This is a genomic window from Thermoanaerobaculia bacterium, from assembly GCA_018057705.1.
Lineage (GTDB): Bacteria > Acidobacteriota > Thermoanaerobaculia > Multivoradales > JAGPDF01 > JAGPDF01.
This window is the reverse complement of sequence record JAGPDF010000002.1, coordinates 26,918-84,588: the sequence shown is the minus strand read 5'-3', so window position 1 is coordinate 84,588 and position 57,671 is coordinate 26,918. Positions and strand designations below refer to the sequence as shown.

Annotated in this window: 48 protein-coding genes (1 of these 48 cut by a window edge); 12 read left to right on the top strand and 36 right to left on the bottom strand. The window is 69.5% G+C overall.

All coding sequences use genetic code 11. From position 1 onward, the window contains the following. The 4 genes in view from KBI44_01075 to KBI44_01060 are tightly spaced (at most 32 nt apart) and all read left to right on the top strand, a layout consistent with a single transcriptional unit that may run on beyond the window. A protein-coding gene (locus tag KBI44_01075) for a hypothetical protein (GenBank protein ID MBP9143049.1) crosses the window boundary here: on the top strand, window positions 1–22 show its 3' end. It extends 632 nt beyond the left edge of the window; the window shows 22 of its 654 coding nt (coding positions 633–654); its start codon lies beyond the left edge, outside the window; its stop codon occupies window positions 20–22. 28 nt (window positions 23–50) lie between these two features. Then, window positions 51–476 carry a hypothetical protein gene (locus KBI44_01070; GenBank protein ID MBP9143048.1) on the top strand — a complete coding sequence of 142 codons (426 nt, stop codon included), beginning with the start codon at window positions 51–53 and terminating at the stop codon, window positions 474–476. A 32-nt stretch (window positions 477–508) separates the two neighbouring features. Further along, window positions 509–1,732: a 2,3-bisphosphoglycerate-independent phosphoglycerate mutase gene (locus tag KBI44_01065; protein ID MBP9143047.1), complete on the top strand. Its 1,224-nt coding sequence runs from the start codon at window positions 509–511 to the stop codon at window positions 1,730–1,732. 16 nt (window positions 1,733–1,748) lie between these two features. Further along, a complete protein-coding gene (locus KBI44_01060) occupies window positions 1,749–2,198 on the top strand; it encodes an SRPBCC family protein (GenBank protein ID MBP9143046.1) in 450 nt (149 codons plus the stop codon). 16 nt (window positions 2,199–2,214) lie between these two features. Here KBI44_01060 and KBI44_01055 read toward each other — a convergent pair whose 3' ends face one another. Further along, complete coding sequence (locus KBI44_01055) at window positions 2,215–2,730, bottom strand: macro domain-containing protein (protein ID MBP9143045.1); 516 nt, start codon at window positions 2,728–2,730, stop codon at window positions 2,215–2,217. Between the two features lie 231 nt (window positions 2,731–2,961). Here KBI44_01055 and KBI44_01050 point away from each other — a divergent pair, with 231 nt between their 5' ends. Next, window positions 2,962–4,902 (top strand): arginine--tRNA ligase, encoded by a 1,941-nt coding sequence (locus KBI44_01050; GenBank protein ID MBP9143044.1) that lies wholly within the window; start codon window positions 2,962–2,964, stop codon window positions 4,900–4,902. Between the two features lie 6 nt (window positions 4,903–4,908). Here KBI44_01050 and KBI44_01045 read toward each other — a convergent pair whose 3' ends face one another. From KBI44_01045 to KBI44_00975, 15 genes are all read right to left on the bottom strand, one after another. Beyond that, complete coding sequence (locus tag KBI44_01045; GenBank protein MBP9143043.1) at window positions 4,909–5,454, bottom strand: DUF2721 domain-containing protein; 546 nt, start codon at window positions 5,452–5,454, stop codon at window positions 4,909–4,911. Window positions 5,455–5,576: 122 nt separating this feature from the next. Continuing rightward, window positions 5,577–6,080, bottom strand: coding sequence for a CBS domain-containing protein (locus KBI44_01040; protein ID MBP9143042.1), 504 nt, complete (start codon window positions 6,078–6,080; stop codon window positions 5,577–5,579). Between the two features lie 210 nt (window positions 6,081–6,290). Beyond that, window positions 6,291–7,058 (bottom strand): patatin-like phospholipase family protein, encoded by a 768-nt coding sequence (locus KBI44_01035; protein ID MBP9143041.1) that lies wholly within the window; start codon window positions 7,056–7,058, stop codon window positions 6,291–6,293. A gap of 101 nt (window positions 7,059–7,159) precedes the next feature. Then, entirely contained in the window at window positions 7,160–10,081 is a 2,922-nt protein-coding gene (locus KBI44_01030) for a serine/threonine protein kinase (GenBank protein ID MBP9143040.1), read from the bottom strand. Next, window positions 10,078–10,662 (bottom strand): sigma-70 family RNA polymerase sigma factor, encoded by a 585-nt coding sequence (locus tag KBI44_01025; GenBank protein ID MBP9143039.1) that lies wholly within the window; start codon window positions 10,660–10,662, stop codon window positions 10,078–10,080. Before KBI44_01025 ends, KBI44_01030 begins: the two co-directional genes overlap by 4 nt. A 36-nt stretch (window positions 10,663–10,698) precedes the next feature. Beyond that, complete coding sequence (locus KBI44_01020; GenBank protein ID MBP9143038.1) at window positions 10,699–11,598, bottom strand: hypothetical protein; 900 nt, start codon at window positions 11,596–11,598, stop codon at window positions 10,699–10,701. A gap of 13 nt (window positions 11,599–11,611) precedes the next feature. Further along, window positions 11,612–12,589: an ABC transporter ATP-binding protein gene (locus KBI44_01015; protein ID MBP9143037.1), complete on the bottom strand. Its 978-nt coding sequence runs from the start codon at window positions 12,587–12,589 to the stop codon at window positions 11,612–11,614. Further along, the gene (locus KBI44_01010) at window positions 12,586–13,485 is read right to left on the bottom strand and encodes a hypothetical protein (GenBank protein MBP9143036.1); all 900 of its coding nucleotides are present in this window, start codon (window positions 13,483–13,485) and stop codon (window positions 12,586–12,588) included. The genes KBI44_01015 and KBI44_01010 overlap by 4 nt, the downstream gene beginning before the upstream one ends. Next, complete coding sequence (locus KBI44_01005; GenBank protein ID MBP9143035.1) at window positions 13,472–14,467, bottom strand: ABC transporter ATP-binding protein; 996 nt, start codon at window positions 14,465–14,467, stop codon at window positions 13,472–13,474. Before KBI44_01005 ends, KBI44_01010 begins: the two co-directional genes overlap by 14 nt. Before the next feature lie 14 nt (window positions 14,468–14,481). Beyond that, complete coding sequence (locus KBI44_01000; protein MBP9143034.1) at window positions 14,482–17,316, bottom strand: FecR domain-containing protein; 2,835 nt, start codon at window positions 17,314–17,316, stop codon at window positions 14,482–14,484. Continuing rightward, window positions 17,313–17,927 carry a sigma-70 family RNA polymerase sigma factor gene (locus tag KBI44_00995; protein ID MBP9143033.1) on the bottom strand — a complete coding sequence of 205 codons (615 nt, stop codon included), beginning with the start codon at window positions 17,925–17,927 and terminating at the stop codon, window positions 17,313–17,315. The genes KBI44_01000 and KBI44_00995 overlap by 4 nt, the downstream gene beginning before the upstream one ends. Before the next feature lie 51 nt (window positions 17,928–17,978). Beyond that, window positions 17,979–21,578 (bottom strand): ABC transporter permease subunit, encoded by a 3,600-nt coding sequence (locus KBI44_00990; GenBank protein MBP9143032.1) that lies wholly within the window; start codon window positions 21,576–21,578, stop codon window positions 17,979–17,981. Continuing rightward, window positions 21,575–22,483 carry an ABC transporter ATP-binding protein gene (locus KBI44_00985; protein ID MBP9143031.1) on the bottom strand — a complete coding sequence of 303 codons (909 nt, stop codon included), beginning with the start codon at window positions 22,481–22,483 and terminating at the stop codon, window positions 21,575–21,577. Before KBI44_00985 ends, KBI44_00990 begins: the two co-directional genes overlap by 4 nt. A 57-nt stretch (window positions 22,484–22,540) precedes the next feature. Then, complete coding sequence (locus KBI44_00980; GenBank protein ID MBP9143030.1) at window positions 22,541–24,064, bottom strand: PQQ-dependent sugar dehydrogenase; 1,524 nt, start codon at window positions 24,062–24,064, stop codon at window positions 22,541–22,543. A 210-nt stretch (window positions 24,065–24,274) separates the two neighbouring features. Continuing rightward, window positions 24,275–25,876: a sodium-dependent transporter gene (locus KBI44_00975; protein ID MBP9143029.1), complete on the bottom strand. Its 1,602-nt coding sequence runs from the start codon at window positions 25,874–25,876 to the stop codon at window positions 24,275–24,277. Between the two features lie 352 nt (window positions 25,877–26,228). On the opposite strand from KBI44_00975, the gene KBI44_00970 reads away from it, so the two are divergent. Further along, a complete protein-coding gene (locus KBI44_00970) occupies window positions 26,229–28,664 on the top strand; it encodes a sodium-translocating pyrophosphatase (protein MBP9143028.1) in 2,436 nt (811 codons plus the stop codon). 174 nt (window positions 28,665–28,838) lie between these two features. On the opposite strand, the gene KBI44_00965 is transcribed toward KBI44_00970, so the two are convergent. Then, entirely contained in the window at window positions 28,839–29,858 is a 1,020-nt protein-coding gene (locus KBI44_00965; GenBank protein ID MBP9143027.1) for a hypothetical protein, read from the bottom strand. A gap of 40 nt (window positions 29,859–29,898) precedes the next feature. Beyond that, entirely contained in the window at window positions 29,899–30,432 is a 534-nt protein-coding gene (locus KBI44_00960; GenBank protein ID MBP9143026.1) for an Lrp/AsnC family transcriptional regulator, read from the bottom strand. Between the two features lie 13 nt (window positions 30,433–30,445). Here KBI44_00960 and KBI44_00955 point away from each other — a divergent pair, with 13 nt between their 5' ends. After that, window positions 30,446–31,666 carry an aminotransferase class I/II-fold pyridoxal phosphate-dependent enzyme gene (locus KBI44_00955; protein ID MBP9143025.1) on the top strand — a complete coding sequence of 407 codons (1,221 nt, stop codon included), beginning with the start codon at window positions 30,446–30,448 and terminating at the stop codon, window positions 31,664–31,666. A gap of 15 nt (window positions 31,667–31,681) precedes the next feature. Here the strand turns inward: KBI44_00955 and KBI44_00950 are convergent, their stop codons facing one another. Then, window positions 31,682–32,683 (bottom strand): hypothetical protein, encoded by a 1,002-nt coding sequence (locus KBI44_00950; GenBank protein ID MBP9143024.1) that lies wholly within the window; start codon window positions 32,681–32,683, stop codon window positions 31,682–31,684. Between the two features lie 226 nt (window positions 32,684–32,909). On the opposite strand from KBI44_00950, the gene KBI44_00945 reads away from it, so the two are divergent. After that, the gene (locus tag KBI44_00945) at window positions 32,910–34,850 is read left to right on the top strand and encodes a GAF domain-containing sensor histidine kinase (protein ID MBP9143023.1); all 1,941 of its coding nucleotides are present in this window, start codon (window positions 32,910–32,912) and stop codon (window positions 34,848–34,850) included. Window positions 34,851–34,857: 7 nt separating this feature from the next. Here the strand turns inward: KBI44_00945 and KBI44_00940 are convergent, their stop codons facing one another. The 6 genes from KBI44_00940 to KBI44_00915 are packed head-to-tail and all read right to left on the bottom strand — an operon-like array spanning window position 34,858 to window position 40,383. Continuing rightward, on the bottom strand, window positions 34,858–35,247 hold the full coding sequence (locus tag KBI44_00940; protein MBP9143022.1) for a response regulator: 390 nt from the start codon (window positions 35,245–35,247) through the stop codon (window positions 34,858–34,860). Beyond that, window positions 35,244–35,753, bottom strand: coding sequence for a hydrogenase maturation protease (locus KBI44_00935; GenBank protein ID MBP9143021.1), 510 nt, complete (start codon window positions 35,751–35,753; stop codon window positions 35,244–35,246). The genes KBI44_00940 and KBI44_00935 overlap by 4 nt, the downstream gene beginning before the upstream one ends. Beyond that, window positions 35,750–37,198, bottom strand: coding sequence for a Ni/Fe hydrogenase subunit alpha (locus KBI44_00930; GenBank protein MBP9143020.1), 1,449 nt, complete (start codon window positions 37,196–37,198; stop codon window positions 35,750–35,752). The genes KBI44_00935 and KBI44_00930 overlap by 4 nt, the downstream gene beginning before the upstream one ends. Window positions 37,199–37,214: 16 nt before the next feature. Beyond that, window positions 37,215–37,763: an NADP oxidoreductase gene (locus KBI44_00925; protein ID MBP9143019.1), complete on the bottom strand. Its 549-nt coding sequence runs from the start codon at window positions 37,761–37,763 to the stop codon at window positions 37,215–37,217. Further along, entirely contained in the window at window positions 37,760–38,509 is a 750-nt protein-coding gene (locus KBI44_00920; GenBank protein MBP9143018.1) for a (2Fe-2S)-binding protein, read from the bottom strand. Before KBI44_00920 ends, KBI44_00925 begins: the two co-directional genes overlap by 4 nt. A 20-nt stretch (window positions 38,510–38,529) precedes the next feature. Continuing rightward, window positions 38,530–40,383, bottom strand: a complete 1,854-nt coding sequence (locus KBI44_00915; protein ID MBP9143017.1) for an NAD(P)H-dependent oxidoreductase subunit E — start codon at window positions 40,381–40,383, stop codon at window positions 38,530–38,532. Between the two features lie 388 nt (window positions 40,384–40,771). On the opposite strand from KBI44_00915, the gene KBI44_00910 reads away from it, so the two are divergent. The 3 genes from KBI44_00910 (at window position 40,772) to KBI44_00900 (ending at window position 45,235) form a co-directional block, all read left to right on the top strand. After that, window positions 40,772–41,515, top strand: a complete 744-nt coding sequence (locus KBI44_00910) for a hypothetical protein (protein ID MBP9143016.1) — start codon at window positions 40,772–40,774, stop codon at window positions 41,513–41,515. Between the two features lie 85 nt (window positions 41,516–41,600). After that, window positions 41,601–43,313 carry a peptidylprolyl isomerase gene (locus KBI44_00905; protein ID MBP9143015.1) on the top strand — a complete coding sequence of 571 codons (1,713 nt, stop codon included), beginning with the start codon at window positions 41,601–41,603 and terminating at the stop codon, window positions 43,311–43,313. Further along, window positions 43,313–45,235 (top strand): tetratricopeptide repeat protein, encoded by a 1,923-nt coding sequence (locus KBI44_00900; protein ID MBP9143014.1) that lies wholly within the window; start codon window positions 43,313–43,315, stop codon window positions 45,233–45,235. Before KBI44_00905 ends, KBI44_00900 begins: the two co-directional genes overlap by 1 nt. A gap of 72 nt (window positions 45,236–45,307) precedes the next feature. On the opposite strand, the gene KBI44_00895 is transcribed toward KBI44_00900, so the two are convergent. From KBI44_00895 to KBI44_00845, 11 genes are all read right to left on the bottom strand, one after another. Beyond that, window positions 45,308–47,134, bottom strand: a complete 1,827-nt coding sequence (locus KBI44_00895) for a long-chain fatty acid--CoA ligase (GenBank protein MBP9143013.1) — start codon at window positions 47,132–47,134, stop codon at window positions 45,308–45,310. A gap of 69 nt (window positions 47,135–47,203) precedes the next feature. Beyond that, window positions 47,204–47,758, bottom strand: coding sequence for a porin family protein (locus tag KBI44_00890; GenBank protein ID MBP9143012.1), 555 nt, complete (start codon window positions 47,756–47,758; stop codon window positions 47,204–47,206). 147 nt (window positions 47,759–47,905) lie between these two features. Further along, on the bottom strand, window positions 47,906–49,321 hold the full coding sequence (locus KBI44_00885) for a radical SAM protein (protein ID MBP9143011.1): 1,416 nt from the start codon (window positions 49,319–49,321) through the stop codon (window positions 47,906–47,908). Then, complete coding sequence (locus KBI44_00880; protein MBP9143010.1) at window positions 49,318–49,641, bottom strand: hypothetical protein; 324 nt, start codon at window positions 49,639–49,641, stop codon at window positions 49,318–49,320. Before KBI44_00880 ends, KBI44_00885 begins: the two co-directional genes overlap by 4 nt. A 99-nt stretch (window positions 49,642–49,740) precedes the next feature. Next, a complete protein-coding gene (locus KBI44_00875; protein MBP9143009.1) occupies window positions 49,741–50,019 on the bottom strand; it encodes a hypothetical protein in 279 nt (92 codons plus the stop codon). Further along, window positions 50,016–50,765 carry a prolipoprotein diacylglyceryl transferase gene (locus KBI44_00870; GenBank protein ID MBP9143008.1) on the bottom strand — a complete coding sequence of 250 codons (750 nt, stop codon included), beginning with the start codon at window positions 50,763–50,765 and terminating at the stop codon, window positions 50,016–50,018. Before KBI44_00870 ends, KBI44_00875 begins: the two co-directional genes overlap by 4 nt. 30 nt (window positions 50,766–50,795) lie before the next feature. Next, window positions 50,796–50,981, bottom strand: a complete 186-nt coding sequence (locus KBI44_00865; GenBank protein MBP9143007.1) for a hypothetical protein — start codon at window positions 50,979–50,981, stop codon at window positions 50,796–50,798. Between the two features lie 91 nt (window positions 50,982–51,072). Next, window positions 51,073–51,465, bottom strand: coding sequence for a type II toxin-antitoxin system VapC family toxin (locus KBI44_00860; GenBank protein MBP9143006.1), 393 nt, complete (start codon window positions 51,463–51,465; stop codon window positions 51,073–51,075). Then, window positions 51,462–51,716, bottom strand: coding sequence for a type II toxin-antitoxin system prevent-host-death family antitoxin (locus KBI44_00855; protein MBP9143005.1), 255 nt, complete (start codon window positions 51,714–51,716; stop codon window positions 51,462–51,464). The genes KBI44_00860 and KBI44_00855 overlap by 4 nt, the downstream gene beginning before the upstream one ends. Before the next feature lie 71 nt (window positions 51,717–51,787). Next, window positions 51,788–54,058 carry a dehydrogenase E1 component subunit alpha/beta gene (locus KBI44_00850; GenBank protein ID MBP9143004.1) on the bottom strand — a complete coding sequence of 757 codons (2,271 nt, stop codon included), beginning with the start codon at window positions 54,056–54,058 and terminating at the stop codon, window positions 51,788–51,790. 63 nt (window positions 54,059–54,121) lie between these two features. Next, window positions 54,122–56,428, bottom strand: a complete 2,307-nt coding sequence (locus KBI44_00845; GenBank protein ID MBP9143003.1) for a protein kinase — start codon at window positions 56,426–56,428, stop codon at window positions 54,122–54,124. Window positions 56,429–56,538: 110 nt separating this feature from the next. On the opposite strand from KBI44_00845, the gene KBI44_00840 reads away from it, so the two are divergent. Beyond that, a partial coding sequence (locus tag KBI44_00840; protein ID MBP9143002.1) for an MFS transporter occupies window positions 56,539–57,671 on the top strand: 1,133 nt, incomplete at its 3' end.

Here is a 57,671-nt window from a genome sequence, read left to right as displayed (position 1 = left end):
CCTGGCGCGCGGCGGGCAATGAGAACCCTGAGATCAAGGACGGCCCAGCCATGAGTGACGTGCGCGAACCGCGCTCGATGCAGATCAGCTTCGACGCCACGCCGGAGATCTTCGCCACCGACTCGGCGGGAGCGTTCTCCTTTCCGATGACGGTCCACTCGCAGAAGATGATCGACACGGCGGCCTTCGACGAGATCCGCTTCGTCTTCTCCGTCTGGCACCCTTCGGGTCAGAAAGTCATCGACCTCGATCGCGCCTATCTCGAGCTCCAGGGATCGTTCGATCCCGAAGACGAGCACTGGATCAAGCTCGCGGAGATCGAGCCGGTCGTGGCACCCTACGGCGCCGGCGACACCTTCGACGGCTGGATCGTCCTCCCGATCATGGCCGGCAAGAGCTCCTACGCCCTGGTCGGGAACGGCTTCGAGCCGCGCTCCCGTCTGCAGATCCGGGCCATCGGCTACCTCGTCGCCTGAGTCCTGCCGCCACAGCTCTCCTCCGGCCATCGATGCGACATCTCGAACTGCTCTCCCGCCTGGCGCAGCCCAATGCGGCGAAGATCGTCCTGCTGGTCCTCGACGGCGTCGGCGACCTGGCGACCCCGTCGCAACCCCTGACGGCGCTGCAGAAGGCACGCAAGCCCCACCTCGACGCCCTCGCGGCGCGGTCCTCGCTCGGCCGGATCGTGCCGGTGGCGACCGGCATCACCCCCGGCAGCGGCCCGGGGCATCTCGCGCTCTTCGGTTACGACCCGCGGGAGAGCCGCTTCGACATCGGGCGCGGCATCCTGGAGGCGCTCGGCCTCGGTCTCTCCCTCGAGCCGGGCGACGTCGCGGCACGGGGCAACTTCGCGACCGCCAACGCCGCCGGCGAGCTCTCCGACCGGCGCGCCGGCAGGATCCCGACCAGCGAGTGCATTCGCGTCTGCGCGAAGCTCAACCAGGCTCTGTCCGGCCTCTCCGACTCCGACGCCCAGGTGAGCGTCGTGCCAGGCGAGGCCCACCGCTTCGTGCTGCTGCTGCGCGGCCCCGGGCTCGAGCCGGCAATCGACGACACCGACCCCCAACAGCTCGGAGTTCCGCCGCTCGCGGCGCGCGAGACGGCGCCCGGCGGCGTGAAGGCCGCAGCGCTCGTGCGCCGCGCCGTAGCCCTCATGGAGAACGCGATCGCAGACGAGCCGAAGGCCAACCGGGTCCTCCTGCGCGGATTCTCCCGGTTGCCGGATCTGCCGCAGCTCCCCGAGCTCTACAAGATGCGCTGCGGCGCCTTCGCCGGCTATCCGCTCTATCGCGGCGTGGCTGCGGCATGCGGCATGGCGGTCATCCCGTGCGGCAAGCGGATCGGCGAAATTCTCGACCAGGTCGCCCTCCACTGGCAGGCGTTCGACTTCTTCTTCCTGCACGTCAAGCAGACCGACCAGGCGGGCGAAGACGGCGACATCGACACCAAGGCGGCGGCCATCGAAGAGGTCGACGCGCTCCTGCCGCGCCTCCTCGCGCTGGGCCCGGAGGTCGTGGCGGTCACCGGAGATCACTCGACGCCGGCGCCGATGGCGGCCCACAGCTTCCATCCGGTCCCGTTGATGGTGGCGTCGCCGATAGCCTTTGTCGACGAAACGACCGCCTTCGACGAGCACCAGGCGATTCGCGGGCACCTCGGGACCTTCCCGTCGCGCGAGCTCATCGGCCTGCTGCTCGCCCACGCCGGCAGGCTCGAGAAGTTCGGCGCCTGAGGGCTGCGGCGCGCCCGTGGCCCTCACCAGCCTGCGCATCGAAGAGTCGATTCAGATCGCCGCGGCACCGGAGATCGTGTGGAAGTTCCTCGCCGACCCCCGCAGCTGGAAACACTGGTGGCCCGGCTGTCGTGAGGCCGAGACCCGGGACCGCAAACCCCTCCACGACGGATCGCTGTTCAGCGTCGCTCAGCACCTCGGCTGGATCACCTTGCGGTTCTCGGCCCGGGTCGAGGCCGCGACTGCCCCGCGGTCGCTGCACTGGGTCGCCAGCGCGGGCGGCTTCTCGGGACGCCACGCCTTCCATCTCGACGCCAGGCCGAACGGCACGTTCGTCCGCCAGCACGAGAGCTTCTCGGGACCGGGAGTGCTCCTCTTCCGGCTGGCGCGCTTCGACGTCGCCACCCGGCGGATGTTTCAGCAGAATCTGAAGGGCCTGAAGCGCATGGCCGAACGCTCGGCGTGATTGCGGGCTCCTGGCCTCAGCGGAAGCCGCGGCGCAGCTCGCGCGCGAACAGCTTCCAGGTCGCTTCGTCGAACAGGCAGACGATGACCCGCTGGAGCTTGGTGCCGCCCTGCAGGTAGCGGTGGACCTCGGTCAGGAGGATCCGTGCGCAGCGCTCGACCGGGAAACCGTAGTTGCCGGTCGAGATCGCCGGAATCGCCACGGACTTCAAGCCGTGCCGGTCGGCAAGAGCGAGCGACGAGCGGACGGCGGCCGAGAGCTTGCGATCCTCGTCGCCCTCGCCCATCTTCGGACCGACGGCGTGAATGACGTGCCGGAACTTCATCTTGCCCGCGCCGGTGATGACCGCCGTCCCGACACCGGTGGAACCGATCCGCCGGCACTCTTCCTGGACGGAAGGGCCGCCGCGCCGCTTGATGGTCCCCGCCACACCGCCGCCAAGCACCAGGTTCTCGTTCGCGGCGTTGACGATCGCCTCCACGTCGAGATCCGTAATATCCCCCTCCACCAGCTCGAGGGTGGTGTTGTTCATCGTAATGACGATGCGGTTGTCCGCCTTGGTTTCCGCCATGACTCGAGGGCCCGGGTCGATCGGTTTGACGCCTCCCGAAGGGGGGGACGTTTCGAGCTTGCGAGCATATCAACTCTGGCCGGTTCGCGCCCGCCGCGCCCCCCCAGGCCCGCCGCTGCCGCCCCGCCGCCAGCCCGCCGGAACCCCAAAACCCCCGGCAGGAGGGGACCCAGTCAAGTAGACTGACTCCCCATGTTCCGGGCCATCAAACGTCAGCTCGCCGCTTCGCTCAAGGACGAAATCACCCGCCAATTCGGCATCGACCACGATCCAGTGGCGGAGATCCCGCCTCGGCGGGCCCTGGGCGATCTCGCCTTTCCGACCCCCCTCCACCTCGCGAAGTCGTTGAAACTGAAGCCTCGCGACATTGCGACGGCGCTCGCCGCCGGGTGGCGCCTGCCGGCCGGGGTGCGCGAGCTCCGCGTCGAAGGGGCCGGTTACCTGAACCTCTTCTTCGACCGGTCGCAGTTCGCCGCCGGCCTGCTTTCCGCCCCGGTCTTCTCCGAGCCCTCGCCGCAGGTGCCGGGGGCGCCGGAGCCCGGCAAGGTCATCGTCGAGCACACCAACATCAATCCGAACAAGGCGGCCCACATCGGCCATCTGAGGAACGCCGTCCTCGGCGACCTCCTGGTGCGGGGTCTGCGCGCCCAGGGCGTTGCGGTCGAGGTGCAGAACTACATCGACGACACCGGCGTCCAGGTGGCCGATGTCGTGGTCGGATTCGTCGACATCGAACATCTCTCGGTCGCCGAAGTCGCGGCGATCCGCGAGCCGTTCGACTACCGCTGCTGGGACGTCTACGCCAAAGTCGGCAGATGGTACGCCGAGGATCCCGAGCGCCAGAAGCTGCGCCGCGAGACCCTCCATGGCCTCGAGTCCGGGGTCGGTGAACGCGCCGAGATGGGCCGCCTGGTGGCGCGCCGGATCGTCGTGCGCCATCTCGCGACGATGGCCCGGCTGGGGATCTCCTACGACCTGCTCACCCACGAGAGCGACATCCTCGGGCTCGACTTCTTCAGTCTCGCCTTCGAGCTGCTCAAAGCGACCGGCGCCGTCACCCTCGAAGCCTCCGGCAAGAACGCCGGCTGCTGGGTGATGCCGCTCGAGGGGACGCCCGAGTTCGCCGGCCTCGAAGACCCCGACAAGGTGATCGTGCGCTCCGACGGCACGGTGACCTACGTCGGCAAGGACATCGCCTACCAGCTGTGGAAGTTCGGCCTGCTGGGCAAGGACTTCGCCTATCGCTACTGGAAGGAGTCGGGACTCTGGGTCACCGCCCGGGAGGGCGCCCTCGACCATCCGGCCTTCGGCCACGGCGCCAACGTGATCAACGTCATCGACGCCCGGCAGAGCTACCTGCAGAAGATCGTCCGCGCCGGCCTCTCCGCCCTCGGGCACCACGAAGCCGCGGCGCGTTCGGTGCACTTCGCCTACGAGATGGTCACCCTGTCGCCGGCGACGGCGCAGGCCCTGGGCTACCTCGCCCCCGAAGGCGAGGAGGGCCGCTCCATGGAGATGTCGGGGCGCAAGGGGATCGGCGTCAAGGCCGACGACCTCCTCGATCGGCTGGAAGAGAAGGCGCGCGAGGAGATCGCCAGTCGCAACCGCGAGCTCGGCAAGGAAGAGCTCGCGCGGCTGGCGAAGGAGATCGCCGTCGCGGCGGTGCGCTTCTTCATGGTGAAGACCGGCACCACGCGGGTGATCGCCTTCGATCTCGACGAGGCGCTCAACTTCGAGGGTGAGTCCGGTCCCTATCTGCAGTATTCCCTGGTCCGCGCTCGCAACATCGAGCGCAAGCTCGCGGCGGCGGGGGCGACTGACGCCGTGACTCCGGAGGCGGTCGCAGCGCTCCCCGCCGGGCTCTGGAGCGACGAGCTCTGGGATCTGGTGCACGCCGCCTCGCAGGTCGAGGAGACCGTCGAGCGGGCGACCTCGTCACTCGAGCTCTCCCTCGTCGCGCGCCAGGCGCTCGAGCTCGCCCAGCGCTTCAACACCGCCTACCACCACCATCCGGTGCTGCACGAAGAGGATGCCGACCTGCGCATGCTGCGCCGCGGCGCCTTCCGCAACTTCGCCAAGGCCGCAGGCGCGCTCTGCGAGCTGCTGGGGATCCCCGAACCCGAGAAGATGTAGTCGGGTTCAGTCGGCAGGCGGAAGGGTCGGCGCACCCGGCCCGGCCGGTTGTCCCGCTTGTATCTGTTGCCGCCGCAAACGGCGCAGGTGCAACACGAACTCCATCTCGCCGTCGACCGCTTGGAGGGCGAGGCGGGTTTCGCGGATGAGCTCGATGCAGCCGTAGAACAGCACCAGCGTGCCGACGATCGCAAAGGCCGAGGGCAGGAGCGCCTCGATCGCCAGAAACGAGCCCAGGCCGATCAGCACCGTCGTGGCGACGAACAGGCCGAGCGCGACGTAGAAGGCGGTCACGGCGCGCTGCACCAGCCGGCTGCGCTGGGCCCGGACCTCGAACTGGTGCTCGATCTCGCGCCGCTTCTCCTCGGCAAACGGCGCTTCGGCCGCACTGTCGAGCTCTTCGAGCTCGCGGCCCAGCACGCGCGCCCGGTCGACGATGCGCGCCAGGCGCGAAGTGGTCGAGAACACCAGAGTGCCGGCGGCCGAGATGAGCACCGCCGGCGTCACCATCGCCGCGAGCAGCGGCCCTGTCGCCGGTACGGGGAGGTCCATGGTCTCGATCCTACGCGAGCCCGGCCCTCCTCGTGGCGCTCGACCCGGCGCTCGCCGGACGGCGCGGCGAGACACGCCGTTCGGTGGCGCCACCGAACGCCCAGGGCCACTTCAGCCCGCGTTCAGGTCGCGGCGCCGACCTGGTTGGCGAGAGCCGGGGCGCCGATGAGCGCGGTCGAGGGACGCAGGATCGACTGCAGCGTTTCGATCACCTCGGTGTGGACGGGCGCGCCCATCCTGTCGCCGGCCAGAAGGTGCGAGGAGAGGACGACCTCATCGAGCGAAAGGAGGCCCTCCAGCCTGTCGAAGGCGTCCACGACCGGTAGACGCCGCACGCCATGGACGCGCATCGTGGCGAGCGCACTCGAGAGATCGTCGCCGGGCTCGCAGACCCAGGGCGGCATACTCGCGACCTCGCCGACGCGCAACTCGCCCGGGCGACGATTCTCGCGCGCCACGGCGCAGCAGACGTCGCGGTCGGTGATCACCGCGACGACGCGGCGGTCGGCGTCGATCACCGGCAACACGCCGACGCCGGCCTCCGCCATGGTGCGTCCGGCGCTGGCCAGCGACTCACCGGCGGTCGTATGGCGGGGGATGCTGCGCATCAGGTCACGGACTTTCATCGCCATCCTCCTTCGGTGGAAGGTCGAGCGGCGCTCGCTGGGCGACGCGAGGCACGCCGGGCCGCCGGCTCGGGCGGGCTCGGCGTGCCCAGCGGACCACGAAGTCGGACGAGCCCGGAGCGGCCGGGCACCTCCACTCCCTCAGGGCCACCCGGCGCGTGAATCCAGTGTGCGCCCGCCCCCGGGGTGCAGCACCACCCCAAGGGGTGGCTAGAGAACGGCTCGAACGGCGGCGATCTGCTCGAGGGTTGCCTGATACCCGATCTCGACGATCTCGGCGTGTCGCCGGGTGTCGAACGTGGTGAAGCGGGACAGCTCGAGGGGCGAGAGCACGAAGTCCGCATGGTGGAACTTGCGCTTCGAGGCGTGGTACATGCCGATCTCGAGCGCGCGCTGACTGACGGCCAGGGTCGAATCGAGGTCGGTCTCGGCGCGCACGGAGAGCGGCGTCGCGTGGATGCCGAGGATCGTGTCGCACAGCCCGAAGAGCGGCTCGACCGGAAAGTTGTTGATGATGCCGCCGTCGATGTAGAGCCGGTCGCCGACGCGCGTCGGCGAGATCACGAACGGCACGGCGGAGGAGGCGATCAGCGGCCGCACCAGGGCTCCCGAGCTCCAGACTTCGAGCCGGCCGGAGACCAGGTCGGTGCCGGTGACGAAGAGCGGTTTGCGGAGCGCCTCGAATGAATCGTCCGGAAACCACTGCAGGAAGGAGCCGACGAGCTTCTCCGAGTCGATGACGCCCGGCTTGTTGAGCGCCAGCCGCGAGAAGCGGAACGGGTGGACGTCGTCGAAGAACTTCAGGATCTCGGCGCTGTCGCGCCCGGAGGCGTGGAGCGCGCCGACCAGTGCCCCGGCGCTCGTTCCGGCGATGCAGTCGGGCTCGATGCCGTGCTCGGCCAACGCCTTGAGGACGCCGGCATGGGCGAGCCCGCGACTGCCGCCGCCCGAGAGCACGATGCCGAGTCTGTAGCGCATGGAATGGAGTCGGACTTGCCTCGACTCTACTCTGCCGCAGTGCGGTGCGCCGCGCACCACCCCGAATCGGGGGCTCCGGACGGAAGTCCGGGCGCAGTGGGTCAGCCTCCGGGAAAGCTCCGCGCCGGCGTGACCGGATCGCCGTCGAGGATCCGCCGGCAGTCGCGCACGACGTCGCCGCGTCCGATGCGCTCCGCCTCCGGAAGGAGCTCCCGGGCGATGGCCAGGGCCTCGTCGCGCTCCCCGGCCCGGTCCAGTGCGAGCGCCAGGTTGGCGCGCTGGGCGAGGACAAGGGCAGCCTGGCCGAAGGTCTCGGCCATCCGGACGGTCTCGCGACGGAGCTCGACGGCGAGCGTTCGTTCGTCCAGGAGCTCGGCGACCCGGGCCTCGGCGAGCCGCACGACGAAGCGCGCCGACTCCGAGTCGCTCTCGCCCACCGCCGCCGCGAGCGCGGCGAGGCGCCGACGCGCGCTCGCAGGCTTGCCGGAGGCAGCGTCGACGCAGGCCAGCACGGCCGCCACCTCGAGGGCCGAGCGCTCGTCGCCGCCGCGCCGGTAGAGGTCCACCGATTCCTCCGCGGCCACCGCCGCCGCGCCGTAGCGCTCGGCGTTCAGCTCCAGCCAGGCGAGGTCGGAGAGGTAGACCGCCACCACCGAATCCACCCCGGCTTCGCGTCCGGCAGCGACGGCGGCGGTGTAACTCACCCGAGCGGCGTCGTTGTTGCCCCGCGTCTCCTCGAGATAGCCGCGGGCGCGCAGGATGGTACCGCGGTGGCGCGGCGAGCCCAGCGCGCGGGCGACCGGTTCGGCTTCGGCGATGGCCGCCTCGGCTTCCCGGAACTCACCCGTCTCGACTTTGGTGATCGCGAGATTTCCCAGCACGGTCAGGAGCTGCTCGCGGTCCCCCGAGATTCGCAGCCGCTGGATCGCGAGTTGGCCGGTCGCGATCGCCCCGGCGGTGTCCCCGCTCCAGTTGAGAAGCGCCATCCTGACCTGCAACACGCTCGCCTCGGAGGCGAGGTCGCCGACTTCGACGGCTTTCACGAGCGCCCGCTCGAGCGTCGCCAGACCTTTCTGGATCTCGCCCGACTCGCCCTGGAGGCGGCCTGCGAGCGTCATCGCCTCCGCCTCCAGCCGTGGGTCGCCCAGGGCGCGCGCGCGCGGCAGCGCCGCTTCGAGGAGGCGAGATGCCTCCTCGGCACGCGAACCCTTGCGTGCCGCCGCGGCGCGCACCACGAGCGCCGCGACCGCCGTCGCCTCGTCTCCGGCCGCTTCGGCTTCGACGACGAGAGTCGCGAGGAGCCGCTCGGCCTCCTCGGGCGGGCTGAGCCGCAGGAGCGCCCGGGCCCGCAGCAGCTGCGCTCGTCGTCCGAGCGCGCCGTCGCCCTCGCGGGCGGCACCGTCGAGCGCCGCGGTCGCGGCGGCAGCGGCGCGCTGGTACTCGGAGACCGCGAGCGCCGCGCTGGCTTCGGCAAGATCGATGCGGGGGCCCTTGCCGAGCGGGTCGGGGAGCTGGCGCAGCCGGATGAGTGCGCCCATCGCATCGTCTCCCCTTCCGGCGGCGAGGAGCGCCGCGATCAGCTCCAGCCCGATCTCCGGCCGGTCGGGGTGCTCGGCGAAGCGCGCCGACAGCTCCCCGATCGGCGCGAGCGTCGGCCGGGCCCGCGGCGCAGGGATCTGCGAGGTCTGCGGGCTCTGCTGGCCCCGAGAGACCGGAGTCCCCCGTACGGCGAGCAGGACAGCGAGCGCCGCGAGGAGGGCGGCCGCCGTCGCCACGGCGAGGTGGACCCGATGGCGTCGCGCGAGCTTCGCCAGGCGATAGGAGACGCCGCCGCGTCGCGCTTCGACCGGATGCCCCGCGAGCAGGCGCCGGAGATCCGCCGCGAAGGCACCGACCGAGGGGTAGCGCTCGCCGGGCTCCTTGCGCAAGGCCTTGAGGCAGATGGCGTCGAGGTCCCTCCCGAGGCGGTCCGCTGGATCCGCGGTGCTCGCGTCCGAAACCCCGCCCTCCCGCTCCAGCGGGCGTTCGGAAGGGGAGGAGGAGGCTCCCGAGGCGCGCCGGGCGGCGGTCGAGGGCGGCTCCGGCTCCTGCTCGAGCACCGCGCGCTCGAGCGCTCGCGCATTCCCCGAAACCAGCTGGAACGGCCGCACGCCAGCGACCAGCTCGTAGAGCACGACGCCCAGCGAGTAAACGTCCGAGGCCACCGTCACCGGGCCACCGCGGATCTGCTCGGGGCTCGCGTAGGCGGGAGTCAGGGCGCGCAGCTCGGTCCGCGTCGTCGCGCAATCCGCGCCGCCTCCAGCATCGGGATCGACGAGCTTCGAGATCCCGAAGTCGAGGAGCCGCGGGTGCCCGTCCGCTCCGACCAGGACATTGCCGGGCTTCAAGTCGCGGTGCACGATCTTGCGCTCGTGCGCATACTCGACCGCAGCGAGCACTTCGATGAAGAGCCGCAGGCGGTCGTTGACCGCGAGCCGCTGCTGCCTCGAATGCGTGAGCAGATCCTCGCCCTCGACGTACTCGAGGGCGATGTAGGCGCTGCCGTCAGCGGCCCGTCCGCCGTCGAGAAAGCGCGCGATTCCGGGGTGTTCGAGTGCGGCGAGGAACTTCACCTCGTCGCGAAAACGGCGCTCGGAGACCGGCGAGGCCTCCCGCCGATCGAGCCGCTTGATCGCCACCTGGCGTTCGAAGCCTTCGCCTCTCTGCACGGCGAGATAGACGCACCCCATTCCCCCTCGTCCAATCTCGCGGAGGATGCGGTACGGCCCGATCGCGGCCGGCAGCACCGCGAGCTCTGGCGACCCGGATGGCGTGAGGGACTCCGTCGGATCGCAGAGCTCTTCCAGGCCGTAGGGCAAGCGTTCGAACGGCGAATCCTCGCGCTCGCCGGCCCGCAGCAGCTCCTCGAGCTCGCGCGCGAGCATCGGATCGCGGTTCCCGATCCCGCGCAGAAAAGCATCGCGCTCCGCCCCTTCGAGCTCCTGCGCGCGGCCGAAGAGCTCGCGAACCGACTCCCCGGTCACGCGCCCCTTTCGAGCTCGCGCACCAGCCAGGCGCGCGCGAACGCCCAGTCGCGTTTCACCGTGCGCTCGGAGACGCCCAGGCACTCGCCGATCTCGGCCACCTCGAGGCCTGCAAAGTAACGCATCTCCACCACCTGCGCGAGACGCGGGTGCTCCGCAGCCAGGCGCTCCAGGGCGCGATCGAGGTCGAGCAGCTCCTCGGGCGAGGAGACCCCGCCAGTGGCCGCACCCGTCAGAAGGTAACCCTCCGGATCGCGCTTCGCCGCAGCGCGGGCGCGGGCGCGATCGACCAGCACCCGACGCATGCAGGTGGAGGCGAGGCCGAAGAAGTGCGCCCGGTCGCGCCAGTCGACCCGGGTCTGGGGCACCAGGCGCAGGAACGCCTCGTGCACCAGACCGGTCGCCTCGAGCGTCTGCCCGCGGCGCTCGCCGCGCAGATGAGCACCGGCGATCTTCTTGAGCTCGGAGTAGACATGTTCGATGAGGCGCTCGCGCGCCGACTCGCCGCCGCTGCGCCAGGCGTGCAGCAGCCGCGTCACCTCGCCCGGTCCGGGTCCGGAATCCGCTTCCTTCGGAGGCACGACGAAAGTCTAGCGCTTCCTGGAGCGGCGCCCGCTTCAGTCGGTCGAGTAGAGGATCTCGAGGCGCCGGGCCCGACGGGAGGCGAAAAAGAGGAGTACCGCGGCGAAGAGCATCAGGCCCAGGACAGCGAGCACGGGAGGTGTCGGCTCGGCCGGCAGCGCGAACGGGCCGTGGGGCACCGGCACCGGGCAGAGCGACTGCAGGTAGTGGATGACCGAGATCTTCTTGAGAGCCGGCGGCAGGAGGAAATTGAGCCACTCCCAGCCGAGAAAGAGCGCCGCCGGGATCATCGGATTCTTCACCAGCATGCCGAGCGCCAGGAAGACCGCTCCGTAGCCGACCACAGCGAGCACGGTCACACCGAGGTAGGCGATCGCGTGCCCCCCGCCGGGGCCGCCGAGCAGGTAGGCCCGGCCGCCCTCGGTCATCGGCGACAAGAAGGAGAGCCCGAGCTGCAGCACGACCGAGAGCGTGAACAGCGCACCACCCGCGACCACGCCCGCGATGTACTTGCCGACCATGAAGACGTCGCGGCGCAGCGGTGCGAGAAAGTAGAAGTGGAGACTGCGTTCGAGCATCTCGCCGCGAACGAGATAAGTGAAGATGCCGAAGCAGCCGAAGAAGACGACGAGTCGCAGGTAGAAGAGCTGGAAGATGACGCCGTAGGTCTGCGCGACATCGCCGGCCTGCTGCACCGGGAGCGCCTCGAATTTCGTCGCCAGGACGCGCACCGCGAGCAGCAGCACCGGCAGCAGCGCCACCAGCACGACCGGCAGGGCGCGCGGGCGCAGGAAGGTCTTGCGCAGCTCCAGCCCGAGCATGGCGCGGACCTGCCGCATCCAGCGGGGGAATCCGAGCGCGCGCGGCGCGCTCGACGAGGCACCCGGCAGCTCGCTCGGTCTGGCGCTCGGCATCTGGCTCGGCATCTGGCTCAAGGCTGCGCTCCCTCTAGCTCGCCGTCCCGGCGGGGGCGCCGATCAGGTACTGGTAGACCGCCTGCACGTCCTCGTCCGCCGGGACCACCGCTTCGATCTCGACCAGGCCCTCACCGGCCAGCCGGTTGAGCAGCAGATAGAACTGCTCGGAGGCCCTCGTCCGCACCAGCAGGCCGCGACCGTCCGGGTCGATGCGGGCTTCAACGACATGGTCCTCGGCGAAGACCCGGGCGGCCAGCACGCCGGGCCGGTCGCAGCGCACCAGCACGGCCAGCGGCCGCTCCGCGGCCATCTCGTCGCGCACCCCGGCAATCGCGCCCTCGGCGACGATGTAGCCGCCGTGCACCAGCACCACCCGGTCCGAGAGCTCGTCCACTTCGTGCAGGATGTGGCTCGAGACGACCACCGTGCGTCCGTCGGCGGCGAAACTCCGCAGCAGCTCGATCACCTCCGAGCGCGCCAGCGGATCGAGCCCGTTCAACGGCTCGTCGAGGAGCAGCACCTGCGGGTCGTGGGCGATCGCCTGCGCCAGCTTGATGCGCTGCTTCATCCCCTTGCTGTAGCCGGCGATGCGGCGCGACGCGGCGTCGGTCATCCCGACGCGCGCAATCGCTTGGCTGGCGCGCTGCACCGCCTCGCCGCGCGCCAGCCCGTGGAGCTGGAGGTAGAGATGAACGAAGTCCCACCCCGTGATGCCGCGGGGATAGGTGTCGAACTGCGTGCAGTAGCCGACCGCTGCGAACAGGCGCTCGGGGTCGCTCGGCGGGATTCCCCTCACGGTGACCGAGCCCTCGGTCGGCTGCAGGAGCCCGGTGGCGAGATTCATGAGCGTCGTCTTGCCCGAGCCGTTCGGTCCGACGAGACTCGTGATGCCCGGGCCGATCTCGAGATCGACCCGGTTCACCCCGAGCACCTCGCCGTAGAACTTGGAGACGTTCTCGAATCGCAACCCGGTCGGCGCGGCGGCGGGCGGCGCAGCGAGCGGGTTCATCGCGAAACCTCGCAGGCGCGCACCTTGCGATGCAGCATCCAGACCGCAGCGGCCAGGATGCAGCCGAGCATCAGCCAGCACGAGGCGACCGGCAGCGGATTCTCGGGGTACTCCCGCCCGAGGAAGTCGATGCCGCCGAAAAGGCTCGCCCAGATCGTCTGCACGACGTCGTCGATCGCCAGGAGCTTCCCCCAGCGGAAGCCGGCGATCTCTTCGATCGCCTTGCCGAACGCCTCGCCGAGGATGAAGATGCCGAAGAGCATGCCGGTCGCGACCGGACGCCACTTGACCCAGGCCGAGATGGCGATCGCCAGAACCGCGAGAAGGAGGATCCAGATCCACGACCCGAAGACGACCGCCGGAACCAGCCGCCAGTGCTCGCCGAGCCAACCGGTGCCGGCGAGCGAGGTCTGCAGCCCGAGGAGAAGCAGGCCCGGAATCCACGTCACCGCCGAGAGCGGCAGCAGGAGCACCAGGAGCTTGCCCAGGATGTAGTCGGAGCGCGAGAGCGGGCGCGACAGGAAGAGCGGCAACGCGTTGTGCGCGAGATCCGGCGCCACCAGCGTCGGGCCGATGAATGCCGAGAGGAAGAAGGCGAAGCTCGACTGCCAGACCAGGAACCAGAAGAACGGCTCCTTGTCGATCGCCATCCAGCTCGCGTCGACGCCGGGGCCCACGACGTTGAATCCCACCGCGGTCAGCATCTCGACGTTGCTCGCGAGGTAGATCATGCCGGCGAAAAAGAGCGGCGGCAGCAGCGCCACGATGAAGAGGAGCAGCGCCAGCCGGGACTTCCAGAGGTCGCCGAGCGCGAAGCGCGCCACCGTCCAGATGCGAAAGCGCCCGCTGCGGCGTTCGCCGCTCCAGCCGCGGTAGCGGTGGTCATAGACCGGCAAGGGGGGCCTCCGGTTTGTCTGCCGAGGCGGCAGGGACAGCGGGCCCGGCGAGGTCGCCGGAGTCGTTGGATTCCATGGCGCGCAGGAAGAGATGCTCGAGCGAGTTGCGGGAGGACGACAGGCGGCGCAGCTGCACGCCCTGCTCGCTCGCGACGGTATACAGCATGCGCACGTCGACGGTGGCGGGCAGCACGACCTTGAGCTTGCGGTTCGAGAGCTCCGCGACCTCGCAGCCGAGCTCGGCGAGACGGGCAGGATAGGTGCCGTTTTCGCCGCCGCGGGTCTCGATCTCGAGGAAGCGGCGCTGGCTGGCGCGCTCCTCGGCGAGGTTGGCGATCGTCGCGACCTTGCCGTCCTTGAGCACGATGACCTCGTCGCAGCAGCTCTCGACATCGCGAAGAAGGTGCGAGGAGAGGATGATGCGCACGCCCGACGCCGCGATCTCGCGCACCAGGCCGAGCATGCGCTGGCGCGCCGAGGGGTCGAGGCCGTTGGTCGGCTCGTCGAGCAGCAGCAGCTCCGGCCCGTGCGCGATCGCCTGGGCGAGCTTGGCGAGCTGCTTCATGCCGAGCGAGTAGGTCTCGAGCTTGCGATAGCGCGCCTCGCCCAGGCCGACGTAGAACAGCGCCTCGTGCGCCCGCTCGAGCGCCGCTCGCGGCGGCAGGCCCGAGAGCTCGGCCATCATGCGCACGAAGCGGACCGCCGAGAGCCCCGACACGAACGACTCGCTCTCGGGCATGTAGCCGAGGCGCTCGCGGACCGCACCGGCCTCGGTCGCGATGTCACGTCCGAGGACGCGCGCCCGGCCGGCCGAAGGCTCGTAGAAACCGAGGATGGTATTGAACAGGGTGGTCTTGCCGGCGCCGTTGGGCCCCAACAGACCGACCACCTGGCCGGAGAGCGATCCCGTGAGGCCCTTCAGGATCGCTCGCCCTGCCAGGCGGACTTCCAGCCCTTCGAGCTCGAGCAGTGGTGTAGGCATCAACACCCGGAACTCTACGCCTGCGGACCGGCCGGAGTTTCGTCGGTCTGCCCTGCCGGGCCTCCCGTCTCCGCTTCGTCGTCGAAGCCGCCGAGAATCCCGCCGACGGCGAGGAGACTCTCGAACGACAGACCCATCGGGCCGTGCGCGCCGCGCGTCGAGAGCGTGACGCCCTGGATTTCGCCGTAGGCCACCGCGACGGTCGCACCGCCGTCGCCGACGAGCGCGGTCAGGCGCTCGCGCTCGGCCTCCGGGATGCCACCCTGGCTGCCGAGAAACTCACCCAGAGCGCCCATCGCGCCACCGAGGTTCTGGTAGACGAGGCCCGAGTAGTGCGCCTGACCGTCGTGAGGCAGCAGGTCGAGGAAGGCGCTCGAGGCGATGAGCGTCACCCCCGCCGCGCGCTGCGCCACGGCTTCGACGAGCAGGGCCCGCGACGGGCCGACGACGAGGTAGCCGTCGATGAAGAGGAAGTGCGCGAGACCCGACCCGGCCGAGGTCTGCAGGTCGTAGACGACGTTTCCGTCGATCGCCTCCTGCGTCAGGGTCAGGGTCGGAACTTCCTGTCCATCGCCAGCCGACGCGGCCGCGGCGGCGCGATTCCACTCCTCGACCAGCGTCACCAGGGTCGACTGCAACCGGCCGGCGTCGTTGACCTCGAGCACCAGCTTCCAGGAGGGCATCGGCAGCCACGGCCCGTCGAGGGCGAAGGCGAAGTCGCCGCCCAGGGTCGCAGCAAGGTCTTCGCGCAGCGAGAGCCCGTGCTCCGATTCGAAGTCGGCCAGCTGCCGCAGGGGCGAGGACGCGGCGTCCGCACCCTCCGGAGCGGTCGCTTCGACCAGGGCGAGAAGGTCATCGAGCATCGCCGCCGGCTCCTTGAGGACGCCGCCCACCGCGAGGTGCGCGGCGGGCGAGACGAAGTCGAGCGCCCCGACAGGGGCCGGTTCGGCGAGCCAGGAGGCGATCCCCCGACGCTCCTGACGGAATCCGAGATGGGCGCGATTCTGCGTCTCGCCCGCGGCGCTCCGACTGTCGAGGATCAGGAACTCGGCGTCGGCGAGACCGAGGTGCTCGAGCGCCCGACGCGACTCCTCGCCGTCGCTCGAGCTCTCTTCTGCGACCTGGGCGACGATCGCCGCCAGGTCGACGCCGACCAACCACTCCACGCCACCCGAGTAGACCCCGGCCAACCGGCTGTGGAAGGGCGTGCCGACGAACGCGTTGCTGCCCGAGGCCAGCCCGGCCTGCACCGCGGCGAGCGGTGCCGCGGAGGGCGACGCGAGGAGCAGATCGCCGGTCAGCCAGACGAGGAGCTCGTCCGTGCCGGCGGTCTCGCTGGACGGATCGGCGATGCGCCGGATGCGCGGGGCGTCCGTCGGGTTCCCGCCTTCGGTCCCGCTGCCACCGGACGCCGGCAGGGCGTTCAGACGCGCGATCTCTTCGTCGAGGAGCGGCGAGAAGCGCGCCGGGTCCGCAACCTCGGAGAGCAGCACCGGAGCGTTGTGCGGAGCCTGCTCATCGGAATCGGCGGCGATCGCGGTGTCGATCGCGATCACGATCTCGTTCCCGAGCTCGCTGCCGAAGCGCTCGAGCTCGGCGATCGCCTGCGCGATCTCGGCCTCGTCGGCGGGATCCGCGAAGTGCTCGCTCCACCACTCGCCGAGAATCGGGTTCTCCGCCACCCGCTGCTGCACGAGCTGCCAGGCCGTCCCGAGCGACTGCGAGAGATTGGGCAACGCGACGTAGACCCCGGTGCCGGCCGGGACGAGATCGAGGAGGCGCGCCGAGGTGCGAGCCGACGCCGGCACCAGTGCCAGGTCGAGCTCGCGGCCGAGGCTCTTCAATGCCGCCAGGCGCTCGCGGTAACGCGCCGCATCGCGACTCCAGGAGATCTCCTCGGCGACCGGAACGGCGGCGAGGCGATGTCCGGTGGCGAGCTGCTGCCCGGGAAGCAGGACGGCGAGCTCGGCGCCCTGGCGGACATGCACCTCGCCCTCGATCACCGAGACGCGAGAACCCTTCGCCCCATGATTCACCGAGAAGATCGTGCCGACCACCGACACCCGGCAGTCGCCGGTATCGACGTAGAGATGGCCGCGCCGCTGCTTCGCGGCCTCGACGATGAGGCTGCCACGCTCGAGCGCGAGGATCGTGCCGTCCCAGCGCCGGCCGAGGCCGAGCTCGGAGCGTTCGGCGAGCTCGATCTGCGAGCCGTCGGCGAGCTCGAGCACCGCGCCCGAACCCTGGGCGGTACGCACCAGCTGCGAGCTCGCGATGCGCTCGCCGGCGACCGCCGGACGGACCTCGCCGTCGGCGACGACGGCAAGCTCGCCGGAGATCGACCGTACGGTCACGGACGGCGCCGCGCCGAGATAGCCGACGCCGGCCTGCCGCACGAGGAAGCCCGACAGCAACGCGACCCCCGCCAGACCGGCGGCCAGCGCCCAGCGGCGTGTTCCGGACCCGAAGCCGGCGCTGTGTCCGCGCCGGACACGCGCCGGCTCACCAGCCGCAGCCGGACGGACCGCCGCCTTCGCCTGGCGCGCGGCTGCGAGGGCCCGTCGGCAGGGCAGGCACTCGCGGGTATGGTCTTCGAGCAGCACGCGCTTCGGCTCGGCGAGGGCGCCGAGGAGATAGGCCGGCATCAGCTCGCGAAAACCCTCGCAACCGAGAATCCGGTGCGATTCTGCCTGGGCGGGCTCCCCGGAGACCCCGGAGTCGGCGGCGGCTCGCACTTCGCTGGTGAGACGGGCCCAGACGCGCTCCCCCGCCGTCTCGACGGTGCGGGGATCGATCGACTCATCACGGACGGCGGCGACGGCCTGCTCGAAACGCTCTTCGGACTTCATGACGCTTCTCCCATGAGGCGGGTGATCTCTTTGCGCAGACGGTAGCGGGTGCGATGGAGGAGGACGGCGACGACCCCCTGGGAACTGCCCAGGAGCTCGGCGATCTCCTGGTTGCCGAGGCCTTCGAAGTAGCGCAGGGTGAAGACTTCGGCGGCGCGCGGCGAAAGGCGCGCCACCGCGAGGCGCAGGGTCTTGCGGAGCTGTTTCAGGCGCCGCTCGCGCTCGGGCTCGAACTCGGCCCCGGCGAGAGCGTTCGCGGTCGAGCGCGGCAACTCCGCCTCTTCGAGCGGCGCCCAGCCGGCGCGCTGGCGCGAGCGCACGACGTCGAGGGCGGCGTTTACCGCCGAGCGGTAGAAGTACCCGGCGGCCTCCTCGCCCAGCGGCTCGACCTCCTGCCGGCGGGCGAGACGCAGGAAGACCGACTGCAGGACGTCTTCGGCGTCCATGGCATTGCCGGTGATCCGGTAGGCGGCGCGGAAGACCTTGTCGTAGTGCTCGCGGAAGAGCTCCGCGAGGAACTGGGCCGGATCGGCCGTGCCCTCCGGGGGAGATCCCCCGGCGGGTCCGAATCGAGAGGCTTCTGGGTCCTGCGGTTGCGGTCGCCCTTGCACGGTCGGTTCTCCTTCCCTCTTCACTCGTACTACGCCTGCCACAGGGGATTCTTACAGCGCGGGTACTTGCAGCGAGGCAAGGATCGGCTCGCCGTCGAGGTCGGCCCGGGCCCTTTCCCGGTTCCGCTGGAGAACGCGGGCGCCAGGATCGACCTCGATGCGGGCGGGCCGGAAGTCGAGCGACCATTCGAGCGTTTCGGCGCGCCCCGGTCCGAGACGAGCGGTGCGCAGCCGGGGGTTCCCGGCGCCAGGAGCCATCTCCGCCGCAGGGTCGGAGCCGGGGCCGAGCGCCGCGACCTCGACCGTGACCTGGCCGGTGCCGACGTTGCGCACCGTGGCGCGCGCCCGCCAGCCGGCCGCAGTCCTCTCGACTGCGGCGCCGGTCACCTCGAACTCGGGCAGAACGACTTGCGTCAACCAGGGTGCGGCGAAGCTCCGCAGCGCGGCCGGATCCTTCGCCTGCGCCGCGAGCGCTGACAGGAGGTCTTCGGGAGTCGCCTCGATCCTGCTCTCGGCGTGGCGGCCGACGAGGTCGCGCAGGCCCGCCAGCATCGCCTCCCGGCCGAGCTCGCCGTGCAGCATCCAGAGCACCCAGGCCCCCTTGAGCGCCAGCGTCGCTTCGTCTCCGGGGCGGCCCTCCTCGGCTACGAGCACGGGTCGTTCGCTCGCCCGGCGCTGCTCGAGGTAGAGCCGCTCGAGCTCGCAGGCGAAGGCGATGCGCGAGGCGGCTCCGAGCTCGGACTCGTGCAGCAGAAGCGCCGAGTAGTGCGCCAGCCCTTCGACCAGGAGCCCGGTTCCCGGTCCCTCGGCGGCGGGCAGGAGATGTCCCCACCACTGGTGGGCGACCTCGTGCGCGGTGACGCTGAAGACCACCCCCCCCGGTCCCTCGCCGGCGTCGAGAAAGCCGATCCCTTCCGAGAAGCTGATCAGGGTCGGATAGGACGTCGCTTCGGTGTCGAGGTCGGGAAACTCGGCCAGACGCAGCTCCTTCCAGGGATAGGGATGGAACCACTCCGAGAAGCGCGCCCGCGCGGCTCCCAGCGTCGCGAGGATCTCGTCGACCTTTTCGGCGTGCCCGGGGTGGAAGTAGACCGCGTTGTCGCCCTCGCGGCGAATCTCCCAGCGCCCCGCCATCAGGCTCAGGGCCGCGACCGGGCGCGCGCTCTCCCAGACCGCATGCCGGCGCCCGGCGGCCGACCACTCGCGTCGCTGCACACCCACCGAGGTCACCGAGTAGTCGCTCGGCACCGAGACCTCCACGCGAGTCTCGAAAGAAGGGGCGCGCGACCCGGGCGAGGGGGGCGGCGAGAGGCTGGCGCCTTCGGTGGCATCGACATCACTTGCCGGCGCGACGAAACCGGGCACGGGCAGAAACTCGCCGCGGTGAGTCGACAGGAGAACGCCCGCCGGCAGGATGAACGTGCCGGCACCGCCACCGCTGCGGCTGAAGCCGCGCGGATAGGTCGCCTCGTAGGCGAAGTCCACACGCACCGTTTCGCCCGGCGCGAGCGGCCGTTGAAGGGTGAGCACGTCCAGGCCGGAGCGGCCCTCGACCTCGGGTGCGGCACCCTCGATCCTCCAGGCGACCGTCCCGAAAGAGCTCCCGAGCGTGAACGGCAGCCGGGCCATCGGCTCCGCCGTCGCGTTCTCGAGCTCGTAGGAGCCCTCGAGCGCCATCCGACGCTCCGCCGGCTCGAGGTCGATCCGCAGATCGATGCGGGCGAGCCGCGGCGGCTCGACGGCGCTCCAGGCCGCGACATTCCGCCGGAAGTAGTCGGCGGCGCGGGCGATCTCGGGTTCCCCTTCGGCGCCCTGGCGAATCCCGATGGCGAGAAATCCCTGGATGAGGAGCGGCAGCAGCAGGAAAGGGACGAGGCGCAGCGAAGCTCGCACGAGGCGGCCGCGGTGCAGCCGCGTGGCGCTCGCCGCCGCGTCGCGCTCGGTCCGCACCAGGAGGGCTCGCGAGAGTAGGAACAGGAAGAGCGTAACGGCGAGCGCCGCCGCCCGGTTCCACAAGAGCGCCCGCCCATTCAGCGGGAACGTCCCCATGTCGGTCCACCGCAACGCCCCCCAGAGCGGCCAGTTGGTGACCCAGGACAGGCCGCCGGTGACGAAAAGGACGGCCGTTCCCGCGAGCGCAGCGAGCCCGATCGCGATCGTCCCGTTGCGGCTGCGCAGAACGACCATCACCGCACTCACGAATGCGGCCCACAGCAGGTAGGTGGGTGCGAGCACCGCACCGTAGACCAGCAGCAGAGGTCCGATCTCGATGCGCCCGCCGTTCTGCAGGAGCAGCAACGCCAGGCCGGCGCCGACACAGGCGCCGCTCAACACGGCGATGACGGCCGTGCTCGCCAGCCCCTTGCCGAGCAGGATCGCGGTGTCTGAGACCGGGGCGGCGTGAAAGAGGGTCGCAAATCCGGTGACGCTGTCGCGATGCATCGATTCGACGACCACGAAGAGCAGGTAGAGGCAGACGAGGACGGTCACCACCGGCAGGGAGCGCACGGCGATGCCACCGGCGGTGAGCAGGACGGGCGAGCCGAAGAGGCCGGCCTCCGTTCCCGCGACCTCCGCGACGACGAGCATCAGGAAGGCCGAGAAGAGGTAGAGGGCCGGTTGCCGGAAGAGCTCCCCCACCTCCGCGCGCAGGATGGTCCCCGTCCCGGCGAGAAGCCCGGGGGCCCGGCCGGTCATCGCCAGGTCCGCGAGCGGACGGAAGCTTGCGTTGTCCGGAGCGCGCGCGCCGGGAGGGGGACCTGCAGCGAGAAGGGCCCGAAGGTCGCGGGCCTCCCGACGGCGCCGGCGTGCGCTCGAGGGGCGGCGGATCGATGCCACCACCGCGCCGCCAGCGATGCCGAGCGCGAGCAGCCGATTGAGGACGAACGTCCAGTCGAACTCGATCGCAGCGGTGTTCCAGTACGCCACGCCGCGATCGATCCGGAAGAGGACGCGATCGAGCCAGCGGATCGCCGTCGGGTCGAGGATCGCGAGCAGGCGGTCCCATCCAGCCCCCAACGTCGCCGGAGCGAAGTTCCAGGAGATGAGGATCGTGTAGACGAAGAGAACGGTCGGGACGGCGTAAACCGCCATCGGCCGCCGGCTCCGTGCGCCGATCGCAAAGGCGACCGCGGCGGTCCACGCGATGCCCGGGAGGGCGAAAAGCGCCGCGGCGCCCAGATAGGCGATCGCCCGGAACGGCCCGTGCGCCGCGGAACCGGTCCCGAAGAGCGCCGGACCCTCGTAGAAGAGGAGGGCAAAGGCGAGGTGAACGGCGAGCGCGACGCCGAGAGCCGCCGCGACACCGGAGAGCTTGCCGACGGCGTGTTCCCCGGCGGTGAGTGGCGTGGCGTGCAGGAGATCGCCGATCCCCGATTCGTCGTCGCGAATCACCGCAAACCCGGCCATCAGCGCGGCGAAAAAGGTATACGCGAAGAAGCTCCCGATGGCGAAGCTCTGCGCCAGTGCATGCGGCGAGTTGGCGAACGCCCGTTCGCCTCCCACCTCGATCTCACCCGACGGGATCATCGCCACCGGATTGAGCGTGCTCGTGATGGCGAGGAGAATCACGAGCAGGACCCAGAAAGCCGGGCTCCGCAGCTGCGTCCGGGCCTCGTGCCCCGCGATCGCGGCGAGCCGTGTCCGGTTCACGAGGCGGCCCGGAGGAGGGCCGGCTCGTCGCCTTCGCCGGCGCGCCGGATCAAGACCAGATAGGCGTCCTCGAGCGTCGGGGGGACGGGAGTGAAACCGGCGGGTGGAGCCCCCGTCGGCAGATGCAGACGGACGCGATTGCGCCCTTCGACGAGGTGCGCCTGGGTCACGCAGTGGCTCGCGGCCAGCTCCGCGAGCGCTGTGCGTTCGACCTCGCCCTCGTACATCGTCCCGACGAGGAGCTCGCGCGCCTCACCCGGTGTGGTCGTCGCGAGCAGGCGGCCCTGGCGGATGACGGCGAAGCGCGGACAGAGCATCGCGACGTCCTCGACGATGTGGGTCGAAAGCAGAATGGTCCGCGTCTCGGCGAGCTCGGCGAGGAGCCGGTAGAAGCGCACGCGCTCCTCCGGATCGAGACCTGCCGTCGGCTCGTCGACGATGATGAGCGCCGGATCGCCGGCGATCGCCTGCGCGATGCCGAGCCGCTGCCGCATCCCGCCCGAGTAGGTCCTCACCTTCCGACGAGCCGCCGCGGTGAGATTCACCCGCTCCAGGAGCTCGGCGGTGAGTGCCGCGAGGCCGCGCGGCGCCGCGACGCCCTTCAACTGCAGCATGTGCCGCAGCATCGCCTCGCCGGTCGAGTTCGGATAGAAGCCGAACGACTGCGGGAGATGCCCGAGCTGCGGCCAGATGCGCTCGGGCTGGGCCACGATGTCGGTGCCATCGAACAGCACTCGCCCCGCAGAGGGCTCGAGAAGCCCCGCGAGAATCCGCATCAGAGTGGACTTGCCCGAACCGTTGGGCCCAAGCAGCCCGAACATCCCGCGCGGAATCCGCAACGAGATGCCCTGCAGAGCGGCCACCCCCCCGGGATAGACCTTGACGAGGTTCTGAATCTCCAGCATGCGCGCACCTCTCCGATCCTGTCGAAGAGACAACGCCCATCGCGCCCGCTTCTTACGCTACGGGCAGGTGGCGAAGGCCGTCGAGTCGGTGAGCGCGGGGGCGCGGTTGCCGAGGGTGTTGGGGTATTCGCGGACCCGGTGGTGCAGGGTATCGGTCACGCGCAGGACGTACTCGACGTCGGTCGCGGCGGCGGCGTAGACCCACCAGTGGCCGTTCAGGCTGCAGCCGTCGATCACCTTGACCAGGTGCTCCCAGATCGCCGGGGAGAAGAACCAGAGCAGGGTCGAGTCGCTGCCGGTCGTGACCGGCAGCGCGTCGTCGCGGAATCCCCGGTAGTCGCGGAAGGAGACCTCCACCTGGAAACGCCCATCGATCAGGCAGACGCGCCCCAGGCCCGGGACGCAGGCCGCGAGGGGCGTCCTCTCCAGGGTGTAGAGCTCGCCGCCCTGCGTCGCCAGCACGATCTCACCCACCGAGGTCTCGCCGAACGTCGTAAGTCCCGGGAGTGTGAAGGGAAACGCCTCGCGGTTCCATCCGGCCCCGTTCCAGGTCGTGGCCCAGATCCGGCCGGAGCAGAAATCTCCGAAGAGATACCGCCCGTCGAGGTCCGGAAGGCGATGCCCGCTGTAGCCGTAGCCGCCAATGACCGCACAGTTTCCGTCGGCGAGGAGGTTCTCGAGGATCGGCAGGATGAGGTCGGGCGAACCGCAAACCGGGGTCGAGCCGGGACAGGCGTCGCGCGAGTAGCACGCGCTCCCTTCCATGATCTTCCATCCGAAATTGGCCACGGCACCGTGGTTGAACGGCACCATGTCGATCTCGTCGCGGGAGCTCTGCCCGACGTCCGCTATGTAGAGCCGGCCCGTCGTGCGGTCGAAGGAGAATCGCCACGGATTGCGCAGGCCCACCGCCCAGATCTCGTCCGCGCCGGCCGTGCCGGCGAACGGATTGTCCGGCGGTGAGGCGTAGTAGGGCGCGCTCGCGGCGTGGCTGTCGACGTCGAGGCGCAGCATCTTGCCCAGGAGGTCGTTGCGGTTCTGCGAGCGGCAGTCGGGGTCGCCCCCCGAGCCGCCATCGCCCATGCCGACGTAGAGGAATCCGTCGGGTCCGAAGGCGAGGTCGCCGCCGTTGTGATTCGAGTAGGGCTGCGGGATCACCAGCAGGGTAGCCTCGCTGCCGGCCTCGGCGCGGCCCGGATCGCCGGTCGAGCGGCGGAAGCGGGAGATCACCGTCGCGCCGTCCCCTTCCCGGGTGTAGTTGACGAACAGGTACCCGTTCTCGGCGTAGCGCGGATGAAAGGCGAGCCCGAGGAGACCCTGCTCGCCGCCGGAGAGAACCCGCGAGGAGAGGTCGAGAAAGCTCCCCGGTTGCACGACGCCGTCGGCGAAGATGCGGATCCGCCCGCGCTGCTCGACGATGAACAGGCGGTCGTCGCCCGCATGGGCGATCGCCACCGGATCGCTGAGCCCGCTCGCAAGGAGCCGGAGCTCGACGCCGGAGAGGTCGGCTTCGGCCGGCGCCGCGGTCAGGGTGAGGACGGTCGGCAGCGTGAGCAGGGCAAGAAAAAAGGGGGCTCGCATGAGCCCCCTTCTACCATCGATCCGATCCGTCCGCTGCGCAAGCCGGACGGTCCGCCGCGACACTCAGCCGCCGAGCGCGGCCGGCGGGATCTCGATCTCTTCCTTGACGGTCAAGACCTTGTAGTAGCACCAGCCGGTCAGACCCCAGACGAAGGCGGTCGACGAGAGGAGAAAAACCCAACCCAGGATCGTCATTTCGCGCTCTCCTTGTCAGTCGTTCGGGGCATGCTTGCCGTCGATGTCCAGGCCCGCGGCCCGCCACCGCTTCGTGCCGAGGAAGGTGCAGACGACGAGGATCAGCGCCGTCGCCAGAATCAGCCCGACCGCCCCCTGCCGCAACGGTTCGTCGGCGACCGACTTCAGCCAGGAACCGAGGTTCTGCCAGCAGAAGGCGATGAAGACCACGAGCAAGTAGGTCGGCGTCACGTATTTCATAATGAACTTGTAGAAGCCCGGGATGCGGATCTGCGCCCCGAAGTGCGCCTCCTTCCACCCCTTCTCGATGCCGAAGATCCAGCTGAAGGCGATGATCTGGATCATCGCCAGGACGAAGATCAGGAAGGTCCCGACCCAGTCGTCGATCGTCGACCAGAAGATGCCGCCCCGGCTGTAGTACATGACCAGGAAGGAGCCCACGAGGCAGATGCCGACCAGGAGCGAGGTCGACTGCTTGCGCCCCCAGCCGAGCGCCTCCTGGAAGAAGGCGAGCGACGGCTGGTACATCGAGATGGAGCTCGTGATCGCGGCCAGGAAGAGCATGAAGAACCAGATCGCCCCGACGATGTTGCCGAACGCCCCCATGTGGGCGAAGACCACCGGCAGGGTGGTGAAGCCGAGACCGAAGGTGCCGCCCTGAACGGCGCCGATCATGTTGGCGGTGCCGAGGAAGACGAACGAAGCGGTGATGGTGATCAGGCCGCCGAAGCCGACCTCGAAGAGCTCGTTGGTCGCCGAGGCGGTAAGCCCCGAGAGCACGACGTCGTCCTTCTTCTTCATGTAGGAGGCGTAGTTGATGATCACGCCGAAGCCGACCGAGAGCGAGAAGAAGATCTGTCCGGCGGCGGCGAGCCAGGTCTGCGGGTTGGAGAGAGCCTCGAAGTTCGGGTTCCACATGTAGGCGAGCCCGTTGAGCACATTCTGGTCCGGATTCGCCGGATCGGGGGTGCCGAGGGTCAAGACGCGCACCAGGACGATGAGCGCGCAGACCGCCATCGCCGGCATCGCCCAGGAGACGAACTTCTCGATCCCCTTCGAGATGCCGCGGAAGACCAGCCAGATGTTGATGCCGAAGGTGATCGCCCAGAAGATGAAGGTCTCGAGCGAGCCGCCGGTAAGGACGCCGTTCGCCTCGCGGCCAGTGAAGGTGTTGTAGAAGGCGCCGGCGGAGGCCGCCTGCTCGGCGACCGGCGCCGCGGCGTCCACCCCGATGCCGCCAGTCACATAGTGCCAGAAATAGCCCAGACACCAGGCCTCGATGTAGGTGTAGTAGAAGGAGACGGCGAGGGGGATGAGGACTCCGATGATCCCGAGGTAGCGGAAGGTGCCGCCGCCCCCGAAGACCCCCAGGATGGTCGGCGCCGAGTGCATTCCCTTGCGGCCGCCGTAACGCCCCATCGTCCACTCCGCCCAGCCGATTGGAATGCCGACCAGGAGCAGGGCACAAAAGTACGGGATCATGAAGGCGCCGCCGCCGTTCGCGGCCGCCTGACCGGGGAAGCGCAGGAAGTTCCCCAGCCCGACCGCCGAACCCGCGACGGCGAGGATCACCCCCACCCGCGTGCCCCATTCCTGTTTCGCCTCATGCTTCGACATGCGACCTCCCTCTCCAGGTAACTCGGCGGCGCCGGCGCTTCCTCTCTACCCTTGGAAAACGGGCGGAGGCTACCACTCGGAGCCCAAAAGTCGAAGGCCGGCGGGGCCGAATCGCCCCCTCCCGGGGGCGCTCGCCTCGCCCTGCCGCTTTCGGCTAGAATTCTCCGGTTCGAAGCCCATGGACGGGCCCTTTCGAAGCCTTGGCCCTCTTTCCGGCCAGGGCAGCTTTCAGTGCGATCCCAAGGATTTTTTTGCAGCTGGCGCGGCTCGGCCCCGAGACCGCCCGCAAACTCAAGCTCCGCCCCCTTAAGGGGCCGGGGCAGTCTCGAACGGAGGAGTCATGCATTCCTGGATGCGTCGTTTCCCGCGCGGAGGCCGAGTGGTTCTCGCCCTCCTCGCCCTGGTCGCCGTTTTCGGCGCCACTCCCGGCCACGCCAGCGAGGCGGAGCTGAAGCTCCCTGATCTGGGGAGCGTCTCGTTCCTCGGCGTCGCGGGCTCGACCCTGCTGCTGTTCGGCCTCTTCGTCTGCCTGCTGGGCCTCCTCTTCGGCCTGGTGATGTACACGCAGTTGAAGAACATGCCGGTGCACAACTCGATGCGTGAGATCTCCGAGCTCATCTACGAGACGTGCAAGACCTACCTCCAGACCCAGGGCAAGTTCATCATGATCCTGTGGGCGTTCATCGCCACGATCATCGTCGTCTACTTCGGCTACCTGCGGCACTTCGCCTTCAATCAGGTCGCTCTCATCATCGCCTTCAGCCTGATCGGCATCGCCGGCAGCTACGGCGTCGCCTGGTTCGGCATCCGGATCAATACCTTCGCGAACTCCCGTTCGGCCTTCGCGTCGCTGCGCGGCAAGCCCTTCCCGACCTACGCCATTCCGCTCAAGGCCGGAATGTCGATCGGCATGCTCCTGATCTCGACCGAGCTCGTGATCATGCTGGCGATCCTGCTCTTCGTCCCCGGTGACTTCGCCGGCCCGTGCTTCATCGGCTTCGCTATCGGAGAATCTCTCGGAGCAGCCGCCTTGCGCATCGCCGGCGGCATCTTCACCAAGATCGCCGACATCGGCGCCGACCTCATGAAGATCGTCTTCAACATCAAGGAAGACGATGTCAGGAACCCCGGCGTCATCGCCGACTGCACCGGCGACAACGCCGGCGACTCGGTCGGCCCGACGGCGGACGGCTTCGAGACTTACGGCGTCACCGGTGTCGCGCTCATCACCTTCATCCTGCTCGCGGTCGCGAATCCGGTCGTCCAGGTGCAGCTCCTGGTCTGGATCTTCGTCATGCGTATCCTGATGGTCGGCACCTCGGCCGTCTCCTACTGGATCAACGAAGCGATCGCCAAGGCGAAGTACCAGAACGCCGACAAGATGAACTTCGAGGCGCCGCTCACCTCGCTCGTCTGGCTGACTTCGATCATTTCGGTCATCGTCACCTACGTGGCTTCGAAGGCGCTCGTTCCGGAGCTCGGCGGTGACAGCACGCTGTGGTGGAAGCTCGCCACGATCATCACCTGCGGCACCCTCGCCGGCGCGATCATCCCGGAGCTGGTCAAGATCTTCACCTCGACCGAGTCGGGGCACGTCAAGGAGGTCGTCATCGCCTCGCGTGAGGGCGGCGCGTCGCTCAACATCCTCGCCGGACTCGTGGCTGGAAACTTCTCGGCTTTCTGGATGGGCCTCACCATCGTCGGCCTGATGGGCATCGCGGCCTGGATCGCCACCATGGGCTTGGGCGTGCTGATGCTGGCGCCGGCGATCTTCGCCTTCGGCCTGGTCGCCTTCGGCTTCCTCGGCATGGGTCCGGTGACCATCGCCGTCGACTCCTACGGCCCGGTGACCGACAACGCGCAGTCGGTCTACGAGCTGTCGCAGATCGAAGCCATCCCCGGCATCGAGGCCGAGCTGCAGAAGGACTTCGGCTTCAAGCCGCAGTTCGAGAAGGGCAAGGACTTCCTCGAAGCCAACGACGGCGCCGGCAACACCTTCAAGGCGACCGCAAAGCCGGTGCTCATCGGCACCGCGGTGGTCGGTGCGACGACGATGATCTTCTCGATCATCGTCATGCTGACCAAGGGCCTCACGGTCGACATGGAGAAGCTGTCGCTCATGCATTCGCCCTTCCTGCTGGGGTTGGTGATCGGCGGCGCGGTGATCTACTGGTTCACGGGCGCTTCGATCCAGGCGGTCTCGACCGGCGCCTACCGCGCGGTCGAGTTCATCAAGAAGAACATCAAGCTCGATGCCGGTGCCGGACGGGCCTCGGTCGCGGACTCGAAGAAGGTGGTCGAGATCTGCACCCAGTACGCGCAGAAGGGCATGTTCAACATCTTCCTGGTGGTCTTCTTCTGTACCCTGTCGTTCGCCTGCTTCGAGCCCTACTTCTTCATCGGCTACCTGATCTCGATCGCCATCTTCGGCCTCTATCAGGCGATCTTCATGGCCAACGCCGGCGGCGCCTGGGACAACGCCAAGAAGATCGTCGAAGTGGAGCTCAAGGAGAAGGGCACGCCGCTTCATGCCGCGACGGTCGTCGGCGACACGGTCGGCGACCCGTTCAAGGACACCTCGTCGGTGGCCATGAACCCGGTGATCAAGTTCACCACCCTCTTCGGCCTCCTGGCCGTCGAGCTCGCGGTGGAGATGACCGCTGCCGGGCAGCACACCCTGACGCAGTTCCTCGCCGCGGGCTTCCTCGCCGTCGCGCTGTTCTTCGTCTACCGGAGCTTCTACGGCATGCGGATCCACAGCGGCGAGAAGGAAGTCACCAGCCACTGAAGCACGGCAGGTTCCCCGCCGCGACCTCAGCGGGCGCGGCGGGCGCAAGATGAACGAAGGCCCCGGAGCCATTCCGGGGCCTTTTCTTTTTCGGATTCGGAAAGCGATCTGGACCTAGCCCGACCTATGCATGAGTACTCCTGCTGCGGGACGGAGCTTCTTGCACAGGTCGGGCTAGAGCGGGCCGGTGGAATCCAGGCAGAGCAGCGGTCGGGTCGCCGGAAAGAAATAGCCGATACCGGCGCAGTTCTCGTCCAGCACCGGGTCGTTGCCGGTGTTGACCGTGGAGCCCGTGTCGTTGTCGTAGGTGCACTCGTAGGTCAAGCCGGCGGGCGAGAAGGTATAGAACGAAGGTCCGGAGAAGGTCGTAAGGGCCGGGTTCTGCCAGTCGCTGGTCACCACGAGCGGTGCGACCCCGTCGCGGATCGTCGCCTCGGTGGCGAAGTGGTGGGTTTCGGTGGTGAGCATCCAGAACTTCGCTCCCGGCGGTGTCGCGCAGGTGCCGGAAGCGGTGCTGCCGCTCGTGGTTGCCGGCACATTGATGGACAAGTTGAAGGCGAGGTAGCTCGCGGTCTTCGTGTAGACCGTTCCGACCTCGAAGGCCTCCGCCTCGAGCGTAACGGTATTGGCGATCTGCACCCCCGTGGGGTTCTTGAAGTGCATCTGCAGAAAGAGCGGCTGACCCGCGGCGAGCTCGACGGCGAGCGGCGTCCCGGCGCCGTCGTCGGCCGGCAGGAGCAGCTGCTCGAAGGAGCTGTGCGCGGCATACATCCAGAGCGCCGTCGTGTTGGTGACGGCGCTGTCGACGAAGCCGCAATCGACCGCGGAGAGCGTGCCGGCCGCCTGCCGCACGGCCGGCACCCACGCCGCACCGTAGGTCGCGAAGAGCGTCACGTCGTGCGTCACCGAGCCCAGAGAGAGCGCCCAGCGATGGACGCCGATCGGCTCCGCGTTCGGGGTCTCGAAGTAGTAGCAGTAGGTAATCTCTTCGCCCGGGCCGATGAGGACTTCGGGAGTGTCGATCTGGAATCCCGCTCCCAGGCAGGAGGACGGTCCGAGAGTCCAGGCGCAACTGTCGCCGGTGTCGAAGCCGTCGTCGAAGATCAGGATGCCGCCGGCCGCAGCAGGCGGCGCTCCGGGGAGGACGAGCAGCAGAGGAACGATCGGCAGCCACTGCAGGGGTCTCAAGGGCATATCGGCCACCTCCGGCACAACATAGCACCGCCCCCCGATCTCACTCCGGCCAGATCGGCGCCCCGCCCCGCAGGTGCTCGAAGACCAGCGCGGTTTCGAGGTGCCCGATCTCCGGGCGGGTCGTGAAGGCGTCGATCGCGAAGTCCCGCAGGTGCTCCGCGTCGCGTGCGCGTACATGTACCAGAAAGTCGTTGGCGCCCGCCATGTGATACGCCGCGACGACCTCCGGCAGGGTCTGTACGTAGAGTCGGAAGGCCTCGAACTGGTCGCGCGAGTGTTGCTTCAGGCGGACCGAGATCATCGCCTCGAGACCGAGGCCGAAGGCCCGCGGATCGACATCGGCATGGAAGCCCCGCAGCCAGCCCTCGCGGGTCAGGCGGCGGAAGCGCTCGAGCGCCGACGACGGAGCGAGCCCCACTTTCGCCGCCAGTTCCTTGTTCGACAGCCGCGCATTGTTCGCGAGCGCCGCCAGAATCTCGCGATCGATTCGGTCGAGCTTGCCCGCATCCGCAGTCTTCCGCAGAAGATTCGATGGACTTGCTGTGGGCCGCCGTTTACTCTGTGAGTCATTCATGGAGACGAATTCTATGCGGCATTCGAGCGAATCTGTCGACACCCTTGCCGCTCACGCCGGGCGCGACTCTTTCGCCGCGCTCGGAGTGCATGCACCGCCGATCGACCTCTCCTCGACCTATCCGTTCCCGGATCTCGACCAGGCGACCGGAGCGCTCGACGCCTTCGCCGCCGGGGCCGCCACCGCGGCGACGCCGATCTACGGCCGCCTGCACAATCCGACCGTGGCACGTTTCGAAGAGGGTCTCGCCCTCCTCGAGGGGGCAGAACAGGCGGTGGCCTTCGGCAGCGGCATGGCGGCGATCAGCGCCGTCCTGCTCGCCGCTTGCGCCCAGGGCCGGCATGTCGTCGCCGTACGCCCGCTCTACGGCGGCACCGACCACCTCGTGGCCTCCGGCATCCTCGGCATCGAAGCGACTTTCGTCGGTAGGCACGAGGTCACAGGAGCCCTGCGCCCCGACACCGCTCTCGTCCTCATCGAGACTCCAGGCAACCCGACGCTCTCCCTGGTCGACATCGAGGCGGTCGTGCGCCAGGCTGGAACGGTGCCGGTCGCCGTCGACTCGACCTTCGCCACGCCAGTCCTGCAGCGGCCGCTCGCCCATGGCGCGACCTACAGCATTCACAGCGCGACCAAGTTCCTCTCCGGGCACGGCGACGTGATCGCCGGCGTCGTCGCCTGCAGCGAGCCGGCCGCGGCGGGACTGCGCCAGGTGCGCATCCTCACCGGGTCGCTCCTCCACCCCTGGGCGGCCTATCTGCTGCACCGGAGCCTCCCGACCCTGCCGCTGCGGGTGCGGCGTGCGCAGGAGAGTGCCGCCTTCGTGGCCCGGAAGCTCGCCGCCCATCCCGGCGTCACGCGCGTCCTCTACCCGGGCCTTCCCGGAGGCGACCCGCTGGGGCTCGTGGGGCGCCAGATGAGCGGCCCCGGTGCGATCCTCGCTTTCGAAGTGGCGGGTGGCGCGGCGGCGGCGCGGCGGATCCTGCAGAACGTGAAGCTCGCCACACCGGCGGTCTCGCTCGGCTCGACCGACACCCTGATCGAGCACCCGGCGGGCCTCACCCACCGCCTGGTCGACCCGGCGGCGCTCGCCGCCGAGGGCATCACCCCCGGGCTCCTGCGCCTCTCCGTCGGCATCGAAGACCCCGCCGACATCTGGCGCGACCTCGAGACGGCGATTCTGCTGGCGGCCGAAAGTCCGGCTGGGAGCGCAGAGCTCGCCGGTGCCCGCTGAAGAGCGCCTTCCTGTCTAGGGAAGCAGGGTACTGTTGATGCAGGTGCGCGGAGCGTTCGCCGGAAAGAAGTAGGCGAGTCCGGTGCAGTTCTCGTCGCCAAAATAGCTCTCACCGAAGACGACCGTCTGGCCGGAGTTGTTGAGGTACTCGCAGCGGTAGGTGATCGGCTCGCCCGGGTCGAACTCGTAGAAGTCCGGCGGGCCGAAAGCGGTGACCGCTGGCGCCAACCAGTTCGTCGAGACGACCAGGTCCGAGGCGCCGTTGCGCAGCGCGGCCTGCTGCGCGAGGCCGTGCGTGTGGGTGGAGAACCACCAGAACTTCACCGCCGACGGCACCGGACAAGTCTCCGTCGTGACGGTCACTCCACCGGTCGGGATCGTGAGAAAGGTGTCGACCGTCGTCAGGGTGGCGGTCTTGGTGTAGACCACCCCGGACGCGTGGGCGAAGGCGGTGAGGGTTACCGCCGTCGTCAATGGATCGACGGTGTCGTTGAGAACATGCGCGACCAGAACGGCCGGCTGGCCGGCGAGGAACTCGAGCGCCAGCGGATCGCCCGCACCGTCATCGGTCGGCAACAGGAGCTCCTCCTCGAGGCCATGGGCGGTGTAGATCCGCCGCGAGTTCTCATTGGGGCCGAACCAGGTGCAGCCCGCGGTGGAGAGCGTTCCGGGAGGCTGGACGTCCACCGGATTGCCCAGCGCATCGTGGGTGGTGAGCAGCGAGAGGTAGCGGGTCTTGTCTTCCATCGACGAAACGATGCGACGCACGCCCTGGATTGCCGGGTTGCCCGTGTGGAAGTAGTAGCAGAACACGGCCTCCTCCCCGGGCTGTACCAGGAGGGGGGGTGTCGTGACCGCGAAGCCGGGACAGGTCTCGGGACCGACTCCCCAGAGGCAGGAGTCGCCGGACTCGAAGTCGTCGACGAGGATCGGATCGACGCCCGCGCGGGTCGGGTGGGCGACGAGCAGCACGAGCACAGCGAGCCGCGCGCAGCGACGGCAGGCAAACGGGTCCATGGCGGGGTCTCCGCGTGCGAACCTAGCACACCCCCGAGACTCTCGAGCCGACGACGGACGGGTGCACCTCACCGCTCCGGCGCCTCCCGCGCCCGCCCGAATCGGGTATTGCGGCCGCTGGCGATCTCGTGCACCATGAAACCGTGGCCACGAATCCAGTGGCGAGATCGACCCGCGTGCGGAGGATCCCGTCCGCCATGCAGCCCCGAATCTCCAGAGCCGGACCGTGACCGCCCAGCCCCCAGCCACCGGCCGACAGGCGGAGAGCGAAGTCGCGCGCGCGCTGCCGCAGCTCTGGGGCCGGCGCGCGCTCTGGCAGATCCGCCTGCGCTGGGCGGTCGGTCCGCTGATGGCGGTGGGCGTCGGGATCGCCAGGGCGTTCGGATTCGAGCTGCGCGCCACCCCGATTCTGCTCATCGCTGCCGCCAGCCTCGCCTACAACGCGCTCTTCGCCTGGGTCTATGCCCATTGGGCGCAGGCGCTCGCCGCCGATCCGCGCTTCGAGCGCCGGGTGGTGGTGTGCGAGGTTCTGGCCGACTATGCGGCGATGCTCCTTCTCGTTCATCTGACCGGCGGCGCCGCGAGCCCGCTCGCGCTGTTCCTGCTCTTCCACGTCATCGTCGGCGCGGTGCAATTCTCTCCCGGCACGGCGCATCTCTTCGCGGCGCTGGCGGCGGCCGGACTCTGGGCGATCCACGGGCTCGACGTCGCGGGCTGGCTCCCCAGCCAGGGGATCGGCTTGCGCGGCCAGCCGCTCCTCCAGCTCGACCGCCCGGCTCAGGCGACCGTCCATCTGCTCGTGCTCACGGCCACGCTCTTTCTCACCGCGACGATGGTCTCCCGCATCATGCGGCAGCTCCGTGGCCGCGTCGACGAGCTCGGCGCCGCCTCCACCGAGCTCGCCGACCTCAATACCCGGCTCAACAGCCTCTATGCGATGGTGCGCGCGATCGGCGCCGAGCGTCATCTCGCGCCCAAGCTGGAAGCCGTTGTCCGCGATCTCGCCAGGGTGACCGACGTCCCGGCAGCCGCGGTCAAGCTCCTCTCCGAAGACGGCAAGACCCTGCGCTACGTGGCGGCGCACGGGCTGCCTCGCGAGCTGGTCGCGAAAACCGTCATCCGGGTCGATCAGAGCCCGCTCAACCGGCGCATCCTCGAAGGCGAGACGCTCGTGCACGGCCGCATCGGCGGCGATCCCGCCCAGCAGCACAAGAGCGAGCTCGCCCCGCTCGGCTTCCGCTCGGCGGTGCTGGCGCCGCTCAAGGTCGAATCGCGGGTGATCGGGACCCTCGGCATCTACGCGCCGACGGCCGACCGGTTCAGCGACCGCGACTGCGAGTTCCTGCGCCTCGCCGCCGACCTGGTGGCGCTCGCCATCGAGGACGCTCAGGCCAACGAGGCGATCGAGCATCTGATGGCCGAGCGAACCCAGTTCATGCTCAAGGTGGCCCACAACCTGCGCGCCCCTCTCGCGGCGGGCCTCTCGATGCTCGACCTCGTCGCCGGCGGAGTCCTCGGCCCGGTGAACGAAACGCAGGCGGACCACCTGCGCCGCGTCGAAGAGCGGCTTCAGGCTCTCGACCGCGCCATCGGCCAACTGCTCACCATCGCCAGGACCCGCGACGTCAGCCGGGAGATTCCCGACGTGGTCGTCGACCTTGCCCTGCTCGCCGATCAAACCGAGCGCACCTTCCGCGACGAGGCCGCGCGGAGGGGCCTGCAGTTCGAAGTCACCGTCGAGCCCGGCCTTCCCCCGGTGGCGAGCGGTGTCGACCTGCTCGAGGAGATGCTTCAGAACCTGGTCTCGAACGCCCTCAAGTACACCCTCCCGGGCGGCGAGGTCCGGGTACGGTTCGAGCGCGGCGAACCGGGCGAGGTACGGATCCGCGTGCGCGACACCGGCATCGGCATCCCCGAGCGCGAGCAGGGGCGGCTGTTTCAGGAGTTCTTTCGTGCCGCCAACGCCAAGCAGCACTCGCCCGCGGGAACCGGCCTCGGGCTCGCCCTCGTCAAGCAGACCGTCGAGCGCCACCATGGGCGGATCCGCGTCGACAGCGCCGAAGGGCGCGGCACCAGCGTGACCATCGACCTGCCGGTGCGCCGGAGCCGCGTGCCCGCGCGACCGGCACCTGTGCGACCCGTGACGCCGGAGATTGCCGTCGGCTGAGCGACGCTCAGTCGACGGGTGCTTCGGCGAGGGCGGCGGCGAGCACCGCGAGAAGGTGCTGGCGAGCGAGCGGTTTCTGAAAGACGCCGGCCAACCCGAGCAGCGCCGCTTCGGTGATCAGATTCAGACTGTCGCCGACCGAGCTCAGCAGGAAGATCGGCGCCCGGCAGCCCAGAGCGCGCAGCTCGCGCGTCAGGCTGACCCCCGAGTCGACCTCCTCCATCATGAGGTCCACGATCACCGCATTCGGCGCCCGCTCGCGCCAGGCGCGCAACCCGGCCTCGGCACTTGCCGCGCCGACGAAGGCATAGCCCGCGCCCTCGAGCACCGTGCGCAGGAAGGACAGGATGTCCGGGTCGTCATCGACGCAGAGAATCACCGCTGGCTCTACTGTCATGGTTCGCCTCGTCGTTCCGCCGCCGGCATGGCGGCGCACCGCGACCCTCCGCCCCCGTCCCCGCGCGCCAGGGCGCCCGCCGCCGCGGCGATCGCGGCTTCGAGGTTCGCTCGCGCGGCCGTCGTGAGCTCCTCGCCGAAATCGTCGAAGTCGTAGCCGCGGATGCCCATCAGCCAGGCCTCCGGACAGGCGCCGAAGAGATCGCGGCCGAGCGCCAGCAGGCGCCCCGGCGAGACGCTGTGGCTGGTGAATCCGATGCCGCCGGCCTCGGGCTCGATCCGCCGGAGCCGGAACGGGGCGCTGCCGCAGCGCTCGGCGTCGACGAAGAACACCCGTCCGCAGCCGGCCAGCTGCGCGGCATCCTCGATCTGGAGTTGGTAGCCGGACTCCACCTGTACCTGCGGCAGACGCCGCGCCGCAATGGCCGCCGCGAACGCCGGGCCGAGACCGTCGTCGCGCCGGCCGGGATTTCCCCAGGCGAGAACGAGAGTCGGCGGCGCGCTCACGACGGCCTCGCCCGCCGGTCGAGCACCGACCCATCGCCATCCACCAGGGTGACTTCGAGCGGCATCTGTCCGATCGCGTGGGTCGCGCACGACAGACACGGATCGTAGGCTCGAATGCCCACCTCGATGCTGTTCAGAAGCCCCTCGCTGATCTCCGCCCGGCCCGCGAGCTGCTGCTCGGCGATCCGGCCCACGGCCTGGTTCATCGCCTCGTTGTTACAGGTCGTCGACACGATGAGGTTCGCCATCGTCACCAGGTCGTTCTCGTCGACCTTGTAATGGTGCGTGAGCGCGCCGCGGGGCGCCTCGAGCATGGCCACGTATTCGCTTCGGCGCGCACCGGCCGGGGCGACCCGATCGTCGCTCTGCAGATCTGCGTCGTGAAGGAGCCCGGCGATGACCTCCGCCGCGTGCAGCAGCTCGATCATCCGAGCCCAGTGATAGGCCATCGTCATGTGGCACGGCCGGCCGCCGACCGCGGCGAAGAACTCGCTCCGCGCCGCCTCGGCCTCCGGTGTCCCGATGAAGCTGCAGACATTGAGCCGCGCCAGCGGTCCCACCCGGAACCAGCCCTCGGCGGCACCGAGCTGCTTCAGGTAGGGGAACTTCATGTACGACCAGGGACGAACCTCCTCGGCCACGACCGTGAGGTAATCCTGTGGATCGACCTGATCGAGAATCGTCGCGCCTTGGCGATCGACCGCCGAGAGCTTCCCGTCGTAGAGATCCATCGCGCCATCGGCGCGCACCAGCGCGACGTGATTCGAGTCGAAGGAGCCGAAGCCTGCGAGCTCCTCGAAGTTGCGCAGCGTGTAGTCGCGCGCCAGCGCGACGGCCTCGCGGCTCCAGGCCAGCATCGGGTCGAGGTCGGCGAGCAGAGAGTCGCGCTCCGGCAGCGACAGGCTCTTGTTGATGCCTCCGGGGATTGCACCGGTGCCGTGGATCTTCTTTCCTGCCGTGGCCCGAATGACCTCCTGACCGAACTGGCGCATCTTCACGCCCTGGAGAGCGAGACCGGGGTGCTCCTGGATGACGCCGACGATGTTGCGTTTCGCGACCGGCGCGTCGAAACCGAACAGCAGGTCGGGCGCCGCGAGATAGAAGAAGTGCAGGGCATGGGACTGGAAGATCTGGCCGTAGTGCATCAGGCGGCGCATCTTCTCGCCGGCCGGAGTCAGTTGGTCGATGCCGAGGATGCCGTCCACCGCCTTCGCCGCGCAGAGGTGATGGCTCACCGGACAGATTCCGCACAGGCGCTGCACCAGCACCGGGAGCTCCCAGAACGGGCGTCCCTGGATGAAGCGCTCGAAACCACGAAACTCGACGATGTGCAGCCGGGCGCTCTGCACGCGATGGCTCTCGTCGAGGAGGATGGTGACCTTGCCGTGTCCCTCGACGCGGGTGAGCGGCTCGATCACGATGCGCCTGCTGCTCGGACTGACCATGGAGCTCCCCTTCACCTCAGTCGTACTTGACCTGCTCGTAAGGCAGCTCGGGAGACCTGCCCGCGAGGAGCGCCGTGAGCGCCGTCCAGAGCGCGTCGGCGGAGGGTGGGCAGCCCGGCAGGAAGTGGTCGATCTTGACCACTTCATGGGCGGGAACGACCCTGTCGAGAAGCAGCGGGAGCTCGAGGTCGCCCGGAATGAGGCCGCCCGGATTGTCGACGCTGGGCCCGCAGACGTAGGCTTCGCGCAGGCACTCCGCCAGCGGCACCATGTTGCGCAACGCCGGCACGCCGCCGTCGATCGCGCAGTCGCCGACCGACACCAGAATCCGGCACTGTCTGCGGAACTCCCGCAGGACCCGGACGTTCTCCGCGTTGCAGCAGCCGCCCTCGATCAGTCCGACCGCCACCGGCCCGGCGATCTCCTTGATGTCGTTCACCGGCGAGCGATCGAAGTCCACGAGCTCGACCAGCTGCAGGATGCGTTCGTCGAGATCGAGCAGCGACATGTGGCAACCGAAGCAGCCACAGAGCGACACCGTCGCGACCCTGGGTTTCGCCATCATTCGCCCCCTCTACCCGGCGCCGGCGACTCGATCTCCGCACCGATCGCGAGATGGTCGAAGCGCCGTCGTCCCACGGGCACTGCGAAGCCGACCCGCTTCGCCATGAGCGTCCCGGTCGGGCAGGCGGCAACGGCGCGGTCCGTGATTTCGGCGTCGGTCCCGCCAAGGCCCTCGACGGAGTTCACGGCGAGGTGCCGCTCGGCGCCACGACCTTCGAAGCCGAAAACCGCCTTGCCGTCGAGCTCGCGCGAAGCGCGGACGCACCGGGCGCAGAGGATGCAGCGGTCGCGATCGAGCAGGATCTCCGGATGCGAGGCGTCGCGCTCGCGCAGCGGGAAGGCGAAGGGGAACCGGGGCGCGGCGATGCCGAAGCGATACGCCACGGCCTGCAGCTCGCAGTTGCCGCTCTTCGCGCAGATCATGCAGAAGTGATTGCCCTCCACGAAGAGCATGTCGACGAGATCGCGCCGCAGCGCACGCAACTCTTCGGTGTCGTTCTCGACGACCATGCCCTGTGCCGCCGGCTGGGTGCAGGCCGCCTGGGCGCGGCCGTTGACCCGCACCGTGCAGATGCGGCAGCTGCCGAAAGGCGACAGGTCCTTCATCCAGCAGAGCCGCGGGATGTAGACGCCGGCCGCGTCGGCCGCCTCGAGGATCGTCTGCCCCGGCAACGCCGCGATCCTGCGGCCATCGACCGTCAGGCTGATCGTCGGGGCACTCGTCGGGGCACTCGTCTGCGCACTCATCTGGGTACTCGGCGGGCGACTCATCGCGGCTCCCCTCCGGACTCGAGATCGACCGCCTGGCGCCCGGCGAGCGCCCCGGCCTCGGCGAGGCGCGCGGCGAGATCGAAGGCCGCCTGGCGGCCGTTCTCCGGCGTCACGAGCCGCGCTTGGTAGAGCGGCAGAAAGCTGCGCAGCGTCGAGAGAACGGGATTGGGCGAGCTCTGGCCGAGGCCACAGCGGCTCGTGGTCTTGACGGTCTCGGCCAGCGACCGCAGGTAGTCGAGGTCGCCCGCCTCGCCGCGGCCGACCGAGATGCGGTCGAGGCGCTCCTTGAGCAGGACGTTGCCGACCCGGCAGGGCGTGCAATAGCCGCAGCTCTCGTGAACGAAGAACTCGAGGTACTGCGAGGCGATCTCGAGAGGATCCCGCGTGGCGTCGAAGACGACCAGCGCGCCGCCGGTCGCCAGGTCGTCGAAACAGATCTCGCGCCCGAAATCGGCCCGGCTCACCATCTGGCCGCTGGGGCCGCCGACCTGCACCGCGATCGGCTCCCCGGCACCGCACAGCTCGAGCACCGCCGAAAGCGGCGTGCCGAGAGGCACCTCGTAGACGCCGCGCCGCATGCAGTCACCCGAGATGCTCAACAGCTTGGTTCCCGTGCTCTTGCTCGAACCGATCGCGGCGAACCAACCGGCGCCCCGTTCGAGAATTCGCGGCACGCAGCAGAGAGTTTCGACGTTGTTGACCGAGGTCGGCCTGCCGAGGTAACCCCGTTGGGCCGGGAAAGGCGGCCGGTTCTTCGGATCCCCCCGCAGCCCCTCGCAGGAGGAGATGAGAGCGCTCTCCTCGCCGCAGATGTAGGCACCGGCACCCATTTGAATCCGGATGTCGAAGTCGAAGCCGGCCTTGCCGCAGATGCCCGCCCCCAGTCGCGCCGCGGCACGCCGGCGCGCGAGAACGTCCTCCAGATAGTCGCGCAGGTAGGCGTACTCGCCGCGCAGGTAGAGAATCCCCTCGCGCGCGCCAATGGCATAGCCGGCGATGGTCATGCCCTCGAAGAGCAGGTCGGGGCGTTCGGTCAGGATGACGCGATCCTTGAAGGTCCCCGGCTCGCCCTCGTCGGCGTTGCAGATGAGGTAGCGCTCGTCCGCCGCCGCGGCGCGCGTGAACTCCCATTTCAGACCGGTCGGGAAGCCGGCGCCACCGCGGCCACGCAACCGGGCGGTCTTCACCTGTCGGATCACCTCGGCCGGACTCATCGCGAGCGCCTTCTCGAGGCCGGCGTCGCCGGCGCGCTCGGCGAAGATCACCTCACCCGACCGGCGCAGGTTGTTCTTGACCGGCGAGCGCACCAGATCGTGAGCGTTCTCGCCGTCACCATACTCACTCACCAGCAGGCGTCCGAGGTCGAGCGCGACGGTCTCTCCACCCTCCTGGCGGATCTTGCGCACCAGCCGCCGCGCGGCGCCGGGGCCGAGGTTGGGGATCACGACGTCGTTGAACAGCGCGGCCGGCGCCTGGTCCGACATGCCGATACAGGAGGTGTGCTCCAGGCGGAACAGGCCGTCAGCAGTCGTCTCGCCGAAGCGGATACCGAGCTCCTCCTCCAGCCCCTCGCCGACGCGGTCGGCGCCCAGCATGCGGTCGGGCACGTCGTTGCACAGCCGGATGACGACGCGACCGCGGGGTTTGTCGGTGAAGAAGGAATAGAACGAGACGACGCCGGCTACGTCGACCCGGGGCATCGCGAGCTCGGCGGCGAGCGCGTCGACCGTCGCAGCGTCGATCTGCCCCAGTTCACTCTGGACGGCATGCAGGATGTCCAGGAGTCGCTTGCGATCGTGGCCGAAGCGCGCGCAGACGGTTGCAACGGCCTTCGGAGCTGTCTTCGCCATGCAGTCCCCTCGAGGAGACCCCCGGGGCTGAGGTGGCTGGAGAAGGGGTTGTGAAAACCCGGGAGGACTCCGTCGCCTTCCATTGTAGGGAGACGGCCGCGAGAACCCCCACCTTTCCGGGTCGGGCGCCGACCGGTTCTGCGCGACAGACTGAAGCGTCCAGCTCCGGTTCCATGGATTCTCGAGTCGATCTCCTCGATCCGGTCGGCGGACTTCTGGCGCACCACCTGGCGTTTGCGCTCGAGCCCGCGGGGTCGGGATGAGCGTCGGCGCCGGCGATTGGAGGCGTTCGGCAGGCGTCGCAGGCGCCGCCAAGGCCGGCTTGACGGTTCGAGCTGCAGGGATGAGAATGCTCCGGTCAGCATTCCATCAACCGAGGGGGGACCCCATGAAGCCTATTTTCCGGACCTTGTTTTGCCTGGGCGCGCTTTCGTTCGCGGTCACCGGGACGGCTCTCGCCGCTGGCGAGACCTTCTCCGCCGTGCCCGGTATGGGCGGGCCTTCGAATGCCAACGCCCCCGAGGGCAGCCCGGTCGACTACCAGGTCGACGACGGCACGAACGAGAACAACATCGGCTTGAACGCCACCGCCACCGGCACCGCCACGCAGTTCATGTGGTTCAACCGCTTCGACATCGCTCCTGCCGATCTGCCCCTGCAGATCGACCAGGTGCGGATCTTCTGGGATCCGGCGACGACCGGTCCACCGCAAGTCGGCAACGCCATTTCGATCGAGATCTACTCCGACAACGACGCCAATCCCGCGAACGGCGCCGTGCACGTCTACACGGAGAACGACACGATCGCCCAGGTCGGGACGACCTTCGACGCCTACAACCTGACGACGCCACCCGGACTCCCGGCGGCTCTCAACCTGCTGGTCGGCGTCGTCGACCGCTGGATCTCGACCGGGGTCAGCCCATCGACCTTCCCGGCTGCGATCGACCAGACCGCGACCGCTGGCCGCTCCTGGGTCGCGGCGACCGCCACGGGCACTCCGCCGGTGCCGCCCGTCGTGCCCTCGACCGGCCTCTTCGGCACGATCGACAGCTTCGGGTTGGCGGGCAACTGGCTCGTCCGCGCGACGGGCACCGTGACGCCGGTCGAGCTGCTGTCGTTCGGCGTCGACTGAACCGGAACGAAGTACGACTTCCCGCGACGGGCGGTCTCCGCGAGGAGGCTGCCCGTTTTCGTTCCGGCCTGGTATGCCACTTGCCATGAGATCCCGACTCCCGCTGATCTGCCTGACCCTGCTGCTCGGTTCGCTTGCGACCGGTTGCGCGACACTGTCCCCCGGCGGGCGCGTCGTGGCCCATTCGCGCCTCGGCGACGTCACGGCCACCGAGCTCGACCGGTTCCTGCGCGAGCTCGGTCTCGAGGTGTCGGTGCCCTCTCCCGCCGTCCGGCGGCGGCAGATCGAGGACCTTCTGGTCGTGAGGGCCACCGAGGCCGAGGCGCTGCTCCTCCCGCCGGCGGAGGCGAGTGCGCTGCGCGTCGACCTGGCCCTCAGGGAGGAGGAGATTCTCGCCGGCGAGAGGCGGGCACGATTGGAGGTGGCGGCGCGGGCCTCGGTGGCGGTCTCGGAGGCGGAGGTCACCGCCGCCGTCGCGGCCCATCTCGCAGCGAGGCCCGGAGCCGAACGTCTGCGTCTGAGGCAGATCTTCAAGCGCACGCCGGCGCATGCCAGCGCCGAGGAGCGTCGGAGCATCGCAGAGGAGATGCGCGCGATCCGCGGCGAGGTCCTGGCGGGTGGCGACTTCCGCCTCCTGGCCCGGCAGCGGTCCGACTCCCAGACCGCTGTCTTCGACGGTCTCGTCGCGCCGCTCGCCCTCCCGGACCTCGAACCTGCACTCTCCGGTCCGCTCGCGCTCCTCGAGGTCGGCGAGGTGTCGGAGGTTCTGGTCACCTCGACGGGCCTGCATCTTTTCCGTCTCGAGGAACGGCTGCCGGCGCCGCCCCCTCCCGACACCACGGCGCTCGCGGCCGCGGTGCGCGCCGATCTCGAGCAGCGCGCGGTCGCCGCCGCGATCCGCCACGCCTTCGACGACCTCCTGCTGGGCTCGGGCGCCGACTTCCATCCCGAACGCCTCGAGCAGCCCGGCGCCGCTCCGGACGATCTGCTCTTTGCTCTCGCCGGGCGCGCTATCCGGCTCGGCGAGATCCAGGCGCGCTGGCGGTCGCTGGCCTTCATCGAGCGCCGAACGACGAGCCTGCGCTCGCTCCTCGAGGCGGACGTCGGGCGGGCGCTGCTGCTGCACGCGGCGCGCCGCGAAGGCCTGGCCAGCGAGCCCGGCCCGGCAGCCCGGCTCGAGCGCGCCCGCCAGGCGGCGCTCTTCGTTTCGGCCCGGAAACGTCGCCTCGCCGAGCTCGCTGCGAATCTCCCGGAGGAGGAGCTGGCGGCGTACTTCGTCCGCGAGAAGGCGCTTTTCGAGCGCCCCGAACGCCGGCGACTGCGGGGACTCCTCGTGCCGATCGCAGTGCCCGCCGCCGCGAACGCCCTGTTCGACGACCTCGATCTCGTGGCGCGAAGGGTGCGGGCTGGAGAGGCCGACCTCGCCCTCGAGGCGCGCCGTCTGTCGCACGACCCGAGTCGCTTCGAGGATGGCGACCTTGGCTGGGTCGAGGAGCGCGAGCTCGCGCTCTGGGCCGGCCCCCGGCTGCCGGGGGCCCTCTTCGCGCTGCCGGTCGGGCTGGTGAGCGCGCCCCTCCTGGTCGAGGCTTATGACGACCGGCGCCTCCGCGACGAACCGATCGCCTATCTCGTGGCGCGCGTCGAGGCGGTCGAGCCGGCCTCCGATGCCGATTTCGCGACCCTGCGCGCCGAAGTGATGGAGCAGTTCCTCGTCAGCCGGGCGCCGGTCATCGGGCGCGACCTGCGCGCGGACTACCTCGACGAGCTCGGCCTGGTGATTCTCGACGCCCCCCGCTGATGGCATCGCGCCAGCCGCCCAGCAGCCAGAGATCCGCGCCGCCCGCACCTCCACGGGCAGCTCGAAGCGTCGTCTACGGCCTCCTGGCGCTCACCATCCTGGGGGTCTACCTGCCCGTTCTGGACAACGGTTTCGTCGACTGGGACGACGGGATCTACGTCGTGCGCAACCCGCACGTCGGCAACCTCGACACCTCGACCCTCGTCTGGGCCTTCACCACGTTCGACGCCGCCAACTGGCACCCCTTGACCTGGATGTCGCACGCCCTCGATCGCGAGCTCTATGGGCTGGAGCCTCGCGGCCACCACCGGACGAGCGTCCTGCTGCATGCTGCGAACGGGCTGCTCCTGCTCCTCCTCCTGCATCGCCTCAGCAGCCTCTTCTGGCCGAGCGCCGCAGCCGCCGCGCTCTTCGCGCTGCACCCACTGCGAGTCGAGAACGTCGCCTGGATCTCGGAGCGCAAGGACCTGCTGTGCTCCTTCTTCGTCCTTCTCGCGCTGCTCGCCTATGAACGCCATGCGCGCCGGCCGGCGCGCGGGAGCCTTCTCGCGGTGGCCTTGGCCTTCACTCTGGCACTGCTCTCGAAGCCGATGGCGGTCACGCTGCCCTTCCTGCTGCTCCTGCTCGACGTATGGCCGTTCGAGCGCCTACGGTGGCCGCGTCCCGATCACCGGGTCCTGCTGGAGAAGCTTCCGCTTCTCCTGCTCGCCGCCGCGTCGTCCGTGGTCACTTACGTGGCGCAGGCGCGCGGTGAAGCGGTCCGGGCTCTCGACCTCATCGGCGTTGGCGAGCGTCTCGCTGCCGCCCCGGTGGCTCTCGCTGCCTACCTCGCCAAGACTCTCTGGCCGGCACCCGGAACGCTGCTGCCGCTCTACACCCATCCGCACTATCTGCCGCACGGCGCCTCCGGCGCGGCCCTCGCCTCGGCCGTCGCTGTCCTGCTCGGACTGGCAGCCGTCGCCGTCTGGCAGTGGCGCAAGCGCCCGTACCTCGCCGTCGGTGGTCTCGCTTTCGCCGGCCTTCTCGTTCCGGTCCTCGGCCTGGTGCAGGTCGGTGTCCAGCGCTCCGCGGATCGCTACACCTACCTTCCGACTCTGGGCCTTGCCCTCGCGGCCGTCTGCCTGATCGGCGAGGTGTCCGCGGGTGGCCGCCGCTCTCGACTCCTCGCCGCGGGGGGGATCGCGATCGCACTGGGTACCTCAGCAGTCCTGACGTGGAATCAACAGCAGATCTGGCGGGATTCGGTGACGCTGTGGCGCGCGACGGTCACGGGCGAGCCGGAGAGCCCCATCGCACAGTTGAACCTCGCCAACGCGCTGCACGAGGCGGGTCGCAGCGGTGAGGCGATGCGCCACTACCACGAAGCGATCGCCCGCGGGCCCGAGTACGCGCCTGCCCACGCCGCGCTCGGGGTGCGGCTCGGCGAGCGTCGGGAGTACGCAGCCGCCATCGAGTCCCTCGAGACTGCGCTGCGCTTGCAGCCGGCGGACGCCTACACCCGCGGGAGCCTGGGCAACTGCCTGCTCGAGCTCGGACGCAAGGAGGAAGCGGTGCGCGAGCTCACGGCGGCGGTCGCGGCCGCGCCGAGCGCGGTCGCGCTTCGCAACAGCCTGGGGCAGGGGCTGCTCGCGCTCGGCCGGCATGAGGATGCCATCGGTGTTTTCAGGGAGACCCTGACGCTCGATCGCAGCTCGTCGCCGGCGCACAACAACCTCGCGCTCGCGATGCTCCGCGCAGGGCGGATGACCGAGGGGATCGAGCTGCTGCGGGAGGCCATTCGACTGGCGCCCACGAATGCCAAGGCCCACCAGAACCTCAGTTTGGCGCTGGCGGAGATCGGCGACGAGGCCGGCGCGGCCAGGGAGCTCGCGGCAGCCCAGCGACTCCGCGCGTCGAACCCGGGCGGCACCGTTCAGCCATGATCTTCCGGGCGCGGCCCCGGACATCGAGGTGGAGGCGGTATTCTCGGCGACCCGCAGGCCGGGCCCGGCGGCTCAGCCAGCTCCCTGCGAGTAGATCTCCTCGATTCTGGCGGCGAATTTCTGACGCACGACCTTGCGCTTCAGCTTGAGGGTCGGGGTGAGCTCGCCGCCGTCGACCGTGAACTCCGTCGGCAGCACCTCGAACTTGCGCACCGATTCGTAGCGCGCGAGCTCTCCATTGACGCGCTCGATCTCGCTTCCGAAGAAGGCTCGCAGCAGCGGGCAGCGGGCGCCATCGACGATCGATCGGGCGGGAGAACCGAGGCGCCCTGCGAGGGTCGGAAGCGCCGTCGGATCGAGGGTGAGGAGCGCCGCGACGTAGTTGCGCTGCTCGCCCAGGAGGACGGCGTGGGCCACCCCTTCGATCTCGCGCAACCGGTTCTCGATCGGCGCCGGGGCGATCTTCTTGCCGCCCGAGGTGACGAGCAGCTCCTTCTTGCGGTCGGTGATGCGCAGGAAGCCGTCTTGCGAGAGCTCGCCGATGTCGCCGGTGTGAAACCAGCCGTCGGCGTCGATCGCCGACGCGGTCGCCTGCGGGTCTTTGCGATAGCCGCGGAAGATGTTCGGACCGCGCATCTGGATCTCGCCGTCCGCGGCCAGGCGGATCTCGACTCCGGGCATCGCGGGGCCGACCGAGCCGGTGCGGAAGCGGCCCGGCGTCGAGATCGTGCCCGGTCCCGAGGTTTCGGACAGACCGTAGATCTCGAAGATCGGCACGCCCAGCGAGAGGAAGAACTCGAGCGTGCCGAGCGAGATCGGCGCCGCCGCCGAGGCCGCGTGGCGGACGCGATGAAGTCCGAGCTTGGCGCGCACCTTGCCCAGCACGAGGCGATCGGCGAGCGCCGCGCCGAAGCCGACCGCTTCGCCGCGCTGCGCGGCGTAGCCCGCGGCGAGCGCCTTGCGGCGCGCCCACGAGAGGAGTCGCCGACGCAGCGGCGGCGCCTCACTGCTCGCCTTCTCGACCGCCGACTGGAGCTTCTCCCAGACCCGCGGAACGGCGAAGAAAATCGTCGGCCGGACCTCGCGCAGCGCCTCCGGAACGCGATCGAGCGCGGCAACGTAAAAAGTGCAGCCGCCATGCTGCAGCGGCAGGTGGAGCGTCAGCATCTGCTCGGCGATATGCGCCAGCGGCAGGTAGGAGAGCTGGCGATCCTCCGGGTTCATGCGGATCGTTTCGTGGGCGCCGCACCAGGCCGTCCAGACGAGGTTGCGATGGGTCAGCTCGACGCCCTTCGGCGAGCCCGTCGTACCCGAGGTGTAGATGAGCGTCGCCACATCGTCGGGCCGTTGCTCCGCCAGGCGGTCCGCGACGATCTTCTTCCCGGCCGCCGCCCCCAGCTCGAGCAGCCGGCGCCAGGTGACGATCTCCGGGTGTCCTGCGGTGGCGGCCGTTGCGGCCGACGTCTCGACCTCACCCTCGTCGAAGAGGACGATGGTCCGCAGGCGTGGCGCCCCGCCGCGTGCCGCGAGGAGCTTCGCCAACGCCTCGGAATTGTCGGCGACCGCGACCGTCGCCTCGGTGTGATCCAGGACGTAGGCACATTGCTCCGGAGTGTTGGTGACGAAGATGCCGGTAGGGATCGCCCCCGCCGCGATCGCGGCGAGATCGGCGATCGCCCACTCGGGCCGGTTCGCCGAGAGAATGGCGAGGCCCGTTCCCGGAACCACCCCGAGCTCCACGAATCCGGCCGCGGCACAGAAGATCTGGTCGCAATAGTCGCGCCACGACGTCGTCACCCAGCCGTCGGCTGTGCGGTGGGCCTGCGCCGGGCGCTCGCCGAACTCTCTCGCCGCGCGTTCGAGCGCTGCGATCACCGTCGTCTCGGGGGCAGTCTTCATGGACCCGGGAGGCTAGCATCGAAGGCGACGCGACGAGAAGCCCGGCGCTGGCGAAGCTCAACTGGCGGTTCAGAACCGGAAGACGACGCCCGCGTTCAGATCGAGATCCTCCTCGATGTCGTCGGAGAGCTCGGAGTCGTAGACCAGTAGGCGGCCCTCGAAGCGCAGGGCGAACCACTTGTTCAGCTGCCAGTCGACTCCGCCGCCGGCGAAGAGCCCAGTGTCGTCGTAGCTCTGCTCGAGATCCGGGCAGGGTCCGGCGACGCAAACGACCTCGCGCCGGAACTCGCGCTGACCAAGATGCACGCCGCCCGTCACGAACGGGCGCCAGCGCGCATCCGTGTCGCCGAAGGCGTAGCGCAATCCGAGTTGATAGGACTCGGCGTCGCCAGACTCAGGGTCGTAGAGGGTAAAGCGCGCTTCGGCCGTCCAGTGCTGGGCGAAGCGCCAGCCGACGCCCGCGCCCACGCCCAGCCCGGTGTCGAGATCGAGTCCATCGTCCTCCGAGTAGGAGCCCCCGGGCTCGACGAAGACCGAGGCTTCGAAGCTCTCTTCTTGTCCGACGGCGGGAAGCGAAGAGATGAGAATCAGGGCGACGGCGCAAGAGGGCAAGCGAGGGCGCATGGAGACTCTCCTTTCGGGTGTCCTACGACCATGCATAAAGCAAACCAGGGGGGGGTTCCAATGCCGCCTCGGGAGCGGCAAGCGGACCTCGGCGGCGCGGAGCGCGGCTATCGGACCTCGGCCGGACCTCTGCGGCGCGGAGCGCCGCTAGCGGATTGCCGCGGCACGCAGCGCCTCCAGGCGCGTGCTCTCGAGCTGATCGCGGTAGAAGAGGTTGTAGGTGTCGAAGGGGATCAGGCGGCCGTCGTCGGGGTGGACGAAGTGGATGCAGCTCTTCTTCACCGAGCGCACGTCGAAGGCGTGGGCGTCGATGAACTGGACGATGAGGATGCGGAAGAGGTTGGCGTACGAGAGCTCGGGCGGCACCGCCACCGTCGGCAGGCAGCAGAGGAGGTCCTTGAGGGTGCCGGCACTCGACTCCGGGGAGTGGTTGGTCGCGAAGAGCTTGAAGAGACCTTCGCGCACTGCCGGGTCGCGCTCGTAGACGATCGAGTTCCGCGCTCCTTCGATGAGGATCTGCGGGTCGATCATGCCGGTAAGCGGCACGACTTCGCCGCCGAGCTTGAGCGCATAGGCCATGGCGAGCGCGTCGGGATGGCAGGGCACGGGGATCAGGTCCTCGGGCTGGAAGCGCGAGCTCTGTTCCAGGATCCGGCGGCGCACCTCGGTCAGGGTGAGGCGGTGCTTCGCCGGATCGAACCCCTCGAGCCGCCCCGCCGACTGCACCGGCTGGAACGTCACCCCGCGCACGCAGGGCTGGGCCAGGGCGAACTCGACGATCTCGCCGAGCTCGTCGTCGTTCACGCCCTTCTCGACCGTCACCACCAGCGTCGTCGAGATGTCGAGCCGGTTCAGCCGCTCGAGCGCCTGCTCGCGGATGCGCCGCAGGTCGGCGCCGCGCAGAGCCTTGAGCGGCGCCGCGCGCAGCGAGTCGAACTGGAGATAGATCTCGAACGCCGGCCGGTACTCCGCGAGGCGCCGAGCGAACGCCTCGTCTTCGGCGATGCGGATGCCGTTGGTGTTCACCATGAGATGCCGGATCGGCCGGCGCCGTGCGGCGTCGAGGATCTCGAAGAACTCGGGGTGGATCGTCGGCTCGCCGCCCGAGATCTGAACCACGTCGGGCTCGCCTTCGTTGCGTACCACGGCGTCGAGCATGCGCTCGATCTGCGCGAGCGGCCGGAAGAGCGGCCGGTGCGGCCCGCTCTCGGCGTAGCAGATCGGACAGGCGAGATTGCAGGCGTCGCAGATCTCGACGATCGACAGGCACGAGTGCTGCTCGTGGTCGGTGCACAGACCGCAGTCGTAGGGGCAGCCCCACTTCACCGGCGTGTTGTAGCGCGCCGGCATCTCGGGCGGCTTGATGAAGACCTCGCGGCAGCGCCGGTAGTACTCGACGTCGTCGGCCACCAGGACCTTCTCGGCGCCGTGCTCGGGACACCTCTTGAGCAGGAACACCGAGCCCTCCTCGAAGACGATCTTGCCCTCGAGCTTGCGGTAGCAGACCGAACAGATCGTCACCGCGACGTCGTAGAAGAGGTACGGCCGGACGCGAACGCTCATCCCTGCCCGTCACTTCCGGACGGCGGTGCCGGAGGCTGCGGCGGCGGCAGAGGCAACTGCGGCGCGCGGCCCTTCGAGGCGTTCTTCACCAGCCCGACGATGAACCAGATGAAGCCCACCGGAACGGCGAGCGCGGAGAGTCCGAAGACGACGGCGATGAGAACGTTCGCCACCTCGCCGAGATTCGAAGAGCCGCTGTTCATGTCGAGCGTGAGCAGGAAGCCAAAACAGCTCGTCGCCGCGAGGGCAGTCGCAGCGCCAGCGATGACGCAGCCCTGCGCCCACGGGCGATCGCTGCCGAGATTGCGGAACCAACCCATCTCCAACCCCTCCCTCGTCCGGCCGGCAAGGTCAGCGGAGCATATCCGCGAGTCGGGATGGAAACGCGGCGAGGTCTCGTCGGCTCCGGGACTCCGCCGCTAGTCTCTCTTGCGAGGGTTCGAGAAGGGCGGCCCCGAAGTTCGCCAGAGGACGACCACCGCGCCCAGCGCCAGCAGGAGGGGGGCGAGGCCCACGCCGAGCAAGTAGAGGACCTCGAGCCCCTCCGGTCGCGACCACCCACCACCTGTCAGTGCGCAGTCGACCAAGACCAGGGCCCAGAGCGAAGCCGCGCAGACGACGCCGAGCAGGCAGAACCAGGCCACGCCCCTTCCCCAGTCCGGCCCGCTGCGGGCCGACTGCGCTCGGCGTTCTGTCATGACGCGCTCTCCACACTCGTTCTCCCCGAGCCCGCGAGCCAGCGCCGCAGGTCGGGGGCCAGGGCGGCGAGGCCCAGAACCGCGACCCACTGGATCGTCGACAGGCCGAGCCAGCGGCAGTCGGCGTGCTTGGCGAAGTCGACGAGGAGACGATAGCCGAAGTAGGCGCCGACGAAGCCGCGGAAGAGATCCCCCTCCGCCGGCGAGCGCGTCCGCCAGCGCGCGAGGACGACCACGAGGATGAGCAGAAACAGGCTCTCGAAGAGCGGCATCGGCAGGCGGCGCACGCCGTCGCCGAAGTCGAAGGCCAAGGGCAGCGTCGTCGCGTCGCCGAAGGTGCGGTCGCCGGCGCCGGCGAGCAGGCAGCCGACGCGGCCGATGGCGATCGCCGCCGCGAGCGGGATCGCCAGCAGGTCGCCGGTGCGGCTCTCGATCCCGCCCAGCCGCTTCGCCCCCTCGACCGCGAGCCAGCCGCCGGCGATTGCGCCGACGATCGACTTGCCGGCCAGGCGCTCGAGCGGAAAGCCGTCGCCGCTCCAGAGCTCCGCCGGACATTCGAGGAGCGCCAGGAGCCGCGCGCCGAGCGCGGCGCCGGCCGCCGCGGCGGCGACGATCCACCAACGACGCGGGGAGTCCAGAAAGTCACCGCGCCGCCTGCGATCGCGCAGATAGAGCCGGAAGCCGACGAAGTAGGCGAGCAGTTCGAAAGCGGCGTGCGGATGGAGCCGCAGTCCGCCGATCTCCAGATAGACCGGGAAGCTCAGAACGCCTGGACCTCAGCCGCCCGTGCGCGCCCGATAGGCGAGGTAGAGGAAGAGGAGGACTCCCAGCGCCAACACGATCCGGGCCGCTCCCATCAGTTGGGTGCGGGCGACAGGGCGCGTGCCGCGGGCTTTGATGCCGGTGATGGCCGCGATGGCGGTGATGAGGACGGCGAGGCCAAGCCAGGTAAGCCAACTCATGGGTTCAAACCCTAGCAGAGCAGGGAGCCGTTGCCCTTGCTCATCTCCCGGGTTCGCCAGGGCCCGCCCGGGCTGGTCGGCATCCGCGCCTTCACGCTCGCAGAGTCTTGATCTCGCGACAGCCGAGCAGGCGTTCGTCGGCGGTCACGAGCGTCAGATCCAGGACCTTCGCCGTAGCGGCGAGAAACCGGTCCGCCGGGTCGTCATGAGGCAGGTCGATACGCCGGCTCGCGATCGCGATGGAGTGGTTGAGCGGTGCTTCGCGAGCCGGAACGGCGGCGAGCGCGGCTCGCAGCCATGAGATGGGGTCAGGGTCGAGGTTCAACCGCCCGCGATCACTGAGGAGGATCAGTTCCCAGGTACTGATGGGCGAAATCCAGATCTCGTTCGCCGTCGACTCGATCGTCCGGCGCGCCCGCGGACTCAGTCGGCTCGACGTCGAAGCGGACCAGACCCAGACATGGGTATCCAGCAACAGCTTCATTTCCGCTTCCTGCCACCGATCGCCTCCCACTCGTCCGCAGGAAGCGCCGGTTCGATCAGGTCGCCGAGGATCCTGGTGGACGAAGCGAGCTGACCGAGGACCCGCTTACCTGCCCTCTCCGCCCGCGGGGGCAGAACTTCCGCGACCGGCTTTCCGAAGCGAGTGACGAGGATCGGCTCTCCGGTTGTCCGGACCCGTTCCAGGACCGCCAGACAGGTGGCCTTGAACTTCGAAATCGCGATCGTCTCCATGAAAGAACCGTACCATAGTCAATGTTCATGGTCCAAGTCGCGAGAACTTGCCGGGCTGGCGCGATTCCAGCTCAGAACGCCAGAACTTCGCGCGCCGCGGCGAGGAGCTTGTCGCGATCGGGGAAGAGGGCGTGCTCGAGGATGCGCGAGTACGGACTGGGGCGATCGGGGTAGGCGACCCGCTTGACCGGGGCGTCGAGGAAGGCGAAGGCGCGGTCGGCGAGGCGCGCCGCGATCTCGCCGCCGAAGCCGCCCGTCAGCTGCGCCTCGTGCACGACGACCGCGCGATTGGTCTTCATCACCGAGGCGAGGACCGTCTCCTCGTCGTAGGGCACGAGGGAGCGCAGATCGACCACTTCGGCCTCGATGCCCTCCGCCGCCAGTACCTCGGCGGCCTCCATGGCGATCCAGGTCGAGGCGCCGTAAGCGACGAACGTGATGTCCCGACCGGCGCGCAGGATGTGTGCCTTGCCGATCGGCGTCAGGTGCTCGCCGGCCGGCAGAGTCGCCTTGACCCGGCGGTAGAGGAACTTGTTCTCGCAGAAGATCACCGGGTTGGCGCCACGGAGAGCCGACTTCAGCAGACCCTTGGCGTCGACCGCGGTCGCGGGGCAGAGCACCGTGAGGCCCGCGACGTGGGCGAACCAGGCCTCCGGGTTCTGCGAGTGAAAGGCCCCGGCCCCCACCCCGCCACCTGCCGGCAGACGCACGATCACCGGGCAGGGGCGCTCGAAACGGTAGAACAGCTTGGCGATGACGTTCACGATCTGATTGAAGCCACACGAGACGAAATCGGCGAACTGCATCTCGACCACCGGCAGATACCCGAAGAGCGCCGCCCCGGCCGCGAGGCCGAGCGTGCCGCTCTCGGAGATCGGCGTGTCGAGCACGCGATCGGGCCATCGCGCATGCAGCCCCTTCGTGACCCGAAAAGCGCCCTCGAACTGCGCGATGTCCTGACCCAGGAGGACGATCGACGAGTCGTGCTCCATCTCCTCCTGCAGAGCCTGGTGAATCGCGTCGAGATAGGTGACCTCGCCTGCCTTCGTCGGACCGACGGCGCCGCCGGTAAAGGCATCCATGGCGGTCGGAATGTCGGGGTCGGCCAGCGCGATCATCGCTGACGCGGCCTCCGCTTCTCCCGCATCGGCGTCGGAAGCCTCGCCGTGTGCGGGGTCGAAGGGCTTGCCCAGCAGATCGGTCAAGTCCTCGACCAGGTTCGGGACTGCGTCCTCCGTCGGACTCTCGGGCGAGGGCGCCGCGAAGGTCGGCGTGACGCAGCGCGGAAAGATGCGCGCCCCGGACGCGGCGAGAACCGGCCGGAAGGCCTCCTCGGCAGCGGGCGCCGGCGCCGCCAACGCGCGATCGATGGCGGTCTCGACCAACTCCGCGACACGTGCGTGCAGCCGCTCCTCGGTTTCGAGGTCGAGCAGACCTTCGCCCGAAAGCCGCCGGGCGTAGACCGGCACCGGATCCCGGGAGAGATAGAGATCGAGCTCCTCCTGCGGCACGACCTTCATCGAACCGTCACCCTCGGCATGACCGCGCAATCGCCCGACGACCGCCTCGATCAGGGTCGGCCCGCCGCCGGCCCGTGCCCGCGACACCGCCTTGGCGAGGGTGGCTGCCATCTCGTCCGGGTCGTTGCCGTTCACCGTCAGCGCAGGAATGCCGTAGCCCGGCCCGCGATCAGAAAGCTGCACACAGGCATACTGGTGCCGGGCCGGAGTCGAAAAGGCGTACCGGTTGTTCTCGATCACCAGGACCAGGGGCAGCTTCCAGACCGCGGCTAGATTCATCGCTTCGTGGAAGTCGCCCGTCGAGGTCCCGCCTTCGCCGATGAAGTTGATCGCCACGCGATCGCCACCGTTCCTCTTCATCGCGAAGGCACAGCCGGCAGCGACCGGAATCATGGCTCCGAGGTGGCTGATCATCCCGACGTGCGAGATCCCCGCGGCTTCGTCGAAATGCCCGTAGTGGTAGGAGCGCTCGATGCCGTGCGAGAAGCCCTCCGCCTTGCCCAGCACCTGGCAGGCGAGCCGGTAGAAGAGCGCCTCGGGCTCGCCCCGGCGGCCGTCCGGCGCGCCGAATCCGAAGCCCGGAAAGGCCCGAGCCGGATCGAGGTAGAACGAGAGGATCGCGCCGACATCGCGATGCAGCGAGCAGAGGACGTCACCGGCTTCGAGCGCCAGCCCGGCGGGGACGGTGATCCCCTCGTTGCCGATGGCGCTGTACCACTTGGAGACTCTGCCGGTGAGCAGCATCGCTTCGAAACGCGCGTCGAACTCGCGCGCGAGCTTCATGAAGGCGTAGGTGCGAAGCCGCTCTTTCGGACTGTTCACAATCGCCGGAGTCTACGGCGCGGGAGCGCGCCCGGGCAAGAAAAGTGCGGCGGTAAGCCCGGCCTAGCGCGGGAGGCTCTGGATCCGGTTCTCGAACTCGGCCCGGCGCGGGTACCCTGGATCCATCTGGAGGAGGATCTTGAACGCCAGCTCGGCCTCGGCGCGCTTTTTCTGCCTGAGGAAAGTCTCGAGTTGCTGCACGCCCTGTTCGATCCCCTGCTGGCGGCGATGCACCTCTTCCAGCCGGCTGATCTCGTTGTAGAGCAGCGTGGGGCGCGGGCTGTCGGGGATCGAGCGCTCGAATTCGAGGACGACGTCGCGTGCGGCATACCAGTCGCGCGCCTGGACCTTCTCCTTGTACAAGCGCTCGAACTCCTGCGCCTTCGCATCCCGCTCGGCGAGCGCCGCGATGTCGGCGATCCGCAGGCGATAGGTCTCGACCGAGACCTTGGCGAGGCCGCTGGCCGACAAGCGCTGCAACTCGCGCTCGGCCTCGTCGAGCCGGTGCGACTCGAGCAGCGACTCCAGGTTGTCGCGCCGGCGCCCGAGCGCGGCGTCGGTCGCCGCCGTCTGCTCGGCGCCCTGGATCGCGCTGCGCAGCGACTCGGCGAGCTGCGTCGTCGGATCGGCCTTCTCGAGCTGCTCGAGCTTGCGTCGGGCGACGACGAGGTCGCCGTGCAAGACGGCGTCCTGGCCCTCCTTGAGAATGGCGCCGGCAATCTCCATCGCGCCGCGCTCTTCGCCCATGATCTGGATGGCGCTCGCGAACAGGTCGCGGCGCGGATGCTGGGGGTCGAGCTCGACCAGCGTCTCGAGCGCGAAGCTGGCGAGCGACTGGCGATTCTCCTGCAGGTACTTGACCAGGAGCCGCTCGGCCTCCGCGATCTTCGCGGCCCGCTCGCGCTCCTCCGTGCTGAGCTCTGCCGGCACCGGACGGGACGGCAAGGGGCGGATCGCCGGCGGTGCCGGAGCCGACGGCGCCGCAGCGGCCGGCGCGGCTGCGGGACGCACGGGCACCTCGATCTCGGCGGTTCGGCTCGGCCGGGCGGGGGCCAGGGGTGCTGGCGCCGCTGGCGGAGGGACTGCAGCGGCCGCCGGGGTCACCGTGGCTGCCGTGACCGCCGTGGCTGGCAGCGGTGCCGGCGCTGCCGGGCGAGCCGACGGCGTCGAGAAGGCCTTGCCCACCTCTGCGAGCTGCTCCTTGAGCTCCGCCACCGCGGGATTTCTCGGCGCGACGGATTCGAGCTGGGTCACCAGGCCCGCAGCGTCGTCATAGCGGCGGGCTGCGAAGGCCTGCCGGGCCAGGTCGGCGAGGCGCGAGGCCTCGCTGACCTTCTTGGCGGCGCGGTCGATCTGGGCGAGAAGATCGATCCGCTCCTCGCGCGAGAGCTCCGAGGCCGAGCCCGGGCGCGAAGCCGGCCGCGGGGAGCTTGTGGGAGCCGGCTTCACGACCCCCTTCGCGAGCGCCGGCAACGGGATCTCCTGGGTGGCCACCTGGCGCAGCTGCTCGGCCATCCGGACGAGCGCCTGCAGGAAGGTGAGGGCGTCCGGAAAGCGCAGCTCGCGGTCCTTTTCGAGACCGCGCAGCACGAGGTCGTTCAACTCCTGCGGCACCCGCACCTGGGGGTTCCTGCCGATCAGCGGCTGCGGCGGCTCGGTCAGCCGCTTGAAGACGAAGCCGTGCTGGTTCTCGGAGTCGAACGGCGGCTTGCCGGTGATCATCTCGTAGAGCACCGCGGCAAACGAGTAGAGGTCGCTCCGGTGGTCGAGCGGCGCGTCCTTGATCGCCCCCGCCTGCTCGGGCGAGCAGTACATGAGCTTGCCCATGAAGATGCCGGCCTGGGTGATCTCGAGGCCGGCCTGGGCCTCGAGGTTCTTCGCCAGGCCGAGATCGATGAGCTTCATCTGATAGCGCCCGCGGCGGTCGCGGGTGATCATCATGTTGTCGGGCGAGATGTCACGGTGGATGACCCCCGCGGCGTGGATCGCTTCGAGCCCGCGCAGGGTCTGGATCCCCAGGTCGACGGCGAGCGGCAGCGGGAAGACGCCGTGGGTCTTCAGCCAGTCGTGGACGTGCTCGCCCTCGATGTGCTCCGAGACCATGTAGAAGCTGCCGTCGGGAAGCCGCGAGAAGTCATAGAGGATCGCGACGTTCGGGTGCTTGATCTGGGTGGCGATGCGCGCTTCCTGGGCGAAGCGCTGCAGGGCGTGCGGATCGGTGGCCCGATCGGCGCGCAGGATCTTGATGACCCGCAGCTCCTGCAGGTGGACGTGGCGCGCGCGCCAGATCTCTCCCATCCCGCCGGCAGCGAGGCGGTCGAGGATCTCGTACTTGCCGTCGAGGATCGTCCCGCTGTTGCGTTCGGTCACCGCGGTTCCTGGCTCCTTGGTCCTGCGTCGTGGGGATTCTGCCCTATTCTAGCCCGCACCGCCGCATGGCAGAATCTCGCGCCACCCGCGACGGGCAAGGCCCCCGAAAGATGCTCCCACCCGAACCCAACCCCGACGTGCCCACCGCGGGCACCCCGCCCGCCTCCCGCGTGGACTCGCGCGCCACGGCGCTAGCCTGCGCCTGCCTCTTCGTCGCCATGCTGAATCTGACGCTGGTCGTCGCCGGTCTCAAGGAACTCGTGGTCGACGAGCTCGGCGGTTCGGTCACCGACGCGGCGCTCTTCTTCACCGTCGAGATGGTCGCCTACCTGCTCTTCGCGCCGCTCTGGGGGGCACTCTCCGACCGCCTCGGCCGCCGCCGGCCATTCATCGTCGGCGGTTTCGCGGCGAGCGGCCTGCTCTACCTCGCCTACCTCGGGATCGACTGGATTCCACTGCTCCTCGCGCTGCGCTTCCTGCAGGGCGGGGCCGCGATCGCCGGCTGGTCGACCACGATGGCGCTCCTCTTCGACCGCGCCGACGACCGGAGCCGGCCGCGCCTCGCCGGTTTCGCCGGCGCCTCGCTGATCCTGGGCGTCGGGCTCGGCGCGCCGATCGGCGGCCTCGTCACGCAGCACTGGGGGGCGCGTGCACCGCTCGCTCTGGCGGGGACGCTCTTCCTCCTCCTGGCAGCAGTGGCGCTGGCGCTCGAGGAGGCCCCCGGCCGTCACTCGCGGCCTCGCCTGGCGGCGATCGGCAGCGCTCTCGCCGCGCGCCCGCGCCTCCTTCTCCCCTGGGCGATCTACGCCATGGAGCGCTTCACGGTGGGCCTCTTCGTCGTCGTCTTTCCGCTCTGGCTGCTCGAGCAGCACGGCGCCGATCCGGCGGCCCGCGGCCGGGCGCTCGCCGCCTTCCTGCTGCCGTTCGCCTTCCTGCAGCTGGGCACCTACCGCCTGGTGCGCCGCTACGGTCCGTTCGTCCTGCTCGGCCTCGGCTGCGCCGGCTACGCCGCCGCTTTCGCCTTGCTCGGGCGAGTCGGCGACGGGCCGTACTATCCGATCCTCATGGCCCTGGGGGCCCTGGCGGCGATGATCTTCCCGCCGACCCTGGCCCTCACCGCCGAGTGGACCGCCCCCGAGACCCGCGCCAGCGCCCTCGCCGGCTTCAACGTCGCGGGCTCGCTCGGCTTTGCCCTCGGCCCCGTCGCCGGCGCCTGGGCGCACCGCACTCTGGGCGAGGGCCA

What these genes read in the sequence shown, in the direction of transcription:
- KBI44_01070 (MBP9143048.1), top strand. Translation starts at nt 51, where the DNA reads ATGAGTGACGTGCGCGAACCGCGCTCGATGCAGATCAGCTTCGACGCC.
- KBI44_01065 (MBP9143047.1), top strand. Translation starts at nt 509, where the DNA reads ATGCGACATCTCGAACTGCTCTCCCGCCTGGCGCAGCCCAATGCGGCG.
- KBI44_01055 (MBP9143045.1), bottom strand. Translation starts at nt 2,730, where the DNA reads ATGAACAACACCACCCTCGAGCTGGTGGAGGGGGATATTACGGATCTC.
- KBI44_01050 (MBP9143044.1), top strand. Translation starts at nt 2,962, where the DNA reads ATGTTCCGGGCCATCAAACGTCAGCTCGCCGCTTCGCTCAAGGACGAA.
- KBI44_01045 (MBP9143043.1), bottom strand. Translation starts at nt 5,454, where the DNA reads ATGGACCTCCCCGTACCGGCGACAGGGCCGCTGCTCGCGGCGATGGTG.
- KBI44_01040 (MBP9143042.1), bottom strand. Translation starts at nt 6,080, where the DNA reads ATGAAAGTCCGTGACCTGATGCGCAGCATCCCCCGCCATACGACCGCC.
- KBI44_01035 (MBP9143041.1), bottom strand. Translation starts at nt 7,058, where the DNA reads ATGCGCTACAGACTCGGCATCGTGCTCTCGGGCGGCGGCAGTCGCGGG.
- KBI44_01015 (MBP9143037.1), bottom strand. Translation starts at nt 12,589, where the DNA reads ATGAACCCGCTCGCTGCGCCGCCCGCCGCCGCGCCGACCGGGTTGCGA.
- KBI44_01005 (MBP9143035.1), bottom strand. Translation starts at nt 14,467, where the DNA reads ATGCCTACACCACTGCTCGAGCTCGAAGGGCTGGAAGTCCGCCTGGCA.
- KBI44_01000 (MBP9143034.1), bottom strand. Translation starts at nt 17,316, where the DNA reads ATGAAGTCCGAAGAGCGTTTCGAGCAGGCCGTCGCCGCCGTCCGTGAT.
- KBI44_00985 (MBP9143031.1), bottom strand. Translation starts at nt 22,483, where the DNA reads ATGCTGGAGATTCAGAACCTCGTCAAGGTCTATCCCGGGGGGGTGGCC.
- KBI44_00980 (MBP9143030.1), bottom strand. Translation starts at nt 24,064, where the DNA reads ATGCGAGCCCCCTTTTTTCTTGCCCTGCTCACGCTGCCGACCGTCCTC.
- KBI44_00975 (MBP9143029.1), bottom strand. Translation starts at nt 25,876, where the DNA reads ATGTCGAAGCATGAGGCGAAACAGGAATGGGGCACGCGGGTGGGGGTG.
- KBI44_00970 (MBP9143028.1), top strand. Translation starts at nt 26,229, where the DNA reads ATGCGTCGTTTCCCGCGCGGAGGCCGAGTGGTTCTCGCCCTCCTCGCC.
- KBI44_00965 (MBP9143027.1), bottom strand. Translation starts at nt 29,858, where the DNA reads ATGCCCTTGAGACCCCTGCAGTGGCTGCCGATCGTTCCTCTGCTGCTC.
- KBI44_00960 (MBP9143026.1), bottom strand. Translation starts at nt 30,432, where the DNA reads ATGAATGACTCACAGAGTAAACGGCGGCCCACAGCAAGTCCATCGAAT.
- KBI44_00955 (MBP9143025.1), top strand. Translation starts at nt 30,446, where the DNA reads ATGCGGCATTCGAGCGAATCTGTCGACACCCTTGCCGCTCACGCCGGG.
- KBI44_00950 (MBP9143024.1), bottom strand. Translation starts at nt 32,683, where the DNA reads ATGGACCCGTTTGCCTGCCGTCGCTGCGCGCGGCTCGCTGTGCTCGTG.
- KBI44_00940 (MBP9143022.1), bottom strand. Translation starts at nt 35,247, where the DNA reads ATGACAGTAGAGCCAGCGGTGATTCTCTGCGTCGATGACGACCCGGAC.
- KBI44_00930 (MBP9143020.1), bottom strand. Translation starts at nt 37,198, where the DNA reads ATGGTCAGTCCGAGCAGCAGGCGCATCGTGATCGAGCCGCTCACCCGC.
- KBI44_00925 (MBP9143019.1), bottom strand. Translation starts at nt 37,763, where the DNA reads ATGATGGCGAAACCCAGGGTCGCGACGGTGTCGCTCTGTGGCTGCTTC.
- KBI44_00920 (MBP9143018.1), bottom strand. Translation starts at nt 38,509, where the DNA reads ATGAGTGCGCAGACGAGTGCCCCGACGAGTGCCCCGACGATCAGCCTG.
- KBI44_00915 (MBP9143017.1), bottom strand. Translation starts at nt 40,383, where the DNA reads ATGGCGAAGACAGCTCCGAAGGCCGTTGCAACCGTCTGCGCGCGCTTC.
- KBI44_00910 (MBP9143016.1), top strand. Translation starts at nt 40,772, where the DNA reads ATGAAGCCTATTTTCCGGACCTTGTTTTGCCTGGGCGCGCTTTCGTTC.
- KBI44_00905 (MBP9143015.1), top strand. Translation starts at nt 41,601, where the DNA reads ATGAGATCCCGACTCCCGCTGATCTGCCTGACCCTGCTGCTCGGTTCG.
- KBI44_00900 (MBP9143014.1), top strand. Translation starts at nt 43,313, where the DNA reads ATGGCATCGCGCCAGCCGCCCAGCAGCCAGAGATCCGCGCCGCCCGCA.
- KBI44_00895 (MBP9143013.1), bottom strand. Translation starts at nt 47,134, where the DNA reads ATGAAGACTGCCCCCGAGACGACGGTGATCGCAGCGCTCGAACGCGCG.
- KBI44_00890 (MBP9143012.1), bottom strand. Translation starts at nt 47,758, where the DNA reads ATGCGCCCTCGCTTGCCCTCTTGCGCCGTCGCCCTGATTCTCATCTCT.
- KBI44_00885 (MBP9143011.1), bottom strand. Translation starts at nt 49,321, where the DNA reads ATGAGCGTTCGCGTCCGGCCGTACCTCTTCTACGACGTCGCGGTGACG.
- KBI44_00880 (MBP9143010.1), bottom strand. Translation starts at nt 49,641, where the DNA reads ATGGGTTGGTTCCGCAATCTCGGCAGCGATCGCCCGTGGGCGCAGGGC.
- KBI44_00875 (MBP9143009.1), bottom strand. Translation starts at nt 50,019, where the DNA reads ATGACAGAACGCCGAGCGCAGTCGGCCCGCAGCGGGCCGGACTGGGGA.
- KBI44_00865 (MBP9143007.1), bottom strand. Translation starts at nt 50,981, where the DNA reads ATGAGTTGGCTTACCTGGCTTGGCCTCGCCGTCCTCATCACCGCCATC.
- KBI44_00860 (MBP9143006.1), bottom strand. Translation starts at nt 51,465, where the DNA reads ATGAAGCTGTTGCTGGATACCCATGTCTGGGTCTGGTCCGCTTCGACG.
- KBI44_00855 (MBP9143005.1), bottom strand. Translation starts at nt 51,716, where the DNA reads ATGGAGACGATCGCGATTTCGAAGTTCAAGGCCACCTGTCTGGCGGTC.